Origin of the sequence: Bacillus sp. LB7 (genome assembly GCF_030449715.1) — a bacterium.
Classification (GTDB): Bacteria; Bacillota; Bacilli; order Bacillales; family Bacillaceae; genus Bacillus; species Bacillus paralicheniformis.
Window position 1 is genome coordinate 230,687 of record NZ_JASGCA010000005.1, and the last position, 57,671, is coordinate 288,357.

Here is a 57,671-nt window from a genome sequence, read left to right on the forward strand (position 1 = left end):
TAAAAACAGAATCGTATACAGCTTTGATTTCGCAAGAACAATGCCCGCCGACAGCGCAAAGCCAAATATGACGCAAGCCGCCATGAATCCGGCCTGATGCACCACGTCTGCATACAAGATAAAGAGCAGGAGTCCGGTATGGACAGAAAGCAGTGAAAGCGACAGCATTCTCAGCCAGCGGTTTTCTTGAAACAGCTCCCTGAATTCAGGCGCTTGTCTGACGCTTTCCGTCCATTTTTGAACCACATTTTGAAGAATGATCCTCTTTCGTTCATATTTGCCGAGCTGTTCCTTATGTTTGCATTCCTCCTCAGTCGGCCCGCTGAGGGAATCCAGCCTGAACATATAGGAATCGCTGCCGGTTTGCTCAAAAAGTTTTTCAATTAAGAGCTGATCAGGCTTTGGCAAATCCGCCTTGCTCCCGGAAAATTCGAATTGGTATGTGTCATCAGGCGCCTCAGGATCGTCAAGAAACCTCTCTTCCGCCTGCACCTTCCGCATAGTGACCAATCCCCGCTGATAAAGCGAAAGCATACCGGCCAGAAGATCACGGTCTGTAAAACGGCCTTTTTTGTAAAGAAAAGCGACAAGCACAGGATCAAAGGACTCGAGTTCTTCAAACGAAAGCATGGCGCGGCGTCTCTTCTTCAAAAACGAAAGCATGACAGCCATGATGACCATGAACCCGACAATCCCCGAAAATATCCAAATCATCCTGTCCGCGCCGGCAATCCGTTCATCCCGATCGGCGTAGCGTTTCGCCTCGTCTCTTTCCTCCTTCAGCAGCTCATCCTTTGTCTGATAAGAAGGATGCCGGACCGCCTCTTTCAAGGCGCTTTGCGGAAAATATATCCTCAGTTCCGAGCCCGTGCCTGCGCGATAGAGTCCTGTCTCGTAGATGACTGATGAATCGTTCACCTTCGTAATCTTTCCGTTTCCTTTTTCACGCAAAAACGCATGAATATCCCGAGCCTTTACCGAATCAGGCAGATGCACTTCAATCTTTACCCGGCCGAAATCCGTATTTGCCTTTTGGTAAAATGAATGAATCAAAATCGACGTGTCTTCAAACTTTTGGGCGGCATCTTCGATCACATAGCGAAACATCACATGTTTTGTTTCATCCTTTGATGCCGAATATGCATAATAAGTCCCGTCTTCTTTCTTTGTCTTCAACGGGATGGCTTGATCGCCTTTTTTCTGGTGATCGGGAAGGAGATAGGCTTTAAAATTCTTCAAGCGGCTCACGGTTTCTTCGCTGAACGATCTTGTCGCACCTTCGAAAGCGCCTTTAAAATCGTATGTGTAAACTTCCTCTACGCTTAAATCACCGTTTTCTTTTACTGTCGCGCGTATATCAGCCCGCTCGATCGAAAAGGATTTGCCTGCTTCAGAAAAACCTGTGACGAGAAAAAAGGCAATGAACATAAAAAAGAAAAAGGAGTGCTTCATCGTTTAGTAAATCCTTTCGTTTTTTGTATCTGCCTTATATACGGAAAAGCAAGGAAATTGTTTCAGCGGTTCACAGAAATGACAGAGATGACAATTTTATTCTAAAAGCACATCTACGGTCTGCCGCACAAGCCGTAAAAGAAAATATGCATCATTTCCTCTGTAAACTGTCTGTTTTTTTCAAAGGCTTCACCCAGAGTTTTTGAATGTTCAATGATCATATTCATAAAGATGAGAAAGCTTTCCGCGGTGATCTTAGGAGAGATTTCGCCTGTCCGATGACCTTCTTCAATCATTTGGAGCATAAGGGGACAGATTTTTTTATCGTATTGCCGCTTTACATAATCCATGATTTCACTGTCTTCGATCATCACCTCTTTGACGACCGTTAAAGCAAATTTTTGATTATTGGCTTCCCTTTTCTGCAAAATCATCAATTCAATCTTTTCTTTAACGGAAATATCTTTGTTCATATATTCTTCAAAATCGCTGATGGACTGATCGATATAGTCTTTGAAAACCTCTTTCAGGAGCGCTTCTTTGCTTCCAAAGTAATTATAGATCGTCACCTGCGAAACATTTGCCTCTTTTGCGATATCGGTTATCCGGATGCGCTTTGGCTCCCATGTTTTGAGCATATCCAAAGCCGTCTTTTTGATCTTCTCTTTAATCAGCAAAGCCCTTTTTTCAAATCCGTTCATATAACCATCCTTACGTATCTTTCTTAATGAAATTATAACATAACAATATTTCATTAATTTCCGTTGACAAAAAAGTTCATAAGAACGTAAAATGAATTATGTAATTTTAAATCACTTATATTTCATAATTTTCATTTCCGGAGGTGTCACATGCTGACAGTTGAACGGCTTACGAAAAAGTTTTCCAACGGCAAAGGTATATTTGATGTTTCATTTCATGTTCAAAAAGGTGAAGTTTTTGGGTTTTTAGGGCCGAACGGAGCCGGAAAATCGACAACCATTCGACATATCATGGGGTTTATGAATCCTGATCAAGGCGCTATCAAAGTAAACGGAATGAATGTCCGGAATCATCAAGGCGACATTCAGCGGCATATCGGCTATCTTCCCGGAGAGATTGCATTTATCGAAGGCATGACGGGGAAACAATTTCTCGATGTCATGGCAGACATGCACAGTTTAAAAGATACAGCTAAGCGCAACGAACTCATCGAACGGCTCCAATTCGATGTTCATACGCCGATCAGAAAAATGTCGAAAGGAATGAAGCAGAAGGTCGGGATTGTCGCCGCCTTTATGCACAGCCCCGAAGTCATCATTCTTGATGAACCGACATCAGGCCTCGATCCGCTGATGCAAAAAGTGTTTATTGAAATCGTGCTCGAAGAAAAAGCGAAAGGAACGACGTTTTTAATGTCTTCCCACAGCTTTCCTGAAATCGAACGAACCTGTGACAGAGCCGCCATTATAAAAGACGGCATCATCATTGCCGTCAAAGATATTCATGAACTGCAGTCGCTGCAGCGAAAGGTATTTGAAGTTACATTTGAAAACACGGGCGATATTCCCGCCTTCATGAATTCAGGTCTGCAAATCGAATCCCGGACGGACAATCGTGTCAAAGTGGCCGTTTTAGGGAACCATGATCAATTTATTAAAGAAACCGCCAAATATCACATTCGGCACATTGATGCTTCTTCACAAAGCCTGGAAGAGATTTTCATGAACTACTATGACAGAAAGGGGACAGTGAAATGAACTTCTCCCTGTACAAACAAATGATGAGAACAAACATGAAAGGAATCATAAGCTACGGGGCAGGCTCCGCTTTTTATATCCTTTTGATACTGGGCATTTATCCAAGCATCGCGGGCAATGCGGAGGATATTGAGAAAATGATCAAATCGATGCCGGAAGGCTTTCTCAATGCTTTTGGGTTGGAAAACGGACTGGGGAATCTTGAAGATTTTATGTCTGGAGAGTATTACGGTTTAATCTTTATCGTGATTTTGTCGATCTTCTCTGTCATGCTGTCGACTAAGCTTTTGGCAAAGCTCGTGGATCAAGGGTCAATGGCCTATATTCTGTCGGCGCCGACAACGCGCGGCAAAGTGGCTTTTACCCAAGCAGCCGTTTTAACGACGGGTCTTTTAATCATTATGGCCGTGACGACAGCGGCCGGGCTGGCGGGCTACCATTTGATGCTGGGCGGTGATTACGATTTTAATGTGTCAAGGTTTCTCATTCTGAACTTGCTCGGTTTTCTGCTCTTCTTTGCCGTCGGCGGCATTTCGTTCCTCTTTTCGGCCATTTCAAATGACGAAAAAAGAGCCCTCGGACTTTCCGGAGGCATCACGTTTTTATTCTTCAGCTTCGACTTGCTCGGCAAACTAAGCGAAAAGACGGAATGGATGAGGAGCCTGTCGGTTTTCTCTTTATTCAGACCTGGCGATATTGTAAACGGGAGCGCCGATATCGCTCAAGTGTCTCTTGTTCTTGCCGCGGTCGGTTTTGCCGCCTTCGCACTCAGCATTCTCATCTTTAAAAAGCGCGACTTGCCGCTGTAATATAAAAACGCCGCTCCCGATCAGGAACGGCGTTTGTTTCTGTATGATATTTTATTCAACGACCCGTCTGACAACTCCGCTGAAGGCTTTCTTCCAATACGGGTTGCTCATAGAATCGACGGATACCCCGCGTGAGCTGTTATCGTTCAAGAATGTGCCATTGCCAAGATAAATACCCACGTGGCCGTTCGTTTTGTATGTGTCAAAGAAGACCAAGTCTCCGCGCTTCATTTCAGACGCGCTCACAGCTCGTCCTTTGCCGACAAGCGTGCTTGTTGTCGCACCGAATCCAAGCTCTACGCCTGCTGATGCATAAGCCCAGCGCACAAATGATGAGCAGTCAAAACGACGGTTGTCGATATCAGCTTGTGTGCGTCCGCCTCCCCAATGGTACGGAGATCTGCCGACGATGCTTGAACCTGTGCTGATGGCAACTTCAATCGCATTTCCATTGCTGCTTACAACAGAACCGGAAGAGTAGTTTCTTGACGGGCTGCTGCTTTTCTTGCTGCTTGAAGAACCGCTGTTGGACGATCCGTTGGATTTGCTGACTGAACCTGAGGTTGATGAAGATCCTGAATCAGACTTTTCAGCCGTAGCAGATTCTTCTTTCGCTTTTGCTGCTGCAGCCGCTGCAGCTCTTTCTTCTTTAAGTTTTTGTTCAAGAGCGGCTTCTTCTTTTGTCAGTGAGCCCGCTTCTTTTTTCAGATCGCTCAGCTCTGATTCTGCTGCCGCCTGTTTCGTTTGCAGCTGCTTAGAAAGGTTCGCCTGTTCTTTCAGCTGTTTATCAAGATCCGATTTAAGCGTTTTTAAATCGGCTAAAGTTTTTTGGATTTCATCCAGTTTTGTATTTAAGTCAGCCATTGCTTTTTCAAGCTTGTTTTTATCTTTCTCCTGCTCGTCAAGCAGGTCTTTATCCGCGTCAACAATTGTTGAAACAGCCGTTGCACGAGTGATAAAATCTCCGAAGCTTTGTGCGCCCAGAAGGACATTCAGATAGTTTTGGGATCCGCCGTTTTCCTGCAGGCTGCGCACGCGATTTTTAATCACTTTTGAACGCTCTTCAATCCGCTTTTCCGTTTCTTTGATTTCTTTTTTCAGAGCTTCCACTTCTTTTTTGGTTTTTTTGTTTTCTTTTTCTTTGTCTTCGATTTTGTTGCTTGTTTCAAGTGCTTTTTTATCAAGCTCTTGGATTTTGGCTTCAAGCTTTTTCTGCTCGTCTTGCAGCTTGGCGATTTCTTTCCGCTTGCCCTCGATGCCTGAATTCACTTCAGAACGCTTTTGCTGAATTTCTTGTTTTTGCTGAGAGGTTTCTGCCGATGCCGTGTTGTTCATAAAGGGGGTAAATAGACTAGCTGTTCCGAGAATCGACGCTAAACCAAAAGTATAAACCTTTTTTTTCACTTTCTACTCCTCTTTCCTTTATGTATTCTTGTTTTTTCATTATGTAAATTCGCTTGAACATTATTAAAAAATGAATCTTATGACCTATGATTAATATATCCGTTACCGATGTACAGACGTTATTATACCATCTATTTTCGACAATAGGCGTCAATTTATATTACATTTATATTTCGTTTTTGTTTCAGCAGTGTCATGTTTTGACTCATCTTGTTTTAACTCTCGTATTCTCTTCGATTTGACCCTTCCTGCTGTTTTTCATATGCTTGTCTTACTGAAAAGGAAGGCCGGTGACAAATGATGCAGCTCAGTGTTCTTGACCAGGTTCCAATATCAAAAGGCTCAGATGCGTATTCAGCCTTGAAGCATTCTGCAGAGCTGGCGGAGCTCGCGGATCAATGGGGGTACAAAAGGTATTGGTTTGCCGAGCATCACAGCACACGCGGACTTGCCAGTACCGCTCCCGAAATCATGATCGCACACATTGCGGCAAAAACTGCAAACATTCGCGTCGGTTCGGGCGGTGTTCTGCTTCCTCAATACAGTCCCTTTAAAGTGGCTGAAAGCTTTCGGCAGCTTGAAGCCCTTTATCCCGGGAGGATTGACCTGGGGATCGGCCGCTCTCCGGGAGGCACAGCCAAAACGAGGCTGGCGCTGACAGACGGGGTTCATAAAAGCCTGGACGAATTCCCGAGACAGCTTCAAGACTTGTTGGCCTTTCTGACTGATTCCGTCCCTTCCGGACATGATTATTTCGGAATCAAAGCCGCCCCTTTGACAGATTCGCCGCCGGAGGTGTGGCTTTTAGGGCTTGGAGAAAACAGCGCGAAATTGGCCGGTGACATGGGAGCGGGATATGTATTCGGGCATTTCATCAATTCCGCAAGAGGGAAGAACGCCTTTCAATCATACCGTGAAAGCTTTCGGCCTTCTCCTTTCTTTAAACGCCCCCAATCTTTGGCAGCCGTTTTCGTCGTTTGTGCGGAATCCGATGAAAAAGCTGAGGAGCTTTGCTTGAGCCAGGATTTATGGCTTCTCAGGGTTGAAAAAGGACTGGACAGTCTTGTCCCAAGCATTGAGGAGGCGAAATCTGCCGCTTACACAGCTGCCGATAAAAAAAAGCTTGCCCACAACCGCAGCCGTATGGTGATCGGGTCTCCTCGAACAGTCAAAAGAAAACTGCTCGAGCTCTCTGAACGGTATCAAACAGATGAGTTTATGGTTTTGACTAACGTTTACCGGTTTGAAGATAAAAAGCAGTCTTACAAACGACTGGCAGAGTTATTTTGATCAAAAAAACATCCCTTTTCACAATCCGTTGAAAAGGGATGTTTTTATTAAAACGTATTATAGACATTCTCACACTCTTCCGCTGTCGGCTCATAAAAACAATGCGCTTTAAAGCGGCCGACATGCGGCTGATTATACCACTGTGCGGGACACGCCCCCGCCGGTCTGAAATACCACAAACTGAACTTTGCCGGCCAAAGCCGCTCTCCGTTGATCGCCCTGCGTGCCAAACGCTTTTCACTTTCCCGCGCCCTTTGATAGAAATAACCGTGCGTCACGGCTTCAAATGCATGCGGCTGATGGATCATCTGCGGAATGGTGCGAAGTCCCACAAAGTCGGAACAGTTTGCCCTGATGCGGTTGATTCCGACATTTCCGACCATAAGCATTCCTTGAACGCCTTCGCCTTCAGCCTCCGCTCTCAAAAGTCTGGCCAAAAGATCGATATCTTTAGAAGAAGCCTTAACCACTGCCATTTTAGTCACCCCCATGATGTCGTCACCTTTATCATATTCTGTTTCATTTAGGTGATGACGATTTCGGGATTTATCTTTGACATTCCCCATCAAAGAAAGCTATTCTTCTATTATCAGAACCCGAGAAAAAACAAAGGGGAACGGAGGGATCGCGAATTGTCAGTATTGAAAAGCCCTGAATGGGTACACAAACGACTAATGGAAAATCCGGACCAAACGGTTATTGTCGATGTGAGGTTTCATTTGACAAAACCGGACGAAGGCCGGAAAGCGTATACGAAAGGCCATGTGCCGGGAGCCGTTTACATTGATTTAAAAGAGGATCTGTCGCGCAATGCGGAAGTGCACGGCGGCAGACATCCGCTTCAAGACCCTGACCTTCTGGCCGCAAAGCTTGGGAAAATCGGCATTGACCGGAAAACAGCTGTCATTGTCTATGATGACAGCGGCGGTATGTTTGCAGCGCGCTTTTGGTGGCAGCTTCACTATCTCGGGCATGACAGCGTCTATATTATGGATGGGGGGCTGTCTAACTGGATCAAAGCGGGCTATGCGATGACCGCCGAGGTTCCCCGTCCTATCCAGCGCGAGTTTAAGCCGGCGCTCAGAGAAAACGAACTCCTTGACGCCGGAGAGGTGCTGAAGCGAATCGGCAGAAAAGACTCCATCCTGATCGATGCGCGCGATCCTTCCAGATACACCGGGGAAACCGAGCCTCTCGATCACCGGGCCGGCCATATTCCCGGGGCCAAAAACTTTTTTTGGAAAGGCAATCTGACCGAAAGCGAATTATGGAAAAGCAAAGAACAACTCAGACAGCACTATGCTGTTTTAGACCCGGACAGTGAAATTGTCGTCTATTGCGGATCGGGCGTATCAGCCTGCCCAAATGTGCTCGGCCTGAAAGAAGCCGGATTTGAAAATGTGAAGCTGTATGCCGGCAGCTGGAGCGATTGGATCAGCTACCCCGACCATCCGATTTCCACTGGAACAGAGGACGACATTTGATTTTACAAGAGACGGCGGCGGCCGGGGACCTTTGCGCCTCAGCCAGCCGCCGTTTATCACATGTTTCTGCTCATAAACGCCTTTCCGTCATGGGCATCGATAAAGTACGGGTAGACCGGCCGATAGACAAGCCTGTAGAAGTCATCCTTTTCCCGACTGTAATCCCTTTCCCATTGCAGCTTCACATCAAATGCCGCTGCAAAAACGGCTTTCGCTTCTGCCTCTGAAATGGATGGCGAAGGACTCAGATCGGCCAGCGCTTCCGGCTCGATCTCCGGACCGTGATAACCGACAACCCTGCCGGTTGTCCGGCTGATAGTGATATTGGCAGAGCCAAGCCTTAACGGCACCTCTTTGTATTGAAGATCAAATTGAAAAAAAGCGTTTTGCCTGCCCCCGTCATTTTCCGCCGGATGCATTCGAAAAAGCTGATCAGCGCCGGGATAAAGCTTGTACAAAAATTGCAGCGCCTGTCTCAAGCAGTCTTCCTCGCTCAAGGAAAGATGTCCTTCAGATTTGATGAAAGAAGCGACCCCTTTGAGCTTCCCTGACTTTTTGTCTTTCACGATTTTCAACGTATTTTGGTTCCTTATTTCAAAGTAGCCCGCTATACTCCGGTCTCTCGGCTCAGGATCGTTTCCCAGGCGCCATACCGTTCCAATTGACTCTCCCATATCGGTTTCACGGATTTTCCGCATCGAGGGAGCAAAGCCGATCATGTCATCGATATCAGCCTGACGGTCAGCCTCAGGCAGCACAGGGAGCGGCAATGTTTCCTCCTCATCCTCGTCTTCCTGCGCAGGCTTCATATAACGTTTTTCCGTGATATCGGCGGGATAGCTGAAAAACGGCAAGTCTGCCTCGTAAATGAGATGCGGGCGATCATCTCCCCCTTCATAAAGCTCACTGCGGACTTTTTCGACCGCCAATTCGAATTGAATATGTTTAAGATAATCGGCTGTCACCGATTCCTTATCAGCGATCTGCTTTGGAATGGAGAAAGAGCTTGTTCCGCCGTTATAGCGAAACTCCATCACCTCTCCGTTCTTGGCGACCTTGACGTAAAAGCCTGTTTGCGGCAGCGGAAGATCAAGGACAGTCTGAACATACGTAAAACGGACGAATTGTTCTGTTTCCTTCTTTTCATGGAAAACAAATTCATAAGACGCATTCGGGTAATGCTGTTCTGTAAACTGAAGGGCGATTTGCAGCAGCCTTTCCTCCGAAAGAGATTCCTCGATCACCGGTTCATACTCTTTTGTCAAATTGATTAAGCGGCCGTGATGATCTAACTCCACCGAAATGTCCCGCTCCGGCTCTTCAACGTCCTGCCAGGCGAAAAAAGCCCGTCTCTCTTTTTCATCCTTTTCTCCGTAATCTTCGATCATGAGCTGATAATGCGAGGGAACCTTACTAATGGACTGCGCTTTTTGCTTTAACTTGTCACGAACCAAATCCTGTCTACCTCTCTTTCATTTTCATCTCCTTATGTATACGAAATATACCGTTAATCGTTTCATGAAAATTGAGATAATTGGATTTAACTGGTGAACTTACATGGCGATTTTAACCTGACGCTAAAATACCTCATTCCTTTTGGTACGCCTTCCTTCTCAAAAATACCTTTGCGGATCAGCTCTAAAATGCGGTACTCGATGAATTCATCTCCGATATTCTCTTCCAGATGGCCAATGACTTCGCCGATCAGGCGGGGACAGTTGATAAAGATGTTGGTTGAACGGTTTTTTTGAAGCTGTGTGAGCTTGCCGATGATGAACGAATCATAAAAGTCCTCTTTCACGCTTTTGATTCTGCCGTCTTCCCATACTCGCAACACGCTTGTCTGCTGAGACAGCGCTGTCCATTCCTCCGCAAGGCCCCGTCTTTCAGCGGCTGTCAGAGCCGCCTGATCCCCTTGTTCATAAATGAATCTCAGGTTTTCATCATTCAACTCACCAGAACTTCGGGTATGAGGAAAGTACTTCGACGTATTCAGATGGTAAACAGCCAGGTTCATTTGCCGAAGGATATGATGTACAAATCTCAGGCCCGTTTGTTCATGTGCATGATCGCCCGTCCACATAAAGACAGAGGCTTGCTCCTGAATAAGGCTTAATGCAGAAACCGCATCTTCAAAACGGCTGTATATCTCTCCAAGCTCGTGAAATCGGTCATTCAGATATGTTTTCAGCCATTCATAACGATTGACCCTGCCTTCTTTGACTTCCAGGTTTTGAAGCGGCCCGATGGAAAATAATTCAGGAAGAACGATCAGACTCTTTTCCTGGATTCCTCCCGACTGTTTGAGCATCATGTTTATACTGCCGCCGGCAGACTCGCCGAAAGCAATGTGAACGACATGGTTTTGCATCTTAATCTCCTTTTATTGAAAGTTATAGCTTAAAGCTATTAAACTCGTTTTTTTACTATTATATACAAAAACAGGATATAAAAGGTGACACAATGAAAAAGCCCCCATTCTGCCATTCGGACAAAACGGGAGCTGAAAAACGCGCTTGCTATTCCAGCTGTGACGGGTACAGTGTCATGCCGCCGTCAACGAACAAAGTCGCGCCCGTTACATAGGCGGCTTCTTTCGACACAAGCCATGCCGCTGCGGAAGCCACTTGTTCAGGCTCGCCAAATTCGTTCATCGGTATCTTTTTCAACTGTGCCGACTTGCGGCTTCCCTCCAAGTCTTCATTGCTTTCGGTCGCGATCGTTCCCGGCGCGATCGAGTTGACGCGGATTCCTTTGTCCGCATAATCAAGGGCAAGCGTTTCTGTCAAAAGCTTCATTCCGCCTTTTGAAGCGGAGTAATGAACATTTTTCGGCCTCGGAATTTGCTGATGAACGCTTGATATATTGAGTATGCTCCCTTCCATGCGGCGGTCCGCCATATATCTTAAAGCTTCCCGTGCGCCGAGAAACGCACCGGTTAAATTAACGTCGATCACTTTCTGCCATTCATCAAGTTCAAGATCGTGCGGGAAGGCGCCTGCACCGTTAAATCCTGAATTATTGACCATAACATCAAGTGAACCGAAGTGTTCAACTGCTGATGTAATCAGCTTTTTTATATCCTCTTCAGAAGACACGTCAGCTTCTACCGCAAGGGCGTTTCCGCCCGCTACTTGAATATAGTCGACGGCTTCCCGTGCGCCTTCGCGATCGCTGTGATAATTGACAACCACATTCATTTTTTCTTTTCCAAATCGTTCTGCAATCGCCTTGCCTATACCTTTTGAAGAACCGGTCACAATTGCTGTTTTTCCTTTTAAATCACTATACAACCTAAATCCCCCTCAATTTCTTTTCTTCATGTCCATTACCCGGTATCAATATGATCAAACAAAATGCTAATTCACACCTTTAGTATGATCTTTTTTAATTATATGGAAAATTCAGAATTATTTTGTTAATATCTAACTTGTACTTACAACAAAATAAGGAAGTGATACAATTTGGTCAGTAAAAAGAGTGTTAAACGAGGTTTGATCACAGGTCTCATTGGTATTTCTATTTATTCTTTAGGTATCCACCCGGCTCAAGCCGCACCATCGCCTCATTCTCCTGTTTCAAGCGATCCTTCATACAAAGCGGAAACATCGGTTACCTATGATCCAAACATGAAAAGCGATCAATACGGCTCGTATTCAAAGGCATTTACAGGCACCGGCAAAGTGAATGAAACAAAGGAAAAAACGGCAAAAGAGCCCTCCGCAAAAGCTCCTTACAGCATTAAATCGGTGATTGGTTCTGATGATCGGACAAGGGTTACCAACACAACCGCATATCCGTACAGAGCGATCGTTCATATTTCAAGCAGCATCGGTTCGTGCACCGGATGGATGATCGGTCCGAAAACCGTAGCAACAGCCGGACATTGCATCTATGACACATCAAGCGGTTCATTTGCCGGGACAGCTACTGTTTCGCCGGGACGGAACGGGACAAGCTATCCTTACGGCTCTGTTAAATCAACGCGCTACTTTATTCCGTCAGGATGGAGAAGCGGGAACACCAACTACGATTACGGTGCAATTGAACTAAGCGAACCGATCGGCAATACTGTCGGATACTTCGGATACTCGTACACCACTTCATCACTTGTCGGGACAACTGTTACCATCAGCGGTTATCCAGGCGATAAAACAACAGGCACACAATGGCAGCATTCAGGACCGATTACCATCTCCGAAACGTATAAATTGCAGTATGCAATGGACACGTACGGAGGACAAAGCGGTTCACCAGTATTCGAACAAAGCAGTTCAAGAACGAACTGCAGCGGTCCATGCTCGCTTGCCGTCCACACAAATGGCGTATACGGCGGCTCTTCGTACAACAGGGGCACCCGGATTACAAAAGAGGTGTTCGACAATTTGACCAACTGGAAAAACAGCGCCCAATAACACACGAAGACAGCCCGCTTCCTTTTGGAACGGGCTGTTATATCTTACGGCTGAAAACTTATTTCCCTTTAAGCCTGTACTTTTTGCCATCTATTGATATCGTGAAATTTGAAGGACCGCTGATCGGCAAATAATAGACAAGCTGAAACTCCGCCGCCTCACCTGGTTTAATCGTTTTCCAGCTTGATAGAGTCACTCTGATGCGGTGGAAATCTCCCGTCAGTCCGCCAATGTTCGGTCCCGTATGCCCTTTAGCAATCACTTCAACTTGATCGCCGCTCCAGCTTCCAAACCGAGGGGAAGTGGATGTCGGCACATCAAATTCGATAACAGAACCTCCCGTAATCGTGACATCGCTGTTATTGATCAGCTTCATGACCGGGTGGATCGGGTAATTTTGATCTCCTAATGGAAAGTTCGTCAGCTCTATGTCTGCATCCAGTGATTCATCAGGTAAAGGCGATGTGCTGAGCCGGTTATCGTATGGTGTTGTATCCGAGAATTTGTGATACAGCGTGCTCGTTAAAGTATTGCCGATATCGTATTCTCCTTTATTGCCGTTTCGTTCCGGATACCAGTCATAGTCACCGCTCAAATCCCAAAACATGACACCCCCGATTCCTTTATCAACGACATAATCCGCCTTTGTTTTGATCGATTCCTCATCCTCTGTCGATAGAAACACTTTCTTTTCTGAATTCCAAAGCCAAGGCGCTGCCAGCCCCGCGTCATAATGCCTTTGATAAGCGCCTGTCAAATCAGCTTTGCTCAATCCATACCTTTCCAGATAAGAACCGGCAATGCCCTTTTCAAGGTTTTTGGCGTGCCACATCGGGTTTGCCCCTGCTCCAATTTCATTCCCCTGCTCATCTTTATCATGCCAAATATTATCGATTCCGGTTGCTCCGTCACCGCATTGCCTGAGTCCTTGAGGACAATCTGCACTTTTGGATGTTCCCCACAGCCCGTTTACTCCGCCGTTCACATTCTTCCAGCCTCTCGTATAATAAGGAATACCGATATTGATTCGCCCCGATTCCATAGCTCCTCTAAAATAATGGTAAGCCCAGTCCGTGTTTAAATATCCGATCCCTTCGTATTCCGGCGCAGTATATATGTTGGAATGCTTGAGTTCGGCATCTTCGCCGTTATCGAATAAAGAAGCGTTCGGTCCGACAAACTCATTCCAGGCTCCATGAAGATCGTAAGACATGATATTGACATAATCGACATATCGAAGCGGCTTAAACGTTTCCATCCCCCTTAGTAAATATGCCGATGATGGCGCTGCAATGGTCAGCATGTAGTACTTTCCATCTTCAGCGGACGCTTGATCAAGCTTTTCTCTTAATATTTTCATCAATACCTCAAAGCTTTTATTTAACCCGTTGCGCCGCGGATTGGCGATGTTCCAATCTGCCGGATTCCCTGCATCCTGCATCGATGTAGGGTACTCATAGTCAATATCGATTCCATCGATCTCGTATTTTCTGAGAAACGCAACGACCGATTCCGCAAAGGTGTGAATACCCTTGTGGTTAACGGATCCGTCTCCATTCGTTGTCATCGAATAAAAGCCGCCGCTTGGAATTCGCTTCCCGTCCTTGTCAACATAACCGCCGGTTTCGGCCCAACCGCCGACAGCCGCCAACACTTTCACATTCGGATATTTCTCTTTATATTGATGAATAAGGTTAAAATGCCCCTTATACGGCAATGTTTGATCCATTTTTACATCGGGATGCTCCGGCCAGGTCATCCCGATGGACGGGTTGTTCTCATCTGTCTCATCTCCGACTGAAATCCGATGATCTTCCCCGATGTGGGCAAACGCATAATTAATGTGGCTCAAGTACTTCCAGGGGATATCATTTACTAAATAACGATCTTGATTGCCTTTTCCAGTACGCCAGCTTGTAAAGTACCCGATGATTCTCCGGTCTAACTGATTGGCAAGCTTTTCACGGCCGTCCCGGTCGTATACATCGCAATACGGCACATGTTCAACGCCTGAGTCCAAAAGCCCTTCAGGACGGCAGTCCGGTTGTTCGTTTGAAGTCTCTGCGGAAATGTGTCGGTTCGGGATAAAAAGCGCAAGGAGCAGCACACAGGATAAAATAGATGAAGCGGCTATCTTCATGTTTATTCAGACTCCTTTGTCCATAAAGAGAGATGTGAGAGGCTGTTTCCCAAATCTCTCTTTATCGTTTTCTATCCATTTGACTTTCTCTTATTCGCAGCCTCCGACCAGCCGCCATACGCCCCATTCACCGGATTGATCCGGCCGGTCGCCTTTCGTCCACCATTTCGCTTCATACACTTTTCCGTTAAATACAACCCGCTCTCCGCCCGTGTATGCGTTCGTCTCTTTCCATTCGTCATATGAACATGCCTGGTCAGAATTTGTCGTGACCTCTACCGTTGGTCCGGTATGGAGCACTCCATCCGAGTCCTTTGCTGAAACTGTAAATGAGTAGGCCGTACCCGGCTTCAAGTTGCCGATTTCCGCTGATGTTTCTTTTACAGATATCGACTGGCTTGCAAATGACACGACATATTCCGTAATGTTTGCTCCGCTGCTCGGCGCATCCCACGCCAGGCTGACACTTGTAGCCGTTTTTCCGGTTACACGCACATTCACAGGTGCCGATGAAGGCGGCTCCGGATTGCCTCCGTCCGGTGCAAAATCTAAATCGGCTGCCAATTTATTGAGAAGCGTCCGATTGGAATCGCCGCTGAAATCCCAGAACATCGCTCCGCTTAATCCGTTTGCTTTAATAAAATCCGTTTTGTGGCCGAATGATTGTTCATCATCATAAGTGATGAAATTGCCATTTTCCGCGTTATACAAAAACGGCACTTTCGCTTGATCGTTCCAATACCTTTTATAGCCGTTTTTATTCACATAGTTCTTTTCAAGATCTGAAAAGTCGAATACTCCATTTTCCCATGTCCCTTCTTTCGCCGGTCCGCACTTCTGATATTCTCCGTGGCCGCCGGATTCACAACCGCTCCAGCCCCTTCCGTAGAACGGTGTTCCAAGCACTAATTTGTCACCCTTGACACCGGCTTCCTTGTAGCGTTTCACAGTGTTTTCAATGTTGTAGGTCTCAGCATTTGGAACGCCTGCTTCTTTCGCTTTTGAATCATAGAACAGCGGTGCATTATGGGCGCTTATGCTTTGCCATCCGCCATTAAAGTCATAGGTCATGATGTTAATCCAATCCACGGTTTGAGCGATTTTATCGAGCTCAGTGTTGCTCACATACTCCGGACTTGCACCGGAAGCGATCGTCAGCAAGTATTCCTTGCCGTCTTTTGCTTCTGCAGCGTCAAGCTTTTTACGCACCTCTTGCAGGAGGAGCGTGTAATTTCTTTTATCTTCCGGCCGTGTGCTGTTCCCCGGCAATCCTCCGCTGACCGGATATTCCCAGTCAAGATCGACCCCGTCAAACCCGTATTTCCTTAAAAATTCAACGGCCGAAGCGGCGAAATTTCCCCTTGCCACAGGATCTGCCGCGACATCTGAAAAGCGGTTAGACCAAGTCCATCCGCCGACCGAGATGAACGTTTTCAAATGAGGGTGGCTCTTTTTCAGCTTCAGCAATTGTTTAAAGTTGCCGCGGATCGGTTCATCCCAGACATCCCCTGGATTTGACTTTTGCGCGTCAATCCAGGGATCGCCCATCACGATTGTTCCATTTGGCGCGTCGATCACTCCGTTTTCATCCTGACATGACCATGTTTGGGGATTGGGGCCTGTCGGATCGGGGTTCCCATGCCTTCCCTCCCAGCAAATATCAGCAAAAGCATAATTAATGTGGCTGACTTTCGAAACGTCCATATCCCAAACTTGAAAATTCCTTCCGTAAGCACCCCATGATGGATAGTAGCCGATAATTTTATAGTTTTTTCCGGAATCGGCTTTTGCAACTTCCCCATTTACAAATGACAAGCTCAGCAACATGACAAAAATGAAAGAAAAAACGAAAAACTTTTTGTGTTTGTTGACCAACACGATGTTCATCTCCTTTTCATCGAATTTTTTTGACAAGCCATGAAACTAGAAATCTCCTATTCCTCACCGCCTTTTTTGCTTGTTTTATATTTTTCCTTGTCATCATAGCTGCAGCTGCGCAGAAGCCAACAAGGGAAAACGCTTACAAAAATGGGTTTGATATCGTTCGGCGTGTTCGTTTAGAAGAGCTGAGAGGGCGAAACACGTATAGATGTCTATACATCTACATATAAAAGAAGACTTATTCATGGTGAAAGGCTCGCTAAATTTGTCATAACAAATTTATATTAATCAGAATTTTCTGAACTGTCAACCTAAAGATATTGACTACACAACCGCCGCTTTCTACCCCTTAAGGAATAGAAGCGGCGCCTCTTTCATAAACAAGCGTAAGATGCGAGGCGAATATCCGGACATTGTCGCAAAGCCGCTTTGAGAGAAGGTTCCGTCAGCAGTGAGAGTTCATATGCCCGTGGATAATGGAAGGACGATTTTTCAAGCAGACATTTATCGACGTAAGCCGGATGGCACATCACTTCAATCACTGCTGCGTCTTGATAATCATGAAAGAAGCTCGATAGATCCTTCAAACGGTCGACTTTCAGCTCAAAAGCATCGTTCGACCTTACACCCTTCCACAGTGAAGGATGATCATGATTAACCTTTCTGCATGGCAGGTCATACTCTTTCGCAAGCTTTATAAACACCTCAGGGAGATTTCCGTATGTATGAATATGATGATGGCTGTCGATATGTGTCGGATTTAAACCGAAAGACAAAGCTTTCTCTATTTGCGCTTTCCACTCTCGGTATACTTCCTCAAGGTCAATGTCGAAGAACCCCTGGTAGTACAAAAGCTTGCGAAAATTCCCTTCTTCATCCGTTATCGTATGCAGTCCGCCGAGAATCGGGCGCCCGGCCGTCAATGTCAAGTGGACGCCGACGCCGAGTTCACGATTTTGCCGTGCGAGTTCGACGGCATGCTCCGCTTCTTGCATATTGACCATAAGCGTAGTCGATGTGAGCACCCCGTGCTGGAAAGCTTCAATGATTCCAAGGTTGACTCCCCTTGAAAATCCAAAATCATCGGCATTTATGATTAGAGATTTCATCTTTCATTTCCCCCTTTGTCCATAATCACGTTCAATGAAGAACTCAACACGGTCACCGCGAAAATAGGCCATAGAGTACTCGACGACTTCTTCAGACGTCAAAAATGTTTGCGTTGATATCTGGAAGCAAGGCGTGCCTTGAGTAATATTTAAATGTTGTGCAATCTCCTCATCAGAAATCACAATTTTGATTTGTTCCTCTGTTCTTTTTATGTTGTTTCCTTGCCTGCTGATGCACTGGTAAAGTGAAATATTCGCCATTTCTTCCGTCACTTCGGGGACGAGATCCGTTCTGATATAGGCTGTTTCAAACTGGATTTCTTCATCGTCCGCAAAGCGGATTCTTTTGATTTGATAGACCATTTGTTCAGCGTCGATTCCGAGGCGGGTTTGGATTTTTTCAGCCGGCTTTATTTTTTGCAAATCAACAACTTTGATTTTCGGTTTAAAGCCTTGCGCCTTCAATTGCTCTGCATAGCGGAGGCTGCTGGAGCTCAAGATCTGCTTTACTTTTCCTTTGGCGACAAATGTCCCTTTTCCCTGCTTTCTGTAAATGGCCCCTTCCATAAGCAAATGATTCAGCGCGGTCCGCAGCGTCGTCCGGCTGACATCATACAGTTTGCAAAACTCGGACTCCGTCGGCAACAGGCTGCCTGGCGGATAGTAACCGCTTTCAATCTTATCTACAATATCTTGTTTAATTTGACTGTGGAGCTGTGGTTGTTTCGCCATACATGTTCTCCTTTGGGGTGAGTTCGTAATTATAGAATAACACAAAAGGTTCCCCAAAAAAACAATTTGTCATAACAAATATGTATGGACAAATTTGTTATGACATGTTAAGTTTCAATTGTGTGAAGCGCTTTCATAAAAAGACAATTAGGAGGGGGATTATGGCGCTGAAAGTAGTTGTTATAGGCGGAGGATCCAGCTACACACCGGAAATCATTGAAGGCATTATCAAGCGGCAACATCAATTTCCGGTGAATGAGATTGTACTTGTTGATATCGAGGAGGGCAAAGAAAAACTTCGCATCGTCTCAGAACTCGCGAAGCGAATGATCAGGCATGCAGGGGTTCCCATCGAACTGAACCATACAATAGATCGGGCGGAAGCGTTGAAAGGCGCAGATTTCGTCACGGTTCAAATCAGGGTCGGCGGACTGAAGGCGAGAGCTTTAGACGAAAACATTCCGCTCAGCCACGGCCTGATCGGGCAGGAAACAAACGGAGCCGGCGGCATGTTCAAAGCTTTCCGCACAATCCCCGTCATGCTGGATATCGCTCGCGACATCCAAGAGATTTGTCCCGAAGCATGGCTGATCAATTTTACCAATCCGGCCGGCATCGTGACGGAAGCTTTGCTGAAGCACGGACCTCATCAAAAGGTCGTCGGGGTATGCAATATTCCTTACAACATGAAAAATAGCATCGCAGAAATATTCGGCGTGGATGTGAGCCGCGTCATGATTGAATTCGCGGGCCTCAACCATTTTGTTTTCGGAAAAAGGGTATGGATCGACGGCATCGACCGGACGGAAGAGACGATTGAGCATCTGTTGAATGATCACTTCGGCTATTCGCCCTCCAATATTGCGGCGCTGCCGTGGAATCGCCAATTTCTGCGGTCTTTACGCATGCTTCCGAGCCCGTACCATCAGTACTATTATCAACATGAAGAGGCACTCGCAAAAGATATCGAAGCGTACAATAACAACGGAACGCGAGCGGAAACCGTCATGGAAGTGGAGCGGCAGCTGTTTGAGAAATACAAAGACGCTGAGATTCACGAGAAACCTAAAGAACTGGAAGGCCGCGGCGGGGCTTACTATAGTGAATCAGCCTGCTCATTAATGAACTCGCTTTATCATCATTCAATGGATATTCAGACCGTGAACACACTGAATAAAGGAAGCATACCAGACCTTCCCGATGATGCGGTGATCGAAGTCAACAGTGTCATTACAAAAAGCGGACCGATTCCTCTGACCGTCGGAAAACTGCCTGCTGCCATCAGCGGGCCGATCTGCCTGATGAAAAAATTTGAACAATTAGTGATTGAAGCTGCGGTCACCGGCGACTACAATACGGCATATTCAGCCATGATTACCAATCCGTTGGTCTCTTCCGATCACATAGCGCAAAAGGTACTGGATGAAATGCTCGAGGCGCATAAACGTTACCTCCCGCAATTTTTTGAGGAGGTCCGTGCACATGAAACAAAATAAAATGATGGCATTCATCGAAGCAAACATCATGCCGATCGCCGGAAGGATCGGTTCCCAAAGACACCTGATTGCAATACGCGACGGATTCATCGCCATTATGCCGCTTATCATCATCGGTTCCCTCGCCATCCTGGTTAATAATTTTCCAATACCGGCGTTTCAAAACTTTATGACCGGCCTTTTCGGCGAGGGATGGACCGCTGTCGGCGGGGCGATATGGAATGGCTCTTTTGCTCTGTTGAGCCTTTTAGCCGTTGCGGCTGTCAGCTTCAAGCTGGCCGAGTCCTATCACACAGATGGCCTGTCTGCCGCATTAATCGGGATTGGCGCATTCGCCGTGCTTACGCCGACCACTGAAGACTTTGGCTTCTCAATGACTTGGCTGGGAGCACAAGGCCTGTTCGTCGGCTTAATCGTGGCTTTGCTGTCGACGGAAGTCTTCCGGCTGTTTTCCCAAAATGAGAAATTGAAAATCAAAATGCCTGAAGGGGTGCCTGACGGCGTCACAAAATCCTTGAATGCTCTATTGCCGGCTGCCGTCATCTTATCCACTGCCGGGCTATGTAATGCTCTGATTGTTCATTATTCGGGACAAAGCATCCATGAGCTTGTTTTCAGCACGATTCAAGAGCCGCTTCAAGGTCTTTCCAACACGGTTGGGTCAGCCTTGATTTTCACTTTCTTGAATCATTTGCTCTGGTTCTTTGGATTGCATGGAACAAACATCCTCGGGCCGATCATGGAATCCGTCTACCTCCCGCTCATTCAGGAAAATCAACACTTATTCTCGCAAGGAATGAGCGCTTTTGAAGTGCCGTATATTGTGACAAAGCCTTTCTTCGATTCTTACGTATTTATGGGGGGATCGGGAACGACATTGGCTCTGCTTGCCGGCATTTTAATTGCCGTGAAATCGAAGCACTACAAAACGATCGGAAAGGTGTCTCTCGCACCCGGCCTTTTTAACATCAATGAGCCCGTTCTGTTCGGCCTTCCTATTGTATTAAACCCGATCATGTTCATTCCGTTTATCTTGATTCCGTTGATTTTAACGATTACGTCATATGTCGCTTTGGCTTCCGGTCTCGTCCCGAAAACTGTCGCGATCCTTCCGTGGACGACGCCGCCGATTGTCAGCGGTTATCTTGTCACCGGAGGATCAGTCCGGGGAGTCTTTTTGCAAATCTTCAACCTGGTGCTGGCCACCCTGCTCTACCTCCCGTTTATAAAAGCGGCAGAACGTTCCGCCTTGCACCAGACAGAAAACGAATAAGTAAGGAGTGAATGTTATGGCAGATACACTTCAATTGGAACAGGTCTCATTTGAAATCATCCTTCACGCCGGAAATGCGCGTTCTTCTGCAATGGAAGCATTGCAGCTTGTGAAACAACACGAATGCGAAGCCGGATATCAAAAAATACAAGAAGCAGAATCGGAGCTGAGCCAAGCGCATCAGGCTCAAACCCGCCTTCTGCAAAAAGAAGCACAAGGCGAAGGCCTTTCACCCAATCTATTATTAATCCATGCGCAGGACCATTTAATGACAGCCATGACTGTAAAAGATTTGGCGAAAGAAATGATTCATTTATATCAAGAGCTTCAGAAAGGAAGAGAAAAATGAAGATCGCACTTGTATGTTCAGCCGGAATGTCTACGAGTATATTGGTGAAAAAAATGCGGGAAGAAGCGAAAAACCGTTCATTGAAGGCCGAAATTAATGCATATGCAGAGGCAGAATTGCCAAGCCATCTGGATGAAATTGATGTGATACTGATTGGTCCGCAGGTCAGGTATTTAAAAGGGCAAGTGACAGAACGTGCTGAGCCGTATCATACGCCCGTGGCCGTCATTGATCAAATGGCTTATGGAATGATGGACGGAGCAAAAGTGCTGAATCAGGCAATCAGCCTTGCAACCTGATGCCTCCTGCAAAGAACCGCGTTTTCTTTGAAAACGGGTTCTTTTTTTTGAAGTTTAAAAGAATGATTTTTTGAAAGCGTTTGTTTTTGTATAATAATTGGTAAAGGATGTGATCATACATGATTTCCTCACAAGTGAAATCCCAGTTGATTGAAATTGTCGGCTCTGCCAATTATGACGATTCGAACGCCGGACGGCTCGTCTATTCTTATGATGCGACACCCCAGTTTCAATCGATGCCTGACGCGGTCATAGCCCCGCGCAGCACAGAAGAAGTATCGCAAATCATGAAAATCTGCAACACGCACCGCATTCCGATTGTGCCGAGAGGTTCAGGTACAAACCTTTGCGCCGGCACATGCCCGACTGAAGGAGGAATTGTCCTCCTGTTTAAGCATATGAATCGAATTTTAGAAATTGATGAAGAAAATTTAACAATAACCGTTCAGCCCGGCGTGATCACGCTTGATTTAATTCACGCCGCTGAAGAAAAGGGATTATTTTATCCGCCCGATCCGAGCTCGATGAAGATCTCGACAATCGGCGGCAACATCAATGAAAACTCGGGCGGCCTCCGCGGACTGAAATACGGAGTGACCCGCGATTATGTCATGGCGCTTGAAATCGTTCTCGCAAACGGGGACATCATCCGCACCGGCGGCAAGCTCGCAAAAGACGTTGCCGGCTATGATTTGACGCGTCTTTTCATCGGTTCTGAAGGAACGCTCGGCATCATTACTGAAGCGACATTAAAACTGATCCCGGCACCCGAAACAAAAAAAACCGTCCTCGCCCTCTATCAAGATATCGACTCTGCAGCCCAAACGGTTTCAAATATCATCGCACACAAAATCATTCCAACGACGCTCGAATTTCTCGATCAGCCCACGATTCAGGTGATCGAAGACTTCGCGAAAATCGGCCTTCCCGTCCATGCCAAAGCGGTTCTCCTGATCGAACAGGACGGCACCGAGGAAGCAGTCCGCCGTGACATTGCCGTGATTGAAGAGATTTGCAAAAAAGGAAATGCTGTGTCCGTTCAAACCGCGCAAACAGAATCTGAAGCGGAAAATCTTCGGGAGGCCCGCCGCACCGCACTTTCCGCTTTAGCCCGTTTAAAGCCGACGACCATTCTGGAGGATGCCACGGTCCCGCGCTCTGAAATTGCCGAAATGGTAAAAGCGATTAATACGATCGCCGAAAAGCACCAAATATCGATTTGCACATTCGGGCACGCAGGCGATGGCAACCTTCATCCGACCTGTACGACAGATGTCAGAAACAGCGAAGAAATGAAACGGGTCGAACAGGCTTTTGAAGACATATTTAAAAAAGCGGTTGAACTGGGAGGAACAATCACCGGAGAACATGGGGTCGGCGAAATGAAAGCCCCCTATTTGGAACTGAAGCTGGGCAAAGCGGGAATCGCTGCCATGAAGGCGGTAAAACAGGCGCTGGATCCAAACAGCATCATGAATCCCGGGAAGATATTTGCGAAAGACTCCCGCAAGCGGGTGGTGGTGACAAAATGACGACAGCTAACGAAAGAAAGGTCATTGAACAGCAGTTTAAACAACGAATGGACGAGGAAGAGCTGCTGAATTGCATGCGCTGCGGCTTTTGTCTGCCGTCATGCCCCACCTATATCGAATCCGGTTTTCAGGAAAGCCATTCACCGCGTGGACGGATCGCGCTCATGAAAGCGGTCGTCGACGGGACGATCGAGCCTGATGAGGATGTCGAACGGTCACTGGAGCTTTGCCTCGGCTGCCGGGCTTGTGAACCTGTATGTCCGTCAGGCGTAAACTACGGGCGCTTGCTTGAAGAAGCGAGAGATATTATTCAGCAGAACAAAAAACACACCCTTCCGGTTAAAGTGCTTCGCCGCGCGGTATTCAAAGGGCTTTTCCCCCATCAAAACAGAATCAGGGCGCTGACTGGAATACTCGGCGTGTATCAGTGTTCCGGCATACAAAACGTGATTCGCAAATCGGGCTTACTTCGTCTTTTGCCGGACCATCTCGCGAAAATGGAGGCGGTTTTGCCGAAAGTTCCCAATATGAAACAGCTGAAAAAACGGCCGCACCTGCTCCCTGCGATCGGAAAGAGAAAAAAACGGGCCGCCTTTTTCTCGGGCTGCCTCATGGATACGTTGTTTTTAGATACGAATATGGCAACCATCGAGCTGCTTCGGCTGGCCGGCTGCGAGATCATCATTCCCGAAATTCAGACCTGCTGCGGCGCCCTCCACGGACACAGCGGCGAAAAGTCTGAGGCCGCCCTGCTCGCAAAGCGAAATATTCAGGCATTCGAGGATTCACACGCGGACTTTATTGTGACAAATGCAGGGGGATGCGGAGCATTTTTAAAGGAATATGATCATCTCCTGAAAGATGACTCTGAATGGCGGGAACGGGCAGCGGCTTTTACAGGGAAACTGAAAGATTTTTCTTCCGTCCTGTTGGAGCTGAACTTTGATCAGCGATCCCTTGAACTGCCGCAGCAAATCGTCACCTACCAAGATTCGTGCCATTTGCGAAATGTCATGAACACCTCCGCCGAGCCGAGACGCCTTATTCGCAGCATCAACGGCATTGAATTCAAGGAAATGAAAAATGCCGAAAGCTGTTGTGGATCAGCCGGTATTTATAACATTGTCGAATCCGAAATGTCGATGAAAATTCTCGATACAAAAATGGAAGCAGCAGCAGCGACCCGGGCCGCTACGATCGTTACAGCTAATCCCGGATGTCTGCTGCAAATGAAGCTCGGCATTGAACGAGCGGGGCTTTCAAACCGAATGAGAGCCGTTCATCTGGCGGATTTATTACTGGAAGCCGTCCTGGAGTGACCAGACTGGCTCACACCTGTATATTTCTCGGGAAATAAATCGAAATATGTCTTCTGCTGCTATTTCCGGACAGCAGGAAATTCTCCATTCGGCTGGATGAAGCGCAAACCTGTTACCTGTCCGGAATCGCCGGCTTCGAACCGGACGCTGAAACCAGGCAGATTTTTGATTTGAAATGTCAACTCACGGTAAGGCTCAAGTTCGTAATCAGGCTGACCGGGCAATGAAACCCAGAGCGTCCGATTGTTTCTGAATGACACAACGACATCTGTTCCGTCTTCCAATGCATATTCGCCAGTTAAAGAAGCAAGAAATTCAGAATCGTACAACTGCTGATCCGGCTTCCTGACAAATTCGATTTCTCCAGCGCCTTCCGCCATTTCAAACGGTACGGAAAGGCGGCTGATATGCCCGTGTATATCAGCGCTGAAAGATGAGAGCATCGCCATCTCCGTGAGCGGCATTTTCATCTCAAATATATTGTAATGATAATGCTTCAAAGGCATCGCAAACGAATTGAAGAGCGCCTGTAACATACCGTCTTTAAGCTCTATTTTGATTTCTCCGTAGCCGGGGTGCTCGTATACACCTGTGTAGTCCTTCAGGGCATGAGAAGGCTTCGTTCCTTCAATTTTGGTAAGATCCGCGTTTCGATCCACCCCTAAAGCCGCTTTCATTATTTTTTCCGCCTCGCCTTTCAGACGGCCGTTCCAATCGATCTCTTCCAATCCAAGCAAGCGGTCAAAAATATTGTACGCCAGAACATTTGGGAGAAAGCTGCCATTCATATTTGTCAAAATGGCAATCCCGATTTTTTCATAAGGCATGAAAGCCACAAGCGATGAAAAACCGTCAATATTTCCGCCATGATGAATCATATGAAGGCCCCGGTACGGTTCAACAAACCAGCCGAGCCCATAGCTGCAGACAGGAAGTTCCTTCGCTTTAAGAATGGAGTCGCAGGAAATGCAAGGCGTATGCAGCTCATGAAGGCTTCCCTCTGATAGAACACCGCTGAATTTGTCGCTGCCAAGCTGAAGCAGCACCCAATTTGCCATATCCAAGGCATTGGAATTGATTGATCCAGCCGGCCCGATCACATCGATATTGCGAAAAGGAATTTTTTCAACTGTTCCGTTTTTCTCTTGATATGGAAAGGCAAAATCGGAAAGCTTTTGCATATCTTCGACCGAAAAGCTGCTCGATGTCATATGCAAAGGTTTGAAAATCCGCTCATGAACAAACTCCTCCCAAGTCGTTCCCGCTATTCTTCCTGCAAGATAACCGGCCGTCATGTACATCAGGTTCTGATACTGCCATTTTGATCGAAAATCCAGATTCGGCTCAAGGTAGCGGATCCGTCTGAAAAGCTCTTCCCTTGAAAAGGAGGAATTGTACCACATCATTTCGTGTCTTGGGAGGCCCGAACGATGGCACGCCAGATCACGGGGCGTCATCCGTTCGGTTGCCACCGGATCATACATCTTAAACTCCGGGAGATATTCCCTTACCGGCTTGTCCCATTCCATTTTCCCTTCATCAGCCAAAACCGCCATCGCCGCCGTTGTAAATGCCTTGGAAGCAGAGCCGATCGCAAATACCGTTTCCGGGTTTACTTTTAATTTCCGTTCTTTATCCCTGAATCCAAACCCTTCCGCCATGATGATCTCGTCTTCCTTAATGACTGCAACAGCGGCTCCGGGAACGTTCCACTCATTCATCTTTTCCAGGGCAAATGCCCGAAAGTCTTTTAATTCCTTTATAGGCTGTCTCATTTTACCCTCCTCTCTTGATTTAAGCGTCTTATGCCTGTTCCAGGTGTCCGTATTCCATACGTTTGTTCGCCCTAATGGTTTCATTTAGAAAAAAATTGTATATTTATTCTCGCATTCCAAAAGATAGGTATAAGGCTGAAAATGTCTAAAAAACAAGGAGGTATTGTTCAATGTTTGGATTTATTTGGTCATTGATCATCGGCGGAATTTTAGGCTGGCTGGCCGGCCTCATTATCAGACGTGACGTACCAGGAGGAATCATTGGAAATATTATCGCGGGATTTATCGGTTCATGGCTCGGCTCCATGATTTTGGGACGCTGGGGTCCGACGATCGGCGGATTTAATATCATTCCGGCCCTGATCGGTGCGATCATTTTGATTTTCATCGTCAGCCTTGTCATGAGAAGCATGGGCGGACGAAACCGCAATGCTCAATAAGCGGGCGATTTACGACGGTTTCATTAGAAGCCGTCGTTTTTTATTTCATTCTGCTGCCGTCTTTTATATAATTAATTAGAAACACGAAATATTTTCAAGGGGAGGCTGTACATTGGAAAAAGTGGCAGAAAAAAGACCGAAGCGCTCTGAGGTGCCGCAGGAACTGACTTGGAATCTTACTGATTTATTTTCTTCTTATGAAGATTGGGAAGACGCACTTGTGAAAATTGAGGAAGATCTCGTATCCATCGGCTCATTTAAAGGAAGGCTTCACGAAGGAGGTGACGTGTTGCTCGATTGTTTAATGCTGCAGGAGAAACTGCTAGAGCGCCTGGTCCGGGCCGCCGCCTATACTCACCTCAGAAAATCCGAAGATTTGACAAACCCCGTCAACCAAGCCGACGCTTCAAGGATGGCCGCGCTACAAGCAAAACTAAACGCCGGGCTTTCATTTATCCAATCGGAAATTCTCGAATTCCCCGAAAATCAAGTGGAGATGTACATAAAAAGTGAGAAAGGATTGGAGCCTTTCAGCAACATGCTGACCGAGATCATGGAGCGCAAGCCGTATAAGCTTGCTCCGGAAACAGAAGAAGCGTTAGCCGTTTTAGGCGAAGTGCATGATGCACCGTACAAAATTTTCGGGATGGCGAAGCTTGCGGATATGCAATTTTCACCGATTCAGGACCGGAACGGCAATGAGCTGGCCAATTCGTTCGCGTTATATGAAGGGAAATACATGTTCTCTCCTGATGCCCATATTCGCAGAACCGCATTTGACTCCTTTACAAATACCCTTCAAACATACAAAAATACGATTGCCGCCGTTTATGAAACAGAAGTCAAAAAACAGGTCGGCATGTCAAGGCTGCGCGGATATCAATCCGCCACCCACATGCTTCTTCAGCCGCAAAACGTCACGCTCGAAATGTACCACAACCAGCTTGATGTGATTAAAAACGAACTTGCACCTCATATGCGCAAATATGCCGCCTTGAAAAAACGCGTATTAGACCTTCACGACATGCGCTTCTGCGATTTGCAGGCTCCGCTCGATCACGACTTCAGTCCAAAGACGACTTACGGACAGGCTAGCCGCATGATCTTAGACGCTTTACAAGTGATGGGGCCGGAGTACGCGGAAGTCATGGAAACCGCCTTGACTGAGCGGTGGGTTGATCTCGCTGACAACATCGGCAAATCCACGGGTGCGTTTTGTTCAAGTCCTTACGGGGTGCATCCCTTCATTTTGATGACATGGACGGATACGATGCGGGACGCCTTTACCCTTGCCCATGAACTCGGTCATGCCGGGCATTTCTACTTGGCAAACCGCAAGCAGCGCATCATGAACGTCAGACCGTCTTTATATTTCATTGAAGCGCCTTCTACAATGAACGAAATGCTCCTCGCCCAGCATTTGTTTTCCAAAACAAATGACCCGAAAATTAAGCGCTGGGTCATCAACCAGCTGATGGGCACGTATTACCACAATTTCGTCACCCATTTACTTGAGGGGGAATATCAGCGGAGAGTCTACGAACTCGCCGAACAAGGATGCGCACTTACCGCCTCCGTACTGTCTGAACAAACCACTGCCGTGCTGTCCGAATTCTGGGGCAGCGGAGTAAAGCTTGATGAAGGAGCAGGTTTAACATGGATGCGTCAGCCGCACTATTACATGGGGTTATACCCTTACACCTATTCAGCCGGGCTGACAGCATCGACGATCGTCTCGCAGCAGATCAAAGAAGAAGGCCGCCCTGCCGTGGAGAGATGGCTGAACGTTTTAAAAGCAGGCGGTACAATGAAGCCGCTGGACCTGTTGAAACGCGCCGGTGTTGACATGTCGACGGATCAACCGATCCGCCGGGCAGTTGCGTATGTCGGAACATTGGTTGACGAGCTTGAAAAACTGTACGACACAAAAGAAGACCGGCCTGATTAACGGCCGGTCTTCTTTTATACGGTTACAGACTGCCAAACATCGGATTGCCTTTCATTCCGATCCATAAGTCTGATTGCTCTAATAGATGTGCGGTGCGAAGCAGCCAATGTTCCTTTCCTTTCGGAGCCGTCACTTGAACGCCCAGCGGCAAACCTTCATTTGTGAGGTGGACCGGGACGCTCATTGCAGGCTGTCCGGTTAAGTTGGCAAGCTGTGTGAATGGTGTATATGTCAAGCTTTTCAAAAACATTTGATAAATTAGCGACTGCTGCTCGTTTTTTTCCAGCTCACTCACCTTCAGGAGCGCTTCGGCTTCTTTTTCGGTATGCGTAAGCTCGCCGACCTTTGGAGCGGGGTAAGCCGTTGCCGGGGTCACATACAGATCATAGGTCTCATGAAACGCCGCCATTTGTGCAGCTGCTCGATCCCAGGAAGCAAGGCTTGCCGTAAATTCGGCTGCCGACACTTTTTTGCCTGCTTCATTAAGCACCCATGTGACAATTTCAACATCCTGAACAGTGATCGCTCTTCCAAGCGTTTTTTCCATTCCCAGAATCATCGCGGAAATTTCGCCGCTGTTCATTAAATAATAGTTCTCCATTAACCGGAGTCCGTCAACGCCGTTCGTCTGCTCTTCGACGCGGTGTCCCTGCGCTTCCAGCCATTGAACGGTGCGGCGAACGGCTTGTTTGGCTTCATCACTGACAGGCGTTCCGACAGGTGATTCTACAGAAAATGCGATTTTCAAAGGGCGCTCCAGCCCTTTTTTCATATCCTCTTCATAATGCCCCGGAAATAAAGGCGTTTGAAAAGCGGCTTCAGGCTGAACGGTTTGCAGAATATCAAGGAGCGCAGCGCTGTCCCTGACCGTACGTGACAATACAAAATCGATCGATGCCCCCTGCCATTGCCGCCCGACGCCCGGTCCTACAGGCGTTCTGCCCCGGGTCGGCTTCAGACCGAATAGCCCGGTAAAGGAAGCGGGAATCCTGATGGAGCCTCCCCCGTCACTGGCCCCTGCAAGGGGAACGATTCCGGCCGCCACCGCAGCAGCGGAACCGCCGCTTGAACCACCGGGTGAATAATCGGCGTTCCAAGGATTTCGCGACGGCCCGTATAATTCAGGCTCAGAAATATTTTTCAATCCGTATTCGGGCGTATTCGTTTGGCCGAGAATTAAAAAACCGGCGCCGCGCAATTTAGCAACGAAATTCGAATCGCGCTTTGGTTGATAAGATGAAAGCAGCTTGGCGCCGGCTGTAAGAGGCTCCCCTTTCAACGCTTGGGAGATGTCCTTTAAAAGGATCGGCACCCCGGCAAACGGCTGCTGTCTGATATCGAGCTGTTTGCATTCATTTTTGACTTGCTCTTTTCTCGTCCGAACGACCGCATTCAGTTCTGGATTGACTTCTTCAAGGCGGGAAAAAGCAGCGTCGATTAATTCGTTCACCGTTACTTCCCCATGTTTGATAAGCTTAGATAAAGCAACTGCGTCATGCTTCATATAGTCAGATATATTCATATCAGTACCTCACTTTACTGTTCGCTTGTGTTTACTATTGTGCATGAGCCTTTTGGGGATTTCAATGTTTTCAGTTTAGATCAACAAGGAGATGAATGAAATGAATATTCGGAGGTTGCATCCGGAACATGAGCCGCCGCTTGATTTACTGTTGACGGCAGACCCTTCCGAAAAACTGGTTATCGATTATCTCAAACGGGGACAATGCTATACAGCAGAAATCGACCGCCGGATTGCCGGTGTCTATGTGCTGCTGCCGACGAGACCTGAAACAGCCGAGCTCGTCAATATCGCCGTCAAAGAAGATCTGCAGGGAAAAGGAATCGGCAGACAATTGGTTATGCATGCGATTGAAACAGCAAAATCACAAGGATTTAAGACGATTGAAATCGGAACCGGGAATTCAAGCATCGGCCAGCTGGCGCTCTATCAAAAATGCGGATTTAGAATCACCGGCATCGACCGCGACTTTTTCCTGAGACATTACGAGAAACCGATATATGAAAACGGCATGCGCTGCATCGATATGATCCGTTTAGCGCTCGACCTGTAAAAATCCCAAACCGACTTATAGTTTTGTGATTTTGTCATCTTTTCAGCGTGACCCGCAACCCTTGCAGGCCTGACAACGAATGCGAGGGTTTGTCGACACGCTTAAGCCGCCGGGTTCCCCGGCGGCTTCTCGTCAATATTCATCAAAATAGGACTGGATCTTTTTAGGATCATCTGTTTTGGTCAGCGCCAGCATCAGCAAAATCCGGGCTTTCTGCGGGTTCAAAGAGTTGGAAGCCAATATGTTTTCCTTTTCAAGATCAGGGTTGGGCGTGACGACCCCGCTGCCGGTGCGTGTGGAACGCACGACTGCCGCCCCTTTTTTCACCGCTGCGACTGCACCTTTTTTCGCCTCGTCGGAAACTGAACCGTTTCCGCTTCCTGCATAGATAATGCCTTTCGCTCCCGCCTTGATTGCAGCGTCAAACAGATAGCACCCGTCGTTTTGATACCCGTATATGATGTCGACTTGAGGAAGCTGATTGATCTTGGAAATATTAAAATCGGTATCTTTCGTATGCTTTTTCGTGATGTCATTATGAAAATAGATGTCGTCGGCAATATTGCCGAGGTAACCCATTTCTTCCGACTTGAAAGTGTCAGGAGCTGTCGTATGGGTTTTCGTCACATATCTTGCAGCAGCAATCCGGTCATTCAGCACCACCATGGTTCCTTTCCCGTGAGCTTCCTTGCTCGCAGCGACCTTTACGGCATTGTACAGGTTGGCAGGTCCGTCGGCTCCGATCGCTGTGGAAGGCCGCATGGATCCGACCACAACGACGGGTTTATCGCTTTTGAGGACGAGGTTTAAAAAATAAGCTGTTTCCTCCAAGGTGTCCGTTCCGTGAGTGACGACAATTCCATCGACATCATCGGAAGCTAAAAGCTTCGCTGCGCGCTTGCTCAATTTCAGGAGCGTTTTGTTGGTCATATTCTGGCTGCCGATGTTTTCCACTTGTTCTCCGCTGATATTCGCGATATCCTTCATTTCCGGAACGGCTTCAATGAGCGTATCAATCCCGACTGCGCCCGCTTTATAATTGGTCGTCGACGTTTTGGACTGATTCTCTCCGGCAATCGTCCCCCCTGTAGCCAAAATTCTTATGTTGGGCAGACGCTCATTTCCTTGGGCAGTCTTAACTGACGCAGTTTCAGTTTTCGCCCGGACCATTGTTTCATTTTGAGATTCGCTTGAACCGGAGCACCCGGCATTAATTAAAAGCAATAAGCCTAACACAATAAATAACATTCGTTTTTTCGTCATGTTTTGATCTCTCCCTGCTGCGAATTCCGCTAATATATATGTATTTTCTCTTTCTTCCTCTCTTTCATACCAGTTTAAAATGCCATCATTCGCTGTCTATTCATGTGTTAGATTTTCTTCTCTGTTTTTTTCTCATTAAAAAAGAGGGAAACCTCGTTTCCCTCTTTGGACCTTCTATTGTTTTAAAAGGTTGAACTCTTCCTTTACTTTTTTCAGCAGCTCTTCATTGGTGAGCACATCATAGGCGGTGAATGCCATAGATTTTGCGCCGAGCATTAAGCCTTCGAACCCTTGGCTGCTCATGGCTGCCTCCCGAAACTCGGGTGTGTGGCACGCGTACGGCTCATCGCAAATTTTTACATAAGGATGAATGGAAGGTGCGACCTGGCTGACATTCCCCATATCAACCGAACCTCCTCCGTCCGCTTTTTCATGAATCGAATCGGGATCGACGCCCAACTCGATCATGTTTTGTGTAAAAGCGTCTGACAGCGTTTCATTTGTTTTCAAATCATCGTAAGACAGCTCGTAAAAAGAGCTCTCAAGCCGGGCTCCAGTCGCAAGTGCGGCTGCTTTTGCACAATTTTTCACTTTATCGAGCAGTTCATTGACATAAGCCCGTTCCGTTCCTCTGACATAAAACTGAGCAACCGCATAATCCGGTACAACATTTGCCGCTTTCCCTCCCTCCGGAATAATCCCGTGAATCCGGGCATCAGGGAGAATGTGCTGTCTGAGCGCATTAATGCCGTTGAATGTCTGAATGACGGCATCGAGCGCATTGATTCCTTCGTGAGGCGCTCCCGCCGCATGCGAGGCCTTTCCGAAGAATTCGAATTGAATCGCATCCATCGCCAGCGATGTCCCGCTTTTTTCATGCCTGCAATACGGATGAACCATCATAGCGGCATCCAAGTGATCAAAAACCCCTTGTTCGGCCATGGTTACTTTTCCGCCTTTCGTCTCTTCAGCAGGCGTTCCGTAAACATACACTTTCCCTCCGCACGATGCGATGACTTTGCTGACGCCGATTGCGGCGCCGACCGCCATCGTGCCGATCAAATTGTGCCCGCAGGCATGGCCAAGGTCAGGTAATGCATCATATTCAGCCATAAACCCGATGGCAGGGCCGGGACGGCCGCTGTCAAATTCGGCCGTAAACGCCGTCGCAAGGCCGCATGTTCCTAATTCCACCTGAAAACCGTGTTTTTTCAGCTCCTCGGACAGAATCTTCGCAGCTTTGAATTCTTCATGCCCCAGTTCAGGATGATTGCCTATATACTGGCTGATATGCAGCAGCTCGTCACGAATATGTTCAATCTCTTTCTCAATTTGTTTTTTCATAACGGTTCTCCCTTCTCTATTACCGAAAGTTCTTTTCCAGGGTTGACAAAGTAAAGCTCATATCCTCAAAATGTTTAAATATATAATTATATGAATATTAATACATTATAAAGGAGACGAACGGAATGAGCAATGGCACCTCCCAGAAAACAAAACTGCGCTTCCCTCATACTTATGCATTGATTTTTTTCATTATCATTTTAGCTGCACTGGCTTCATACTTCATTCCATCAGGAGAATTTAAGCGGGTTGAAGAAGACGGCCGAACGGTTATCGTGCAAGGGAGCTACAAACAGACTGACGCCGGTCCGGTCGGTTTTTTCGAGATGTTTAAAGCCATACCGGAAGGCATGATTCAATCGGCGGATATTATTTTTTACATCTTTTTAATAGGCGGAGCTTTCGGCATCATTCATCAGACCTGCATGATTCGTGCAGGTGTTCATGTGCTGGTGCAGCGCTTGAAGAAACGCGGCTTCCTCCTGATTCCCGTCACCATGTTCGTCTTTTCCATCGGAGGCGCAACGATCGGTTTGTCTGAAGAGACGATTATTTTTATTCCGATCGGCATCGCTGTTGCAAGAGCGCTTGGCTATGATTCAATGACCGGGCTGGCGATGATTTCCCTTGGCGCGGCAGCAGGATTCACCGGCGGCATGCTGAACCCGTTCACAGTCGGAATCGCACAGACAATTGCGGAAGTCCCTGTGTTTAGCGCCATCGGTTATAGATTGGCCGTTTATGCCGCCATGCTCGGTTTCTCCATTTTTTATGTGATGCGGTACGCCGGAAAAGTCAAAGCGCACCCAAATACCGGTTTGATGAATGGAAGTGAAACAGAGATGAATGAAGAGACTGCCACAGGACACGCCGACCTTTCTTTCACCGGAAGACACGGCCTCGTCCTGCTGATTACAGCATTGGGCTTCGCCATCAATATGTTCGGTGTATTTCAATGGGGGTGGTTTTTAAGCGAGCTGTCGGCCGGGTTTCTCATTATCGGCTTTGCCGCCGGCCTTGCGGGAGGACTCGGCATCAACAATACCTTCCATTCATTTGTCGACGGTATGAAACAGGTTGTATACGGAGCGCTGATTGTCGGCTTCGCCCGTGCCATCGTCATCGTATTGGAAAACGGACATATTATCGATACGATCATCAACAGCCTTGCTTCAGCCATCAGCTCACTTCCGAACGAAATCAGCGCCATCGGCATGTTCGCCGTGCAAATCGTGATTAACACATTTATTCCATCCGGAAGCGGACAGGCAGCCACAACGATGCCGCTTATGGCTCCGCTCGCCGATTTATTGGGATTCGAACGCCAGATTGCCGTATTCGCGTATCAATACGGAGACGGAATCACCAACTCCATCATCCCGACCTCCGGTGTATTGATGGCTTCGCTGTCAATCGCAGGCGTCTCTTATGAACGCTGGGTCAAGTTTGTCTGGAAGCTGATCGCAGGCTGGATCATTATCGGCGCTGCCGCAATTGTTATCGCCATGATAATCGGGATTAAGTAAAAATCCGGGTCTCCAATATGCAGCCGGAGCCCCCGGCTGCATTCCCCATAAAAACCTCCATCTCCCTGACCATAGAAAAGCCATAAACCATCAAAACCGGCGTTTCTGCGACGATCGATCTACTAAATTTTAAGCTCAGGTTAAGGAAACCCGAAAACGGGACTTTTTATCCACCACGACCCAATTTCAAAATTCATCAACAAAAGGGCGGATCCCAAACCAAATACTTATATTTTTCACCTGTTCTGACTTGTCTTGTCCAAAGTAAAAAATGGGTAAACCTCAATAAAATACATCGAATTGTAAGTCATTAGTTTTAGGCTCTTAATACTACACAAAGTTTGAAAACATGCCTAATCTTGCAAAACATTGACCAAAATTAGTATTTAACACCTATTTATTATTGATTCTTCAAACCTTAAAATGAGTGATGTTGTTTCTGTTTTTTTAAAGAAACTAAGGAAAAAGAAAGAATTATAATCAAATTTTCACTGTTAGATAAATGAAATGACCGGGACTTGAGTAAGGTTTGTCCCATTGAAGGGCCTTTTTACCCTGACCATCTCATTCTTTTCATTTACATAACATTGAAAAAAATTAATAAAAAAGGAGACAGACCATGCGAAGTAAAAAGTTTTTTCTGATGATGCTTTTGATGATTGTAGCAGTCGTGTCAACAGCCTGCGGAGGCAGCAAAAGTGCGAGCGGAGAGAAAGAAGATACGAAAAAAGCAGATAATGCAGAAGTTAAAATCTTAAGCTCCGAATATACGCTTCCGGATGATTCGTCAACAAACCTGCACGAAAATGAACTTATACTAAAGATCAATGTTTCCGTTAAAAATACAGGAAAAGAACCATTGATGGTTGATAAAAGCCAATTCAGCCTTTACGAAGGCGACTCAAAAATGTCGGACGTCAGCGTATATGATGAAAGAAACAAGAGACTTAGCTCTTCTACGCTGAATTCTGACAAGGAAGTCGACGGAAATATCTATTACATCGTTGAAAAGGGCAAAAAGTTTCAGCTTGAATACACACCTGACATGTACGGTGAAAACAAAGCCGATCCTGTCAAATTCGAGATTGACGGCGGCAGCGATGATTTGCTGAAAACGGCCAAAAAACTTGAAGATCCGGCAAAAGCTTTGCTGGCTTACACAGACGTAACGATTTTCGGCAAAGACAATAATAACTTTGATAAACTAATCGACGAAAACAAGCGTGAAGTCGTCACTGATTACCTTGAAGGCGCTCAAAAATCAATCGTTCGCTCTTTAGGATATTATGATGAAGAAGATGTCGATAAAAAGAAATTGAATAAACTGATCAGCGCCATCCAAAACGCTTATCAAGAAAAATCCAAAGTCAAAGCAGTTACAAAATCAATTTCAGGCGATGAAGCAACTGTCGAAGCAACCGTTACACCAATCGATAATTCAGATGTCCAAAAGAGAGTGAAGAAAAGACTGGAAGACTATGTGAAAGACAGCGGCAAAAACTTCATGTCCCGAGATGAATTGATCAATCCTGCGATTGACATCATGAGTGAAGAAATCAAAAAAGCAGAGGCGACTTCAAGTGAGAAAACCGTTGAAGTTAAACTTGAAAAATCAAAAAATGACAAATGGAAAATGGATGCTGATAATTACAAGACCGAACAATACTTCTCAAGCTTCCTTAAAAGCAACAACTAAAAAAAGCACCCCTAGTGGTGCTTTTTTTAGTTGTTGACAAAATCCCAAAACGGCTCTTAGTTTTGGGATTTTATCATCCTTTCAGCGTGATTGACAGTCTAGGAAGGCCGAGCATTCGAGCTGACTTTCACAGGATGTGATGACGGCGGCGTTCAGGCAGGACGCCTGGGCGGTTAGCCGCCGATCCTTCTCCTTTTCGTGAGCACCGACGCGCAGGCCTGACAACAAATGCGAGGGTTTGTCGACACGCTGAAAAAAGCACCCTAGTGGTGCTTTTTTTCAATTACAATAAAACAAGTGCTGTCCGGCAGCGGCACGCGCCGGCCGAGCCGGTCTGTCAGCTCGATTTTAGGGTTAAGGTGTTCTTCATACCCTTCCTGCACATAGTGTTCGAACACAAGAATGTTCGCACGTTCCCCCAACTCTTTCTCAATACAGCTCCGGAACTCAGACGGCGTAAAATAGCCGAATTGCTCCTGCACTTCGTGCGGATAGGCTTCTTCTCCCCAAGTGTATGTATAGAGGAATTCCATCGCGTCATTCACAAACAGTACGGCCGCATCCTTTTCAGCCTCAAGAATTTGCACCTTTCTCCCTTTAAAATCATGGACATACCGTTTCAAGAAATTCATTCCATCCGGGTCTTTAAAACGAATCCGCCGCGTTTCCTCTTTGTTTTCGGTCATGATTCCGTCCCTGATGATGATTCTGCCTCCCCGCTTCAGAATATCAAAGGAGCTTATTAACGCTTGTGCAATGACGAGATGATTAAATTGTTTTCCTTCATACGGAATGTATGAAAACAATTCGTGCAATATCGATGAAAATACGATCGTGTCGACGCTTTCCTGTTCGAAGTACTCAGGAAGATCAAGTGCATCAGCCTGTTTCACATGCCACGGCTTATGTTCGCGCACTTTTCTTTTTTGGAGCTCCTCAATGACATTGACGGAAAGATCGATACCGATGACCTCTGCTTCAGGATGCTGGTCTGTCAGCAAATCGAGCATCACGCCGCCTCCGGCTCCGATGTCGAGCATTCTTTCTCCAACAGCATAATCGGCAATCTTCTTTTTATAATCTTCGGCACCGTTCATATCAGACAGATAAGCCGCTTCATTTTGCAGCCGGTCAAACGAATCCTTGCGAAACTCAAAAAAATCATAAAGCAGCACGATCGCCCGTTCATATAAAGGCGATTTCTCCGCTTCCTGGCAAAATTCAATCAGCTTCAGTCCGGCCTGCGAAAACGAAAACGTGACGCCGACAATCTCGGAAGCCTGATCAAACGGCTGCACAGCAAGCGAAACGTGTTTATTTACAGGCACCCCGCCGTAAAGCAAATCGCTGATCGACATCTCTTTTAAGCACGCTTCGATAATCCGTTTTTTATAAACATTCGTATGCCGCACACCCTGGTAATCGCGGTACATGTCCTTCATCAGCGGCTCAAAGCTGATATGCTTGACTGATAAAGGATTGACAGAACGAAGCACGAGCAGAAAGATTTTGACAAACTCTTCAAAACTGAACGATGACAAGGCGGATTCCACATACCATAAATCGACCCGCTGAAAGAAGCGTCTCAGCGCATCTTCCGCCGCATGTTCCCTCAAAAACCGCTCGTACCGGCTGCTGTCTTCGCCGGAATCGAGCGCCTGTCCCCGCAGTTTTCTGATCCTTTCCGCAAACGGCCAATCTTTGTTTCTTTCTCCTGTGCAGATTTGGCCGATTATCCGCTTCACGTCACGTTCAATCGATTCCCAAAGCGCCGGCGACACCCCTTCAATGATACATTTGTTCAGAACGTACAGAACCCGCCTGATGTCGATGTGCTGAAGGTCGGATGCTTCAATCCAATCGATAAGTGGAGTGAATTGGCGATACCTTGTTTCCCCGCGGATATACTGTCCGACGAGTCCATGCGTCAAAATCAAAATATAGATGAGTTCTTCAATATCCTGCCGCGCCGGCATATACGCCTGTCTTCGATCAGCATAAATCTGCGCCGACCCGATATTATGGATCGCGAGCTGAAAGCCTTTCTCACGCCATTCCTTTCTTTTATGAGGCTGGCCGCACTTAGCCGTTTCACTCCATATGAGAACCTCTTCAATGATTTCTTTTTCCCGCTCAGGAATGTCCGCTTTCTCCAAGATGGAGAGCGTCTGTTCCACATAAAGAAACACGGGATTCTGAGGCATTTGCTCCAGCGAAGATATCCGCTCCAGATTGACATTTTGTTCTTCAGTTAAAACGAGATACTTGAGCCATTCGGCATCCCGCAAAACATGATAATCTCCGCTTTTTACTTTTTCAATGGCTTCTAACGATTGTAAACGTCTCATCCGTTCTTCCCTCTTTTTTCTATTTCGATATGACTCATCATAAGGTAAATGGTTTCATATAGAAATAGGATAATCGGCTTATAATCGCTATAATGTTTGGCCGCAGTCCGCCGTTAAGATTTGACCCGTAACCGTTTCTTGTTCGAGCAGCGCGCAAATGAGCAAGGCGATATCTTCCGGCTCTGCGATCCGTTCAAGCGGGAGCTTTTGGCTGAGCCGCTTCATTTTCTCTTCATTCCGCTCCCACCATCTCGTCGATACAGCGCCAGGTGCCACACAGTTGACCCTGATATCAGGAGCGAGCGCATGCGCCAATGATTTCGTCAAACCGTGGACCGCCGCTTTTGACACGGCATAGGGGAGCGAAGAACCTGAGCCCGTCAGCCCGGCGATGCTGCCGACATTTACGATCGCACCTTGTTTATTTTGTTTCATTAAAGATGCCGCCGCTCTCGCGCAATAAAACATCCCTTTGACATTTACCGCATACAGTTCATCCCAGACTTCTTCAGAAGCTCCATCCAAGTCATCAAGCTCGATATGCCTGGTGATGCTTGCATTGTTGACGAGCAGATCGACGGTGCCGAACTCGTGCACAGCCCGATCAAACATATCTTGAACTTCACTGATCTTAGAAACATCGGCTTTCACCGCGACCGCGCGGCCGCCTTGACTTTCAATCATCCCAACCGTCTCTTCAGCCTCCGCTTCGGAACGCGAATAGTTGACAATAACCGCCGCGCCGCGGTTTGCCAAAGCGAGCGATACCGCTCTGCCGATCCCCGTGCCGCCTCCTGTGACAAGGGCTGTTTTATTTTTCATTTCCATTTTTCACCACTCCCTTTTCAACTGATGCAAGCTGTGCTGTTCCATTCCCAAACGACCAGTTCTCTTTCACGTTTTCGGCCGCAATGATCATGACGTCCTCTTGGCGAATGCCGGCGTTTTTTTGTAAACATTCTGCAATGCGTTGATACAGAGCCAGCTTTTTTTCGACCGGTCTCTCTTTCATTGTGATGTGAATATAGATCAAGTCTTTCGTCCGTTTGATATTCAAATAGCCGGGATCGAAAAAGAACTCTTCCTCATCGTGCTGGGTGATGACCTGAAAATAATCGTCTTCCGGAACATCGATCGTCTCCGTCATCGCCTGGTGAACCGATCTGCTGATCCGGCGAAGCTCTTCTTTTGATCTTCCTTTTAAAAGATCCATCCTGACAAATGGCATATATTCATTCCTCCTTTGTATTGTTTAATAGTGTATAACGGTTATATCATTTTGTATAATTGAATCATTTGAAGGATTCATTCAATTTTATTGAACTTGAGGTGACGGGATGGATTTTAAAACATTAAAAACGTTTCATAAAATCGTGGCTTGCGGAAGCTTTAACCGCGCGGCTGAAGAACTGAATTATGCGCAGTCCACAGTCACAATGCAAATCAAAAAGCTCGAAGAAGACCTCGGCATCCGATTGCTCGAGCGGGGGAAAACATTCCGACTGACTGAAGCTGGCAGGCTTTTTTTTGAAGAAAGCAGCCATATTGTCAAAAATATGGATCACCTTCAACATCATATGGCCGACTTATTGCTTGGCGAAGCGGGAAATATCCGTCTGGGAGCGGTCGAACCGATCGCGAGCTGTGAATTGCCGCGGATTTTGGGGAGATTTTTAGCGGATTATCCGAAGATCCGGGTTTCCGTAGATATCGCCAACTCGTCGGCATTGGGGGAACGGCTTGTTCAAGGCAGCCTGGATCTTGCCGTCTGTTCGACTCCGGCAATGGGAACTGATCTTTATTTTGAACCGCTATATGCTGAAGAGCTCGTAGTGCTGCTTCCTGAAGGACACCCCGCCGGAAACAATGAACGCATCCATCTGAAGGATCTCAGGGAGCACCGCCTGCTGATCACGGCCAACAATTGCACCTACCGGAAGAAAGTCGAAATCGCGTTTCAGGAGCTGCCGGGGAGCCAAATGAACACGATGGAGATCGGAAGCATGACCGCTTTGAAAAACTATGTTGCCGCTGGACTCGGCGTCGCCCTGATTCCGAAAAGCATCGTCTCCCCTCCTCCTCCCGGAACGATTGTCCGGTTCATCGGCGATGACCCGATCAGCGTAACCTTCGGCATCCTTTGCAAAACCGCGTCTTTCCCGCTGAAACAAGCGGATGCAAAGCTGTACCAATATTTGAAACAGGAACTGGGAGAACCGAAAAAACCTTCCGGATGATGCCGGAAGGTTTGTGATTATGAGAATGACGAGATATGGAATGATGATGATCTGGTTTCAGAGGGGGATGGTCACTTGTACCTGTCCGCCCCCCGCTTCACCGTTTTGAATCACTAAATCGCCTTGATGAAGCTTGACAACACGAAGCGCAAAGGTAAGTCCCATACCGTAATGTCCATTCGATGTCCGGCTTTTATCTTCCATATAAAAAAGCTCGGCAGCTTTCTGCAGGCCTTCTTGAGAAAATCCTTTTCCGCTGTCAGTGATGGTAAAAATCAATTGATCAACCGTACACACAGCTTCAAAATCGATTCTCCCGCCTTCCGGTGTATAATCTGCGGCGTTCGTCATGATGTTCATCAACGCTCGATGGAGCAGCTGTTTGTCAAACAGTGCTTTTTTTCCTTCAAGGTTTTGTTCTTTCAACACAATGTCAATCGATTTGTTCCCTATGTATGCTTCAGTATCATTGAGAACACTTTCGACTAACGGTTTCACAGCACTTTCTCTATATTCGATATGTAATGCTTCCTCCGTTTTTGATAAATGGATTAATTGGTCAATGTACTGATCGATTTTTTGCCCCGCATCAAGTATGTATCTGATATATTCCGACTGCTCTTGATTTTGCGGTGATAAGCTCAGCAATTCCGCATTACCTTTAATAATGGTCATTGGAATTTTAATGTCATGAGCCAATGCGCCGATCTGTTCTTTTTTCGTTTTCTCTAAATGCCACTGGGCGTGGAGGGAGGCTTGAAGGGCATTCCTCATGTCTATCAGGGAACTGATCACATGATCAAATTCCTTAATATTCGAAAACTCCGGAGTGAAATTTAAATTCTGTTTTTTAATTTGCTCAGCGATGGTGTTCAATGTTTGAAAATGACCTTTTAACCTGTTTGCAAATCGGGTTGTCACCGCAAAAACGACCGTAATTAGAAGCAGAATGATGATGCATAAGCTTGTCAGCTCATAGTTCGGGAGAAGCCGTCTCAGCAGGGGAGACCGAAACTCAGCGCGCAAAGGATACTCCAACACACAATACTCGTCTTTGCGTTCGATGATCATATAGCCTTTTTGACTCAAGGTGACATACGGCCTGCTCTCTATTTTTTTCCGTACAATTGAAAGATTCGTTTCTTTCATGTTTCCCGCTGTCTTTTGTTTCGACTTTTTATCCAGTATGGCGTACAGTATCGTATCGGGTATCATGTCTTCCGTTATCCGTTCAGCCGATTGAAGCTTGTGCTTAAGTTTTTCAGCTTCGATTTCATTATAGTTGGCAGGATAAAACAGCCCTGCATTCATTCCGATCATATTGATCAAAACATATACAGCCGTGATCGCGATCAGGCTGAAACTCAAAGTGAGCATATATTTGATCAGTTCTCTGCGCAGCGTCTTTTTTTTACGGATTATTCCCATCTGTACCCTACGCCCCATACCGTTTTGATCGGATCTCTATCGTGTTCTTTGCATTTTTTCCGAATCGTGCGGATAAATTCGGTTATCGTGGAGTATAAAGCATTGCCTTCCAGCCCGTATACATGATCATAAATTTCTTCTCTTGTAAAGGTTCGCCCTTTATGCCGAGCCAACAGCTCACATATTTTAAATTCATTTTTTGTTAAATTCAGCTTTTGATCATGTATAAATACTTCTTTGCTGTCAAAGTGAAATAAAAAGCCGGAAATCACCCGTTTAGTTTCGTGTTTCTCTCTCCTTTCCCTTCTCAAGTGTGCATTTACTCTCGCACTGAGCTCAAGAACGCCGAAGGGTTTTGAAATATAGTCGTCTCCTCCAGTCAGGAGGCCCTTAACGATGGCCTCTTCCTCCGTCTTAGCGGTAAGAAACAGGATCGGACAATCTACCAGCGGCCGGATTTTCTCGCATAATTCAAATCCGTCCATCCCCGGCATCATCACATCAAGCAAAATTAAATCATACCCTGAAAACACGTCGAGAGATTCGGCGCTAACTTGACTCAATGTATGAACTTGATGCTGATCGCGGCGCAAAATATTTTGTATGAGTACAAGAATATCTTTCTCATCATCTACTGCCAAAATGTTCGCCACTTGCTGACCACCCTTTTTCATTATTCATAAGCTTTTCTTCCTTCCCAGCGGATAAACCAAACGATGCTTAGAGCGAATACAGCTATTATAGCAAACACCATGATGAAAGCGCCCTGCTTGATTTCCCCATCTAGAACAGAACGCAGAGACGGATCAATTTGGACAAATCGGTCAATCCCCTTATACCCTGTCAGCCTGATTCCCCATGCCCAGGGATTATATTTCCAAATGACATCGCCCAATCCCGTATTCATCAGTGCTGTCATTAAAAGGCCGGCCCCTCCTATTAAAATCGAAGCCCCCATTCCAAATATGCAGCTGATCAAAAAATAAATGAAATAAAGTGTGACACTTCCGGCAGCCAGCCATGCCCCAGCCTCTAAAAAAAGGGCGATTGTCAGGTTCGGCACATGAAAAAGAACTTTGAGCCCCAATACATAGAGTCCAATAGCCAAGAATACCGCACACAAGTTCATGAACAGAAGCAGTGTGACTTTGCTTAAATAAGCCGTTAATTTGGGCGCCGTGCCGCCCAACAGCACTTGAAAACGGCCTGCCTGCTCCTCTAATGAAGCCGTCATTCCGCACACCATTCCAATCAGAAGCGGCAAGGCAATCGCAATCGCCTCAAAATACGTGCGATATAATTGATATGGATCATGTTCCCTGTTATAGAAATAAAGCAGAAAAACACCCGCACAGATAACCGGAACGGTCAAGTGAAGCCAAATAAAAGATGTGCGCTTTGTTTTTTGAAAATCAGCCGCCAGGCATCTGAAAAATAGCAACAAATCAAACCGCCTCCCGTTTTATCGATTTGCGATCAACGGCAGGGGAAAAAGACCGCCTGGTCAGACGAACCAAAATAGCAAATAAAACAACAGATAGAACAACAGCCTGAGGAACGACTGCCCAGCTTGTTAATGGATCGCCATTTTCAAGAGGCACACCGTTTGGATGGATGCCAATTGTCGGGCACATGACCCTGATCGGCCAGCTCCACGGATTCAACCACCACAAAGGACTTGTTGCCGAGATGATGCCCAACACGATACTGCCCAGCATATTGAACAAAACGGCAGATATAAACCCAAATTTTCGCGCTATCCATAAACAGATGGGGATCTCCCACAGTGTCGTGAGCCAAAGCAGCAGATTCGCGGCAATGACTGTCAAATGAATGCTCGAAAATTGAGGAATGACAAACTGCATCACAACCATGAACCCTAAAAAAACAGCTTGAGACGCTAAAGAATAAAGCGCAATGACGCTTATTTTTGCAGACCAGATCATATGTAAATGTACGGGAGAAGAAAAAATGCCGTTATAATTCGACGCTTTCGTTTCTTTCTGGTGTGATAATGCACAAAGCAATGCGATCATGACCGGCATCAAGATGACAGACCACCAATTATACGTACCTGCTACAAAGAATCCCGGATTCATTAAAAAGGCGAAGCAAATATTAATCAAAGGAACAATGAAAATCATCTTTCTCGAAAATGTTCTTTTAAACTTCAGGTTTTCCGCTTTTACATAATATCCGATCATTTTACTCCGCCTTCTTTCCCCCGCGTTGATTTGACGACATCCATAAAAAGCCGCTCGAGATCGTCCCCCTTATTGATTTCCCCCTGATATCCGAGGTATCCTCCGCTGATAATCCCGATATCGTCTGCGATCTGCTCGACTTCCGACAGAATGTGGCTTGATAAGATGACCGTCATCCCTTGCTTGGGAAATGACCTGATCAGTTCCCTCAACTCTTGTATACCGATCGGGTCAAGACCGTTCGTAGGCTCATCAAGTATGAGTAATTTAGGGCGATTTAAAAGGGCGATAGCGATTCCCAGCCTCTGCCTCATCCCCATAGAAAACTGCCCCGCCTTTTTCTTTCCGGCATGATGCATATCAACGGTTTGAAGCACCTCTGTTATTCTCGCATCCGGAAGACCCAATAATGTGGCATGCACCTTGGCATTCTCATAGGCTGTTAAATTATCATACAGAGGCGGAGATTCTATTAAAGAACCGATGTCTTTTAATACAGACCTTTTCCATTTCCGTCCCTCAAACAAAATGTCCCCGGCCGTCGGGTTTAAGATTCCGGTTAAAAGTTTTAAAGTCGTTGATTTTCCTGCTCCATTCGGTCCAAGCAGGCCGTAAATACTGTTCTTTTTAACTGACAGTGAGACGTCTGAGACCGCTTGCGACCTTCCAAACTTTTTTTGAAGATGCCTTGTTTCCAATAGAATTGTACTCATCTTAATCTCTCCTTGTTTGATCTGATCGGTACCGCTATCTTAAAATACCTTTCTCAAGATTTAATCAGAATCAAACGCAAAAAACCTTCCGGTTCCCCGGAAGGTTAAGCAGCCTTTGCCTTAAGAAGGCATAAGCTCAAGATGATGATCCAGTTCGTCCTGCAGGACGGCTTCAATATCTTTAAAACGATTCGATACAGTCGAAGCGCTGACACCGTATTTTTTTGCAAGCTTCGCCTGGGATATCGATTTTTCCGATTTGGAGATCGAATTGATAAAATACTCCAAAGCAGCTGCAAAGGCTTCTGTTTTCTTGATGACCGGCGCTTTTTTGGCACAATACGATTTCCAAAGGCCGACCGCCCAGGAGACAAATGATTCAGAATATCCTTCGTCAAGCATACCTTTCTCAAAGACAAGCGCTGTTTCTTTTTCCATCTCATTGGCCCATTCGATGTCTTCCGACCCTTGTTCAGACGGTGCACTCTCTTCCTGCCGGCAAAGCTGCATTAACACATGATGAAAATCCTCTCTCATCAGCTGTTCTTTTGTCCCGCCTTCTTCTGTGAAACGGCTTAAAGCCTCGTTTAACCTGTCTTTAAGAGCATCCGCCATTTTTGCAGGATAGATGGTGAATTGTAAGAAGAACTCGGTATGGCTTCCGATCTTGATCGGAAAGCCGAGCACATACTCATCTACAAAAGGCCCTTCCCGCTTTACATTCATCCTTATGGTGAGCTCTTCATTTGTTACAGCATCCTCAAAGCGAATGCCGCCATCTGTTATATGTTTCACACGCAGCAGCGCAGGGGAGAGATCTTTCCATGATTGAACGGCTTCCTTAGTCTGCGATCTGAGAATCGAAGAACCCTTTTTCTGTAAAAAATCTTCGAAAATCGTCAGTCCTCCGTCTGCCAATGGCCGGGAAAATACTCCCCACACGCCCAGATTAAAAACACATATCTTTTGTGCAGACTGATCCAAGTCTGACAGAAAAGAATACTGATTAAGAAATTGATCGATTGTGTCTTTATGTTCCGTAAAAGCGAATTCCATGACGTCTTTCTGGATTTGTTTCAATTCCTGCACCGCGACTGCCGGAAACGCTCCCTCCGCTATGCCGCAGCATTTTTTATATTTCAGCCCGCTGCCGCAGGGGCAAGGCATATTTCTCTTTACTTTTCCCACGTTTAAACCTCCGTATCTTATACTACAACTTATTTATTTTATCAAAACTTTCAGGAGGGGGAAATCCGATAATGAAAATCAGTATGATTTAGCTGAAAAGTAAAATTTTATAAAAGAGAATAAAAGATTGATTTAAAAATAGAAAAAAAGACTAAAATTAGTCGGATTACACTTTTCATCCGCATTGATATTCGGAGACGGATCTCCTGAGGTCGCTGCAGCAGCACTGATGGTATCCGCTTTTGATGCCGCTGACAAAGCTCCGGGGCACAATTGGAAAAGCAATTTTTAGAATTCGCATTGTTTCTGATGATTTAGGCCGACGGATGAAGCTATGGCAGGCTTTCGTGCGCGACATCGTCTTATGGATGCATATCGCTTTCGGTCTGCTGTATTTAACCGCCGTTTTTTCAGGAACGAAACAAGTCGTCCACGATTTTGCGGCTAAAACATATGTCATGAAAACGAGCGACACGGAGTAAACGACCTTTATGTATTTAAGTGCATACAGGAAATGAAAAAGGGATATGACTCCCTTTTTCTATTTCCGGTATTCCAGCAGACTGATGGTCAGGAGCACAAGGAAGCACCCCAGCCACTGAACGGGAGTTAAACGTTCGTTTAAAAACAAAACACCTCCGAAGATGGTGAGGACGGGGCCGATCATGGAAATGACGGCTCCCCGCTCCGCTCCTATCCGCTTCATGCCTTCCAGCATGAATAAAAAAGGAATGACCGTCGTCACCGCCGCAATGATCATAAAAAAACCATACATTGCGGGAGGATAAGAAAGCAGGATTCCCGGTTGTTCTCCCGTTGCGCGAAGCAGCGCATAACCGGCCATCGCAAGACTTGCCGCCGACATTCCATAAGCATTCATCCGAATCCCGCCGATTTGACGGACAAGGCTTCCCGCCGCAACAAGATAAACCGCATAGGCGACAGCGGACAATAAGATCAAAAAAGCTCCTGACAGGTTCGCTTCAAATGCTTGCACATCCCATCCGCCGACAGCCAAGAACAGCCCGGCATTCACAAGCAAGATGGCGGCAAACGTTTTACCCGAGATCATTTTTTTATTTACAAAAGCCGTTATGATCAATACGAACATGGGATAGCTCATCACAATCATCCGTTCAACGATTGCCGAAACATCATAAAGGCCGATAAAATCAAGCAATGGCGACAGAAAAAAACAAAGCAATCCGGCCGCATAAGCTTTAAAAATCTCCGCTTTTTCTGGTTTAGCCGGAAGCTTTAAACGATACACAATAAAAATCAGCCAAAACAGCGGCGCCGCAAATAATTGCCGGTACAACAGCACTGCTTCCGGCTGTGCACCTTGTTCATAAGCCCATTTGACAAAAATGGATTTTGAAGCAAAACACATCGTTCCAAAGACCATAAAAACGACCCCGGCCGCTTTTCCAACACCGCCTTGAAGATGGCCGCTCTGCTCAGCTGTACTCTTCTCTGCTCGACTCAACTCTAAACACCCGTCCTTTTTATTCGTTGATATGTTTTTTTATAAAATGGAGCAATGTGCTGCCCTGCGCCGTCAAAATCACACCTTTTCCCGAACATTTTGGACAAGGCTCCGGCTCTTCTCTTCCGCTTCCATTGCAATTTGGACATGTCGTTTCCAAATCGTCCGTTGCAATCACCATTTACCATCACACCTCCGTTTCCATTTAACATGATGCGGCCACTCCGGCCAGCCTTCCTCCATGGCCACCACCTCCTTAAAAATACAAAAAAACCCCCGTCACAAAAGGACGAGGGTCTCGCGGTACCACCTTTATTAATCGCATCAACGATTCGCTTGGAACATACGGAAAGGGAACAGTCAGCCCTTTCGATACGCTTCTCTTGATAACGGAGAGAACATCCCGGCTCCGCCTACTGTCGTTTCAGCGAAGCGATTCAGAAGCCCATTCGGCATCAGAAGGGTATCGGTTCACACCAGCCACCGACTCTCTTAAACCCATACTCTGACACGTACTTGCTCTTCCTCAATATCGTTTAACCGTACATGATTTGTAAAAAATATATTACTCTGAAAATTAACGGGTGTCAATCAGCGGCCCATCCTGGCTTAATGAATATGACATTATAAGTTGATTTTGCAGACTCAAATTGCACATCAACTAAAAAAACCGCCTAAAAGGTCATTTCACAACCTTATCAGGCGGTTTCCAGCGATTATTCCTTATTCCTGTCAGCAAACACCGTCATGGCGTCGCACATGAACTTCGCCAAGCCGGCGCCGTATTGATCGATGTTTTTCGTAAAGCGCTCGTCAGCGACATACATTTGTCCCAGACCTTTGAAAGCTTCAAGCGAATAGCTGTGGCCGGTGTTATTGTTCAGAAAATCGTACCAATCCTTTATAGCCGCCTGCGCTTCTTCTGAGTCAGGGGCGCCTTCTCTGAGGGCGGCGATTTTTCTGTAAATGGCATCATATTGCTGTTCCATCATTTTTCGTTCATCTTCGGACATTGATTCGATAAAGGCCTTCGATTTATCGACGGCTTCATCGCCCCAGCGTTCCCTCGCTTCTTCCTCATACGGGTTTTGACTGAAATCAAATCCCGCGAATTTTTCCTCGTTTGTCATGTTGATTTCTCCTTTCGCGAATTGGATCGTTTTATCGATTGTCGCAATCATTTGGTCAAGCCGGCTTCTTTTCTCCAGCAGCGCTTTGCGATGGAGCTGAAGCGCCTCATTCCTGTCAAATGAAGGGTTCTCAAGAATGCTTTTAATCTTTTTTAAAGGGAAGTCAAGCTCTCTGAAAAACAGGATTTGCTGCAGCTTTTCCAGATCGTCATCTGAATACAGCCGATACCCGGCTTCGGTCGTCTCCGACGGAGCTAATAATCCGATTTCATCATAATGATGCAGTGTGCGCACACTGATGCCGACTAAGTCGGCCACTTCCTTTACTTTCATTTTCATTTATCTGACCTCCCTTCGATATTGACTATAAAGTATCCCGCAACGTGAGGGTCAATGCGAAATTTGAAATTTTTTTATACAAACAAAAAACCCGGCAAAATTGCTTTGCCAGGTCTTTTAAGAATTGTTCAGCAAGACTTCTTTAAGAAACTGATCATCCAGCCACTCGTTCAGCTGCACCGCGGAGAATCCTTTTGATACATTGAGATCGATGAGCGTTCCGCCGGCATAGTCGAAAGATGCCGATCTGTCCGGAATGGTGTCCGGCCCTTTCGCCAGGACATTCTTCAGCTTCTTCAGCATATTTTGAAAGCTCTTCTCCAAGTCGCTTTTCGGGTCTTTGGCAGATTCAATCACTCTGATGAGCCTCTCATTTCCGCCTTCAAGCTCTCCTTTTTCATCCAAACTGACATCAGCCAAAGACAGACCGGCAATCGTTTTCAAAAACTCATTCACATGCCATTTTTCATAAGCTTCTTTATCCAGCGGCGTTCCATTTTGTTCACCGATCAGTTCCGCATGGCTCAACAGACGGGCGCCAAACCGTTTATCACTGTTATTTAAAACGGCTTCGATCCGGGTTCTTTTTTGTTCATCTTCGATGCCTTCAACTGTAATCCGGTTATTTCCGTCTACATGCAATGTCAGATGTTCACTCTCGGAAAGGGAAATTCCGCTCTCGCGCAGCGTCTCATCGATCTGGCTGTTCAAACGCTGCCTGTCCACATAAAGATTATAGATCTCAAATTGAACGCCGTTCATTTGTGATCGTAATGACGGTGCATTTTTTTGAGCCGCTTCAGCCTGTTTGCTGATGGAGAGGGTGTCTGTTTGGCTGCCGACCATTCTCTTGGAACCTGTAGTCTTAGCCGGCATCTCCGCGGCGGCAGGCTTCATCAGCTGCTCGGAATAAAGCGAAAGTTTTACCCTGTCTCTAATATTCATGGGAGCTCCTTTCATGCCAATTACATTCGATTACTTTTTATATCGGACGGAATTTGGATCTGTTTACCAGCCGTATGTTGAATCATATTGATAATTGATCTTCAGCTGCGGCGATCTCCATGTTGAACTGCTCCAAGCGAGCGAATAGTATCTCACATTCCATGTCGTTTTGACCGGAAGCGCAAGTTCAGGCTTTAGATCCGGAAACAGTGTGCCGCCGGAAACCGATGTGTGCCAAACGCCTTCTTCCTTGTTCAGAACTTCCCTGTAGGTGTGTCCGAGGCTCGGAGAAATGGTTCCCTCGGCGGAAACGCTTTTCACAGTCGCTCCTTCGGGAATGGCCGAGACATTGGCAAGATTGACGGTGGCAACCGGAGAAACGACTCCCTGTCCCGGGCTTGAGATGGATGATGGAGACAAATTCGCCGTATAAGCACCGCTCTTCATTCTGTCGATAAATTCAAGTCTGTAAAATCCCCATCCGTCATATGAACCGTCTTTAGACATGACGACCGCAATGTATCGGCCTGTCTCCGGAACATCCAAGCGGATGATTTCATTTTGGTTTCCCGTTCTTTCAGAAGATCCTACTGCAGGATAGCCGTAAGCATCTTTAAATAAGTAAAGATCATAGTCTGTATTTGCCGGGATGTTCTTTAGGTGAATGGCAAGCTGTTCTCCCTTTGTCGCGTAAAATTTGTAATAATCTTTATCGCTTTCGCTGTGAATCGTCGCCGAAATCGTCTTGTATTTCCACAATCCTAAATCGTAAGCCTCAGCGAAAGAATTGTTGGGTTCATACTCATCTTCGTAAACATTTGCCGAAGCCGAAAATGCTGGAATCGCCATCAAAAACACACTGAACACGAAAAGAAACAAACTTTTTTTCATTTGTCATTGCCTCCCGTTTATTCATCACCATCAAGGAACTCCCTTCCTTATATCGGTAATTAAATTGGAAGTTTAATGAATATTTTTAAAATAATATAATTTTTCCAAGTTTACTCATCCGATGGCTCTGCCACACTGCCCACAAAAAGGTTCATTCCGGATGTTTCATCAACAATCGCGAAATAAAACGGATGGTCTGCAGTCATCGTCACTTCAGGGACGGGAGCTGATTCGATGATCTCAACCGCCGTTGCCGCGGATGCTTCGGTCCCCGCTTCATCCACTTTGATAAATGTTTTATGTCTGACTTTATCAATTTGAGCGGCGCCTTCTCCGGCAAACATATTTGAAAAATCCGCGCTGCTAAACACGGTTTTCATTCCAAGCCGTTTAAGCGGTTCATTTAACATGTAGTCTGTTTGAAATGAGAAGCGCGGCAGCTTGAGTTCCACCTGTTTCATCGTCCAGTCCTTCTGTAAGGCGCGCCACTGATCATACGTCATGCCAGCCAGAAGCTGTTCAAGACTTGCCGCTTTTTTCGGCAGAAAAACAGCTAATGAGAGACCTTCGTCTTGAAAGGGAAGCTTGACGGCTTGAAAATGTTCGTTTTCCAGATAAGGAAAGCGGTTAGTCTGCGTCATCATGGGGTGTTTTTTTGCGGAGCCGTCCGCTGAATAAAATGGCTGTTCCGCTGTCATGTGAGGATCAAATGGATGCTTCCAGCTTTCTCTAAAATAGACGGCATTGATGATGTAGGCAATCGTATTTGACGAGACTTTGTCAACGATCTGATCAATGCGGTCTTTCGTTTTCTTTTTGACCCAGCCGTTGATTTCTTTTGCTGCCCGATTTGGATCATCATGAAGCTGATAGGCGTCGCCAAGGCCTTTGATCGCGTCTTGAAAGCTTTCTTTCAGCTCCCTTTTGGACCATATCGAATTGGCCGATGAAAATTCGCCGTGAGGCAGCGTTTCTAGCGAACGATTCACAGATTGTGACATCCTGTTGATCGATGTCATATCCGTCTGGTTGAGGTTTAAAGTGCCGAGCAGTTCCTTTCTGCTGTCTCCCGCGGCACCGTTTGCCGTCATCACAAGTGCCTGGTGAATACTGTAAGGCGAGAGGAAGATGTTTTTCCGGCTTCCTTCCTCTTTTATCATGTCTAGAAACAATGCGAGCGCAAACCGCTGTTCAGCTTCAGATAACGAGGCGTCCGTTTTTTGCGCGGATCTGACGGGCGGGGGATCAGCCTCCTTGTGCACTCCGCATCCGGCCAGCAATAAAAGACCGGTCCATAGCACCATCGCACTCCATTTCGATTTCAATTGTCAACACCTCCTACTGTTGTAGTGGGTTTAGCATTGGAAAACGTTACAAAAAACGGCAGCCGGTGCAAGAAATCCGCAAAAAAAGCTTATCCATTGCTGGATAAGCTTTCTGTTATGCGCTCACTGTCCTTTAACAGCCAGTTCGCGCAGATCCTTTTTGACGATTTTGCCGAGCCTGTTTTTCGGAAGGCTGTCGGTAAAGACGATCTCAGGAATTTTATAGTCGGACAGGCGCTCTTTGCAATACGCGATAATGTCCTCCTGCTTGAGGCCGGAGCTTTCGTTTTTCACCACATATGCCCTCGGAACTTCCCCGTACATTTCATCCGGGACGCCGATAACGGCCGATTCGACGACTCCGGGCACTTGATCGATGATCTCCTCCACTTGGTCAGGATAAATGTTGTCGCCTCCGTAGACAATGACGTCTTTATACCGGCCGGTAATATATAAAAATCCGTCTTCATCAAGCTTGCCGGAGTCCCCCATATAAAACCAGCCGTCTTTCAGCACCTTTTGCGTAGCGGAAGGATTTTGGTAATACCCTTCAAAAACATACGGGCTTTTGACGACGACTTCTCCGACTTCGCCTCTTGGCAGCTCTTCATGTGTATCAGGGTCTTCGATTTTTATGCTGACTTGCGGAATCGGCTTGCCGGCTGAATTGACTTTATCCCAGCCCATGTCAGGCCGCCATACGCTGACCGTCCATGCTTCTGTGCTGCCATACCCCTGCACCATCAGGATTCCCATGTCATTGTACTCCTTAATCAGCCGCGCCGGCACCTTGGTGCCGCCGGAGACAAGCATTTTCACTGATGACAGGTCGAATGAATGTCTTTTCATTTCCTCCAGCATGTAAGTGTAGACGGAAGGAAACGCCATCATCATATGAATCCGTTTCTTCTCAATCTCCTGCAGGATTTCAAACGGTTCGGGATCCCATAAGAAATGAAGGCCAATTCCTTCAAAAGCCGCCTGAAAAACATGGTTGAGCGAGCTCATATGATAAAGCGGATGGCTCGCTAAAAAGCGCATGCCTTTCAGCTGTTTCGATTTCACGTTCACCTCTGTCAAGTATGCTGCCAGACTGCCGTGGTTGACCATGCAGCCTTTCGGATTTCCGGTCGTGCCCGAGGTGAACAGCATTAAAGCCAAATCATGCTCGGTCACCTGGTCGGCCTCCACCCCCAGCGGCCTGTTTTTAAATAAGCTCTCAAACTGTTCAGTCGTGTTCATTCCCGCACCCGCTTCAATCATCAGGCAGAACTGAAGCTGTTCGCGGAGCGGCGTTAGTATATCGGCAAATTCCAAGTCATAAAACATCACCTTCGGCCGGCAGTTGTTCACGATTCCTTTTAATTCATACGATGTCAGCTGCCAGCTTAACGGCACGACTGTCGCCCCGATTTTAAGAGACGCCAGCAAAATGACGGGAAAATGATGATTATTTTTACATAAAACCGCGATGTGGTCTCCTTTTTGAACACCCTCCTCCAGCAGATAATGAGCCAGCTGGTTCACCCGTTGATGATACGCTTTGAACGTAAACGTTCGATCTCCTCCGGACAATGCTTCCAACCCATCTGACGTTTCCATATGATGATTGATTAATTGCTGAAGTGTACTCAAAATTTTCATCTCCAAATTTTCATTGTTTCTCACAAAACCTGGTGAGATTATGTGACGCACAAATTCATTCTAAAACAAAATATATCCATTGTAAAACTATTTCATAATAGAATTATTATCTTTATGAATTGATAACAAAAGAAATTAAATGACTCATGTTAAAATTCATAAAATCGTTTTTTGCGGAGCATTCGCTTATGATAAAATAGACCTATGTTTGTTTGGTCAGCTTGAAATGGCTGATCTACTACACGATGTCGGAAATGAGGAAACCTTCATGAATCACCATCGGATTGAAGCGAATCTATTGGATCATGCTTTCACGAAATATTTGCGGTCTTCAAAGAAATTGGACGAAGAAACGATTCCGAAAAGTATCACGAGCGGCAAAGGGTTTATTTTGCGTATCATTTACAGACACGAAACATGTACAATAAAGGAGATTTTACAGGAGGTTGCCCTGTCTCCATCAGCAACGACAACAGCTCTGAACCATTTGGAGAAAGAGGGCCTTGTGATCAGATCGAGAAATAACGATGACCGGCGCACCGTCTGGATCGAACTGTCGCAAGAAGGAACGAGGATCGCCGCACAGATGGTGGAAAACCGCCAGGCCTTGATCGACAAGCTCTTCGACAAGTTGTCAGAAGAAGAAAAAAAGGTTTTTTTTGCTATGATTGAAAAAATTATAATGTGAAACGGGCCGTCGATCGAAATCGACAGCCCTTTTTTTTATTGTCTGACCCCAAGCGCGTCCAGCGCCATCTTCAAGTGTTCTTCTTGCTTTGTCTGCAGGGCGAACATGCCGATTTCAATGCCGTAGGCGGCCTGCAATTCCGTAATATGCTCTTTCATCCGCGGCCAGACCCGGCCTCCTTCTTTTTCATAATAAGAGATGAGCCGGGCGGTTTCGGCTTCTCCTAAAATCGTCTCGTATAAAAGAAAGTCTTTTGCCGGGTCGGCGATTTTCGCTTCCGTCCAATCCAACAGCCCAGTTATGCTCTGATGCTGGTCAATCAAAATATGCGGGGGATGCAAGTCGCCGTGGATAAACGCGGTATGTTCAGGCCAATACGAGTCGTCGGACAGCCACTTTTGCCACCTTTCCCAAAGCTCGCCGCTGACCCCGAGCTCTCTTTTAATCTGTTCCATCTGCTCTGCTTTTGACCGCCTGACGCCATCCGGATTCATCACATGCATGCCCGCTTCTTCTGCGGCTTTATGATCGATGCCGTGCAATAGCGCGAGCGTTTTCGCCAATGATTTGACAAAGGCTTCAGCCGGGGGCTCATGATCCATGTTCCAAACGTAATTCTTCATCTCCATGTCAATGACTGCGGCAGGAACCCCCGGAAGCTCCGGATATGCGATCAGTTCGGGGGTATGAATGCGCCAATCCGGAACTCCGGCAGGAAGGCGGTTTTGCAGCAGCTTCAGCACTTTCCCTTCATACATCGCTCTTTCAATCACATCGTCGCGCTGCGGTTTTCTCAACACCCATCTCTTACCTGCTTCATCTTCGGCAAAGACGACTTGAAAATCCATGCCGGACTCGTTGATTTCCGCATCCTTTCGTTTCAGCCGAAGGCCGTGTTTTTCCGCAAGTTTTAATGTATGTTCAATTTGCTCATTTACAGTTGTCATATACGATTTTCCCCTTTACTGAAGGTTTTTAATAAAAAAAAGCACAGGTCGTCTGCCTGCGCTGGAAAGTAAACGGAAAAAAGATATGACAAATAAACTGAAGGCAAGCTTCAGATCAGCTATTTTTAAAGGCAAAAAAAGAGGCGCTGGAATCCGCGCCTCTCCCTCTGTTATTGCATAAGGGTCCCCTAAAAACAGGCAGACTGATCCCGATTACCCTGCACACAGGCAGAGACTTTGTTCACGATTTAGTTAGCGAGGACAAAGTTCAATCGGAATCTGATGTATGCCATTTGGGAAATCCCTCCGTTCATCAAAGTTAGCCTTATTTTAACAGGTTTTGGAATGACCCGCAACGCAAAATTCAATTATTCAGAAAATCATCCTGATAAAGGAAAATTTGCTTATCGAAGCGGAAAAAGGGGTGCGTTCCTGCCTTTTAAATTAATGATTCACACCCGTTCGCCGCTTTAATTCTCTTAGCCATGCCGTGTCCCCGGTTCCATAGCTTTTCTTTTGCCCTGTATCCCGCAAAGATCCGTTGCTGTAGTCAATAGATAAGATAAAATCCGGAACAGAATCATATCCGGCTTCCGCAAGTCTGTTCAGCTCTGCTCCATAATGAGCGATTGCGAAATGAGCCGTTTTCTTTTGGACAGGGTCCTTCTCCAGCTCTTCTTTATACACATCTAACAAATCACGACCGTCAGGAGTTACATATCGGCCATCAACCACTTCCAAGTCCTTCAGGTGATAGCCTGTCACCTCATATATCTCGCGAACCGTCTGATATTTTTGCTGCGCTTCTTTGGAATATTGGGCTGAATCGCTGCTCAAACTTTTCATGATATGCAGAAATAACTGTTTGCCATTTTCTCCTGATTGCAATATATGTTCAAGTTGATGGATGAGCTGCTCATCATCTGTTCCGCTCACCTTTACTTGATAATCAATCGGTGAAATTGTAAAGGTGAGCGCCGCATCCGCAGGAATGGCAATATGATATTGATCCAGCAGCGCTTGAAGCTGTTTGTTGACTTGGCTGCGCTGATATATTTTCTCATTCTCCGCCTCTACTTCCCCATTAAAATTCACATTTCGAAACGCGGCATCCTGCATATTATAGTTTTGCGCTTTTCCTTTGAACAGCCACTCCGTTTCATTGTCATATGCAGCTTGTCTTTCTGCTGCCGACAGGTCATTTCTGAAATAAGGGGAATTGGAATTTTTGTATTTATCCTTAATATAGCCTAAAGGGTCAGGTTTCGTTTTGTTCAGTGCATTTATTTTGCTGTATTTTTCATCTAAGATTTTTTTCCTGATATCACTTTCTGACTCATAGGGGTTTTGGGCATTGATCTTCGTTTC

General features: G+C 46.4%; 52 protein-coding genes and 1 other annotated feature (2 of these 53 running past the window's edge). Of the genes, 19 read left to right on the forward strand and 33 right to left on the reverse strand.

The genetic code is table 11. From position 1 onward, the window contains the following. Nucleotides 1-1,452, reverse strand: partial view of a DUF2207 domain-containing protein gene (locus tag QMZ64_RS09430; RefSeq protein ID WP_265624910.1) — the 5' portion only. 444 nt of this gene lie to the left of the window's left edge; only the first 1,452 of its 1,896 coding nucleotides appear in the window; the start codon lies at nt 1,450-1,452; its stop codon lies off the left edge, out of view. Between the two features lie 113 nt (nt 1,453-1,565). Next, nucleotides 1,566-2,153, reverse strand: coding sequence for a TetR/AcrR family transcriptional regulator (locus QMZ64_RS09435; RefSeq protein WP_265624911.1), 588 nt, complete (start codon nt 2,151-2,153; stop codon nt 1,566-1,568). Between the two features lie 150 nt (nt 2,154-2,303). Between QMZ64_RS09435 and QMZ64_RS09440 the strand changes: the two genes are divergently transcribed. Next, the gene (locus QMZ64_RS09440; protein WP_301441275.1) at nt 2,304-3,191 is read left to right on the forward strand and encodes an ABC transporter ATP-binding protein; all 888 of its coding nucleotides are present in this window, start codon (nt 2,304-2,306) and stop codon (nt 3,189-3,191) included. Next, a complete protein-coding gene (locus tag QMZ64_RS09445; protein ID WP_301441276.1) occupies nt 3,188-4,000 on the forward strand; it encodes an ABC transporter permease subunit in 813 nt (270 codons plus the stop codon). Before QMZ64_RS09440 ends, QMZ64_RS09445 begins: the two co-directional genes overlap by 4 nt. Nucleotides 4,001-4,051: 51 nt before the next feature. On the opposite strand, the gene QMZ64_RS09450 is transcribed toward QMZ64_RS09445, so the two are convergent. Beyond that, entirely contained in the window at nt 4,052-5,404 is a 1,353-nt protein-coding gene (locus QMZ64_RS09450) for a C40 family peptidase (RefSeq protein ID WP_265624914.1), read from the reverse strand. A 297-nt stretch (nt 5,405-5,701) separates the two neighbouring features. Between QMZ64_RS09450 and QMZ64_RS09455 the strand changes: the two genes are divergently transcribed. Then, nucleotides 5,702-6,694 carry an LLM class flavin-dependent oxidoreductase gene (locus tag QMZ64_RS09455; RefSeq protein WP_265624915.1) on the forward strand — a complete coding sequence of 331 codons (993 nt, stop codon included), beginning with the start codon at nt 5,702-5,704 and terminating at the stop codon, nt 6,692-6,694. Nucleotides 6,695-6,741: 47 nt separating this feature from the next. Here the strand turns inward: QMZ64_RS09455 and QMZ64_RS09460 are convergent, their stop codons facing one another. Then, nucleotides 6,742-7,170, reverse strand: coding sequence for a cell wall hydrolase (locus tag QMZ64_RS09460; RefSeq protein ID WP_265624916.1), 429 nt, complete (start codon nt 7,168-7,170; stop codon nt 6,742-6,744). 54 nt (nt 7,171-7,224) lie between these two features. Here QMZ64_RS09460 and QMZ64_RS09465 point away from each other — a divergent pair, with 54 nt between their 5' ends. Next, nucleotides 7,225-8,178 carry a sulfurtransferase gene (locus QMZ64_RS09465; protein WP_265627867.1) on the forward strand — a complete coding sequence of 318 codons (954 nt, stop codon included), beginning with the start codon at nt 7,225-7,227 and terminating at the stop codon, nt 8,176-8,178. 56 nt (nt 8,179-8,234) lie between these two features. On the opposite strand, the gene QMZ64_RS09470 is transcribed toward QMZ64_RS09465, so the two are convergent. The 3 genes from QMZ64_RS09470 to QMZ64_RS09480 form a co-directional block, all read right to left on the reverse strand. Further along, the gene (locus QMZ64_RS09470; protein WP_265624917.1) at nt 8,235-9,632 is read right to left on the reverse strand and encodes a YcdB/YcdC domain-containing protein; all 1,398 of its coding nucleotides are present in this window, start codon (nt 9,630-9,632) and stop codon (nt 8,235-8,237) included. An 86-nt stretch (nt 9,633-9,718) separates the two neighbouring features. Beyond that, nucleotides 9,719-10,549 carry a DUF1835 domain-containing protein gene (locus tag QMZ64_RS09475; protein WP_265624918.1) on the reverse strand — a complete coding sequence of 277 codons (831 nt, stop codon included), beginning with the start codon at nt 10,547-10,549 and terminating at the stop codon, nt 9,719-9,721. 148 nt (nt 10,550-10,697) lie between these two features. Continuing rightward, nucleotides 10,698-11,471, reverse strand: a complete 774-nt coding sequence (locus QMZ64_RS09480) for a glucose 1-dehydrogenase (RefSeq protein WP_265624919.1) — start codon at nt 11,469-11,471, stop codon at nt 10,698-10,700. A 171-nt stretch (nt 11,472-11,642) separates the two neighbouring features. On the opposite strand from QMZ64_RS09480, the gene QMZ64_RS09485 reads away from it, so the two are divergent. After that, entirely contained in the window at nt 11,643-12,593 is a 951-nt protein-coding gene (locus tag QMZ64_RS09485; protein ID WP_265624920.1) for a trypsin-like serine peptidase, read from the forward strand. Between the two features lie 58 nt (nt 12,594-12,651). On the opposite strand, the gene QMZ64_RS09490 is transcribed toward QMZ64_RS09485, so the two are convergent. The 4 genes from QMZ64_RS09490 to QMZ64_RS09505 form a co-directional block, all read right to left on the reverse strand. Then, nucleotides 12,652-14,733, reverse strand: coding sequence for a glycosyl hydrolase family 18 protein (locus QMZ64_RS09490; RefSeq protein ID WP_265624921.1), 2,082 nt, complete (start codon nt 14,731-14,733; stop codon nt 12,652-12,654). 90 nt (nt 14,734-14,823) lie between these two features. Then, complete coding sequence (locus QMZ64_RS09495) at nt 14,824-16,611, reverse strand: glycosyl hydrolase family 18 protein (RefSeq protein ID WP_243943671.1); 1,788 nt, start codon at nt 16,609-16,611, stop codon at nt 14,824-14,826. A gap of 377 nt (nt 16,612-16,988) precedes the next feature. Continuing rightward, nucleotides 16,989-17,723 (reverse strand): chitin disaccharide deacetylase, encoded by a 735-nt coding sequence (gene chbG / locus QMZ64_RS09500; protein ID WP_265624922.1) that lies wholly within the window; start codon nt 17,721-17,723, stop codon nt 16,989-16,991. Nucleotides 17,724-17,726: 3 nt separating this feature from the next. Next, nucleotides 17,727-18,455, reverse strand: coding sequence for a GntR family transcriptional regulator (locus QMZ64_RS09505; RefSeq protein ID WP_265624923.1), 729 nt, complete (start codon nt 18,453-18,455; stop codon nt 17,727-17,729). 161 nt (nt 18,456-18,616) lie between these two features. Between QMZ64_RS09505 and QMZ64_RS09510 the strand changes: the two genes are divergently transcribed. The 6 genes from QMZ64_RS09510 to QMZ64_RS09535 all read left to right on the forward strand — a co-directional run bounded on the left by QMZ64_RS09510 (nt 18,617) and on the right by QMZ64_RS09535 (nt 24,723). Continuing rightward, complete coding sequence (locus tag QMZ64_RS09510) at nt 18,617-19,951, forward strand: 6-phospho-beta-glucosidase (RefSeq protein WP_265624924.1); 1,335 nt, start codon at nt 18,617-18,619, stop codon at nt 19,949-19,951. Next, nucleotides 19,938-21,224: a PTS cellobiose transporter subunit IIC gene (celB, locus tag QMZ64_RS09515; RefSeq protein ID WP_243943679.1), complete on the forward strand. Its 1,287-nt coding sequence runs from the start codon at nt 19,938-19,940 to the stop codon at nt 21,222-21,224. Before QMZ64_RS09510 ends, celB begins: the two co-directional genes overlap by 14 nt. A gap of 16 nt (nt 21,225-21,240) precedes the next feature. Next, a complete protein-coding gene (locus tag QMZ64_RS09520; RefSeq protein ID WP_165425957.1) occupies nt 21,241-21,573 on the forward strand; it encodes a PTS sugar transporter subunit IIA in 333 nt (110 codons plus the stop codon). Continuing rightward, nucleotides 21,570-21,872 carry a PTS sugar transporter subunit IIB gene (locus QMZ64_RS09525; RefSeq protein WP_265624925.1) on the forward strand — a complete coding sequence of 101 codons (303 nt, stop codon included), beginning with the start codon at nt 21,570-21,572 and terminating at the stop codon, nt 21,870-21,872. The genes QMZ64_RS09520 and QMZ64_RS09525 overlap by 4 nt, the downstream gene beginning before the upstream one ends. 119 nt (nt 21,873-21,991) lie before the next feature. Beyond that, nucleotides 21,992-23,404 (forward strand): glycolate oxidase subunit GlcD, encoded by a 1,413-nt coding sequence (glcD, locus tag QMZ64_RS09530; RefSeq protein ID WP_265624926.1) that lies wholly within the window; start codon nt 21,992-21,994, stop codon nt 23,402-23,404. Continuing rightward, nucleotides 23,401-24,723 carry a (Fe-S)-binding protein gene (locus QMZ64_RS09535; protein WP_265624927.1) on the forward strand — a complete coding sequence of 441 codons (1,323 nt, stop codon included), beginning with the start codon at nt 23,401-23,403 and terminating at the stop codon, nt 24,721-24,723. Before glcD ends, QMZ64_RS09535 begins: the two co-directional genes overlap by 4 nt. Nucleotides 24,724-24,782: 59 nt before the next feature. On the opposite strand, the gene QMZ64_RS09540 is transcribed toward QMZ64_RS09535, so the two are convergent. Further along, nucleotides 24,783-26,498, reverse strand: a complete 1,716-nt coding sequence (locus QMZ64_RS09540) for a serine hydrolase (protein ID WP_301441277.1) — start codon at nt 26,496-26,498, stop codon at nt 24,783-24,785. Between the two features lie 170 nt (nt 26,499-26,668). Here QMZ64_RS09540 and QMZ64_RS09545 point away from each other — a divergent pair, with 170 nt between their 5' ends. Further along, complete coding sequence (locus QMZ64_RS09545; RefSeq protein WP_165425953.1) at nt 26,669-26,938, forward strand: GlsB/YeaQ/YmgE family stress response membrane protein; 270 nt, start codon at nt 26,669-26,671, stop codon at nt 26,936-26,938. A gap of 112 nt (nt 26,939-27,050) precedes the next feature. After that, the gene (pepF, locus tag QMZ64_RS09550; protein WP_265624929.1) at nt 27,051-28,886 is read left to right on the forward strand and encodes an oligoendopeptidase F; all 1,836 of its coding nucleotides are present in this window, start codon (nt 27,051-27,053) and stop codon (nt 28,884-28,886) included. Between the two features lie 22 nt (nt 28,887-28,908). Here pepF and QMZ64_RS09555 read toward each other — a convergent pair whose 3' ends face one another. Further along, on the reverse strand, nt 28,909-30,408 hold the full coding sequence (locus QMZ64_RS09555; protein ID WP_265624930.1) for an amidase: 1,500 nt from the start codon (nt 30,406-30,408) through the stop codon (nt 28,909-28,911). 100 nt (nt 30,409-30,508) lie between these two features. Between QMZ64_RS09555 and QMZ64_RS09560 the strand changes: the two genes are divergently transcribed. Next, entirely contained in the window at nt 30,509-30,961 is a 453-nt protein-coding gene (locus tag QMZ64_RS09560; RefSeq protein ID WP_075753727.1) for a GNAT family N-acetyltransferase, read from the forward strand. 132 nt (nt 30,962-31,093) lie between these two features. Here QMZ64_RS09560 and QMZ64_RS09565 read toward each other — a convergent pair whose 3' ends face one another. After that, nucleotides 31,094-32,224 carry a type II asparaginase gene (locus QMZ64_RS09565; RefSeq protein ID WP_265624931.1) on the reverse strand — a complete coding sequence of 377 codons (1,131 nt, stop codon included), beginning with the start codon at nt 32,222-32,224 and terminating at the stop codon, nt 31,094-31,096. Between the two features lie 174 nt (nt 32,225-32,398). Continuing rightward, nucleotides 32,399-33,568, reverse strand: coding sequence for a M20 family metallopeptidase (locus QMZ64_RS09570; protein ID WP_301441278.1), 1,170 nt, complete (start codon nt 33,566-33,568; stop codon nt 32,399-32,401). Nucleotides 33,569-33,693: 125 nt separating this feature from the next. On the opposite strand from QMZ64_RS09570, the gene QMZ64_RS09575 reads away from it, so the two are divergent. Further along, on the forward strand, nt 33,694-35,094 hold the full coding sequence (locus tag QMZ64_RS09575; protein ID WP_301441279.1) for a YfcC family protein: 1,401 nt from the start codon (nt 33,694-33,696) through the stop codon (nt 35,092-35,094). Nucleotides 35,095-35,713: 619 nt separating this feature from the next. Next, nucleotides 35,714-36,790, forward strand: a complete 1,077-nt coding sequence (locus QMZ64_RS09580; RefSeq protein ID WP_243943695.1) for a DUF4352 domain-containing protein — start codon at nt 35,714-35,716, stop codon at nt 36,788-36,790. Between the two features lie 263 nt (nt 36,791-37,053). Here QMZ64_RS09580 and QMZ64_RS09585 read toward each other — a convergent pair whose 3' ends face one another. The 3 genes from QMZ64_RS09585 to QMZ64_RS09595 all read right to left on the reverse strand — a co-directional run bounded on the left by QMZ64_RS09585 (nt 37,054) and on the right by QMZ64_RS09595 (nt 40,366). After that, the gene (locus QMZ64_RS09585) at nt 37,054-39,138 is read right to left on the reverse strand and encodes a class I SAM-dependent methyltransferase (protein WP_301441280.1); all 2,085 of its coding nucleotides are present in this window, start codon (nt 39,136-39,138) and stop codon (nt 37,054-37,056) included. A gap of 87 nt (nt 39,139-39,225) precedes the next feature. Then, complete coding sequence (locus tag QMZ64_RS09590) at nt 39,226-39,966, reverse strand: SDR family NAD(P)-dependent oxidoreductase (protein WP_301441281.1); 741 nt, start codon at nt 39,964-39,966, stop codon at nt 39,226-39,228. Beyond that, nucleotides 39,950-40,366: a tautomerase family protein gene (locus QMZ64_RS09595; RefSeq protein ID WP_265624936.1), complete on the reverse strand. Its 417-nt coding sequence runs from the start codon at nt 40,364-40,366 to the stop codon at nt 39,950-39,952. Before QMZ64_RS09595 ends, QMZ64_RS09590 begins: the two co-directional genes overlap by 17 nt. Before the next feature lie 109 nt (nt 40,367-40,475). Between QMZ64_RS09595 and QMZ64_RS09600 the strand changes: the two genes are divergently transcribed. Continuing rightward, nucleotides 40,476-41,375, forward strand: coding sequence for a LysR family transcriptional regulator (locus QMZ64_RS09600; RefSeq protein WP_265624937.1), 900 nt, complete (start codon nt 40,476-40,478; stop codon nt 41,373-41,375). 57 nt (nt 41,376-41,432) lie between these two features. Here QMZ64_RS09600 and QMZ64_RS09605 read toward each other — a convergent pair whose 3' ends face one another. The 6 genes from QMZ64_RS09605 to QMZ64_RS09630 form a co-directional block, all read right to left on the reverse strand. Continuing rightward, the gene (locus tag QMZ64_RS09605; RefSeq protein ID WP_265624938.1) at nt 41,433-42,803 is read right to left on the reverse strand and encodes a sensor histidine kinase; all 1,371 of its coding nucleotides are present in this window, start codon (nt 42,801-42,803) and stop codon (nt 41,433-41,435) included. Beyond that, nucleotides 42,794-43,456 carry a response regulator transcription factor gene (locus QMZ64_RS09610; protein ID WP_265624939.1) on the reverse strand — a complete coding sequence of 221 codons (663 nt, stop codon included), beginning with the start codon at nt 43,454-43,456 and terminating at the stop codon, nt 42,794-42,796. The genes QMZ64_RS09605 and QMZ64_RS09610 overlap by 10 nt, the downstream gene beginning before the upstream one ends. 20 nt (nt 43,457-43,476) lie before the next feature. Then, a complete protein-coding gene (locus QMZ64_RS09615) occupies nt 43,477-44,247 on the reverse strand; it encodes a lantibiotic immunity ABC transporter MutG family permease subunit (protein ID WP_243943704.1) in 771 nt (256 codons plus the stop codon). Nucleotide 44,248: 1 nt separating this feature from the next. Beyond that, nucleotides 44,249-45,007 carry a lantibiotic immunity ABC transporter MutE/EpiE family permease subunit gene (locus QMZ64_RS09620; protein ID WP_301441282.1) on the reverse strand — a complete coding sequence of 253 codons (759 nt, stop codon included), beginning with the start codon at nt 45,005-45,007 and terminating at the stop codon, nt 44,249-44,251. Next, nucleotides 45,004-45,720 (reverse strand): lantibiotic protection ABC transporter ATP-binding protein, encoded by a 717-nt coding sequence (locus QMZ64_RS09625; RefSeq protein ID WP_265624941.1) that lies wholly within the window; start codon nt 45,718-45,720, stop codon nt 45,004-45,006. Before QMZ64_RS09625 ends, QMZ64_RS09620 begins: the two co-directional genes overlap by 4 nt. 120 nt (nt 45,721-45,840) lie before the next feature. Then, on the reverse strand, nt 45,841-46,908 hold the full coding sequence (locus QMZ64_RS09630; RefSeq protein WP_265624942.1) for a YecA family protein: 1,068 nt from the start codon (nt 46,906-46,908) through the stop codon (nt 45,841-45,843). A 245-nt stretch (nt 46,909-47,153) separates the two neighbouring features. Here QMZ64_RS09630 and QMZ64_RS09635 point away from each other — a divergent pair, with 245 nt between their 5' ends. After that, nucleotides 47,154-47,390 (forward strand): RDD family protein, encoded by a 237-nt coding sequence (locus QMZ64_RS09635; RefSeq protein WP_265624943.1) that lies wholly within the window; start codon nt 47,154-47,156, stop codon nt 47,388-47,390. A gap of 59 nt (nt 47,391-47,449) precedes the next feature. Here QMZ64_RS09635 and QMZ64_RS09640 read toward each other — a convergent pair whose 3' ends face one another. The 7 genes from QMZ64_RS09640 to QMZ64_RS09670 all read right to left on the reverse strand — a co-directional run bounded on the left by QMZ64_RS09640 (nt 47,450) and on the right by QMZ64_RS09670 (nt 54,659). Next, nucleotides 47,450-48,394 (reverse strand): DMT family transporter, encoded by a 945-nt coding sequence (locus tag QMZ64_RS09640; protein ID WP_265624944.1) that lies wholly within the window; start codon nt 48,392-48,394, stop codon nt 47,450-47,452. A 19-nt stretch (nt 48,395-48,413) separates the two neighbouring features. Further along, the gene (locus tag QMZ64_RS09645) at nt 48,414-48,575 is read right to left on the reverse strand and encodes a tryptophan RNA-binding attenuator protein inhibitory protein (protein WP_043926115.1); all 162 of its coding nucleotides are present in this window, start codon (nt 48,573-48,575) and stop codon (nt 48,414-48,416) included. A gap of 101 nt (nt 48,576-48,676) precedes the next feature. Further along, nucleotides 48,677-48,933, reverse strand: a binding site (T-box leader). A gap of 177 nt (nt 48,934-49,110) precedes the next feature. Beyond that, nucleotides 49,111-49,863, reverse strand: a complete 753-nt coding sequence (locus QMZ64_RS09650; protein ID WP_243943712.1) for a MerR family transcriptional regulator — start codon at nt 49,861-49,863, stop codon at nt 49,111-49,113. A 117-nt stretch (nt 49,864-49,980) separates the two neighbouring features. After that, nucleotides 49,981-50,808, reverse strand: coding sequence for a DUF4885 family protein (locus QMZ64_RS09655; protein WP_265624945.1), 828 nt, complete (start codon nt 50,806-50,808; stop codon nt 49,981-49,983). 63 nt (nt 50,809-50,871) lie between these two features. Then, complete coding sequence (locus QMZ64_RS09660) at nt 50,872-51,699, reverse strand: PPC domain-containing protein (RefSeq protein ID WP_265624946.1); 828 nt, start codon at nt 51,697-51,699, stop codon at nt 50,872-50,874. A 110-nt stretch (nt 51,700-51,809) separates the two neighbouring features. After that, the gene (locus tag QMZ64_RS09665) at nt 51,810-53,024 is read right to left on the reverse strand and encodes a serpin family protein (protein WP_265624947.1); all 1,215 of its coding nucleotides are present in this window, start codon (nt 53,022-53,024) and stop codon (nt 51,810-51,812) included. Nucleotides 53,025-53,147: 123 nt separating this feature from the next. After that, nucleotides 53,148-54,659, reverse strand: coding sequence for a class I adenylate-forming enzyme family protein (locus tag QMZ64_RS09670; protein ID WP_265624948.1), 1,512 nt, complete (start codon nt 54,657-54,659; stop codon nt 53,148-53,150). Nucleotides 54,660-54,936: 277 nt separating this feature from the next. On the opposite strand from QMZ64_RS09670, the gene QMZ64_RS09675 reads away from it, so the two are divergent. Next, complete coding sequence (locus QMZ64_RS09675; protein WP_243943720.1) at nt 54,937-55,356, forward strand: MarR family winged helix-turn-helix transcriptional regulator; 420 nt, start codon at nt 54,937-54,939, stop codon at nt 55,354-55,356. A 35-nt stretch (nt 55,357-55,391) separates the two neighbouring features. Here QMZ64_RS09675 and QMZ64_RS09680 read toward each other — a convergent pair whose 3' ends face one another. After that, a complete protein-coding gene (locus QMZ64_RS09680; protein WP_265624949.1) occupies nt 55,392-56,303 on the reverse strand; it encodes a macrolide 2'-phosphotransferase in 912 nt (303 codons plus the stop codon). Nucleotides 56,304-56,747: 444 nt separating this feature from the next. Then, nucleotides 56,748-57,671: the 3' portion of a DUF4885 domain-containing protein gene (locus QMZ64_RS09685; RefSeq protein ID WP_265624950.1), read on the reverse strand. It continues 249 nt past the right edge of the window; the window shows 924 of its 1,173 coding nt (coding positions 250-1,173); its start codon lies beyond the right edge, outside the window; the stop codon is at nt 56,748-56,750.

Coding starts and splice junctions, on each gene's coding strand:
- QMZ64_RS09435 (WP_265624911.1), bottom strand. CDS start 2,153: ATGAACGGATTTGAAAAAAGGGCTTTGCTGATTAAAGAGAAGATCAAA.
- QMZ64_RS09440 (WP_301441275.1), top strand. CDS start 2,304: ATGCTGACAGTTGAACGGCTTACGAAAAAGTTTTCCAACGGCAAAGGT.
- QMZ64_RS09445 (WP_301441276.1), top strand. CDS start 3,188: ATGAACTTCTCCCTGTACAAACAAATGATGAGAACAAACATGAAAGGA.
- QMZ64_RS09455 (WP_265624915.1), top strand. CDS start 5,702: ATGATGCAGCTCAGTGTTCTTGACCAGGTTCCAATATCAAAAGGCTCA.
- QMZ64_RS09460 (WP_265624916.1), bottom strand. CDS start 7,170: ATGGCAGTGGTTAAGGCTTCTTCTAAAGATATCGATCTTTTGGCCAGA.
- QMZ64_RS09465 (WP_265627867.1), top strand. CDS start 7,225: ATGACGATTTCGGGATTTATCTTTGACATTCCCCATCAAAGAAAGCTA.
- QMZ64_RS09475 (WP_265624918.1), bottom strand. CDS start 10,549: ATGCAAAACCATGTCGTTCACATTGCTTTCGGCGAGTCTGCCGGCGGC.
- QMZ64_RS09490 (WP_265624921.1), bottom strand. CDS start 14,733: ATGAAGATAGCCGCTTCATCTATTTTATCCTGTGTGCTGCTCCTTGCG.
- chbG (WP_265624922.1), bottom strand. CDS start 17,723: ATGAAATCTCTAATCATAAATGCCGATGATTTTGGATTTTCAAGGGGA.
- QMZ64_RS09505 (WP_265624923.1), bottom strand. CDS start 18,455: ATGGCGAAACAACCACAGCTCCACAGTCAAATTAAACAAGATATTGTA.
- QMZ64_RS09510 (WP_265624924.1), top strand. CDS start 18,617: ATGGCGCTGAAAGTAGTTGTTATAGGCGGAGGATCCAGCTACACACCG.
- celB (WP_243943679.1), top strand. CDS start 19,938: ATGAAACAAAATAAAATGATGGCATTCATCGAAGCAAACATCATGCCG.
- QMZ64_RS09520 (WP_165425957.1), top strand. CDS start 21,241: ATGGCAGATACACTTCAATTGGAACAGGTCTCATTTGAAATCATCCTT.
- QMZ64_RS09525 (WP_265624925.1), top strand. CDS start 21,570: ATGAAGATCGCACTTGTATGTTCAGCCGGAATGTCTACGAGTATATTG.
- glcD (WP_265624926.1), top strand. CDS start 21,992: ATGATTTCCTCACAAGTGAAATCCCAGTTGATTGAAATTGTCGGCTCT.
- QMZ64_RS09535 (WP_265624927.1), top strand. CDS start 23,401: ATGACGACAGCTAACGAAAGAAAGGTCATTGAACAGCAGTTTAAACAA.
- QMZ64_RS09540 (WP_301441277.1), bottom strand. CDS start 26,498: ATGAGACAGCCTATAAAGGAATTAAAAGACTTTCGGGCATTTGCCCTG.
- QMZ64_RS09545 (WP_165425953.1), top strand. CDS start 26,669: ATGTTTGGATTTATTTGGTCATTGATCATCGGCGGAATTTTAGGCTGG.
- QMZ64_RS09555 (WP_265624930.1), bottom strand. CDS start 30,408: ATGAATATATCTGACTATATGAAGCATGACGCAGTTGCTTTATCTAAG.
- QMZ64_RS09560 (WP_075753727.1), top strand. CDS start 30,509: ATGAATATTCGGAGGTTGCATCCGGAACATGAGCCGCCGCTTGATTTA.
- QMZ64_RS09565 (WP_265624931.1), bottom strand. CDS start 32,224: ATGACGAAAAAACGAATGTTATTTATTGTGTTAGGCTTATTGCTTTTA.
- QMZ64_RS09570 (WP_301441278.1), bottom strand. CDS start 33,568: ATGAAAAAACAAATTGAGAAAGAGATTGAACATATTCGTGACGAGCTG.
- QMZ64_RS09575 (WP_301441279.1), top strand. CDS start 33,694: ATGAGCAATGGCACCTCCCAGAAAACAAAACTGCGCTTCCCTCATACT.
- QMZ64_RS09580 (WP_243943695.1), top strand. CDS start 35,714: ATGCGAAGTAAAAAGTTTTTTCTGATGATGCTTTTGATGATTGTAGCA.
- QMZ64_RS09585 (WP_301441280.1), bottom strand. CDS start 39,138: ATGAGACGTTTACAATCGTTAGAAGCCATTGAAAAAGTAAAAAGCGGA.
- QMZ64_RS09590 (WP_301441281.1), bottom strand. CDS start 39,966: ATGGAAATGAAAAATAAAACAGCCCTTGTCACAGGAGGCGGCACGGGG.
- QMZ64_RS09595 (WP_265624936.1), bottom strand. CDS start 40,366: ATGCCATTTGTCAGGATGGATCTTTTAAAAGGAAGATCAAAAGAAGAG.
- QMZ64_RS09600 (WP_265624937.1), top strand. CDS start 40,476: ATGGATTTTAAAACATTAAAAACGTTTCATAAAATCGTGGCTTGCGGA.
- QMZ64_RS09605 (WP_265624938.1), bottom strand. CDS start 42,803: ATGGGAATAATCCGTAAAAAAAAGACGCTGCGCAGAGAACTGATCAAA.
- QMZ64_RS09620 (WP_301441282.1), bottom strand. CDS start 45,007: ATGATCGGATATTATGTAAAAGCGGAAAACCTGAAGTTTAAAAGAACA.
- QMZ64_RS09625 (WP_265624941.1), bottom strand. CDS start 45,720: ATGAGTACAATTCTATTGGAAACAAGGCATCTTCAAAAAAAGTTTGGA.
- QMZ64_RS09635 (WP_265624943.1), top strand. CDS start 47,154: ATGCCGCTGACAAAGCTCCGGGGCACAATTGGAAAAGCAATTTTTAGA.
- QMZ64_RS09645 (WP_043926115.1), bottom strand. CDS start 48,575: ATGGTGATTGCAACGGACGATTTGGAAACGACATGTCCAAATTGCAAT.
- QMZ64_RS09650 (WP_243943712.1), bottom strand. CDS start 49,863: ATGAAAATGAAAGTAAAGGAAGTGGCCGACTTAGTCGGCATCAGTGTG.
- QMZ64_RS09655 (WP_265624945.1), bottom strand. CDS start 50,808: ATGAATATTAGAGACAGGGTAAAACTTTCGCTTTATTCCGAGCAGCTG.
- QMZ64_RS09660 (WP_265624946.1), bottom strand. CDS start 51,699: ATGAAAAAAAGTTTGTTTCTTTTCGTGTTCAGTGTGTTTTTGATGGCG.
- QMZ64_RS09675 (WP_243943720.1), top strand. CDS start 54,937: ATGAATCACCATCGGATTGAAGCGAATCTATTGGATCATGCTTTCACG.
- QMZ64_RS09680 (WP_265624949.1), bottom strand. CDS start 56,303: ATGACAACTGTAAATGAGCAAATTGAACATACATTAAAACTTGCGGAA.